This is a genomic window from Streptomyces aureocirculatus (genome assembly GCF_000720475.1).
Classification (GTDB): Bacteria; Actinomycetota; Actinomycetes; order Streptomycetales; family Streptomycetaceae; genus Streptomyces; species Streptomyces aureocirculatus.
The window spans coordinates 57,397-114,880 of record NZ_JOAP01000009.1 but is presented as its reverse complement, the minus strand read 5'-3'; the positions used below and the strand labels follow the sequence as shown (position 1 = coordinate 114,880).

49 protein-coding genes, 1 tRNA gene and 2 pseudogenes (2 of these 52 running past the window's edge) are annotated in these 57,484 nt (G+C 71.5%); 26 read left to right on the top strand and 26 right to left on the bottom strand.

Translation table 11 applies throughout. The features are described 5' to 3' along the window. On the bottom strand, nt 1-366 hold the 5' portion of the coding sequence (locus IG78_RS51205; protein WP_031128755.1) for a hypothetical protein. 351 nt of this gene lie to the left of the window's left edge; 366 of the gene's 717 nt are visible here — the first part of the coding sequence; the start codon lies at nt 364-366; its stop codon lies beyond the left edge, outside the window. A 177-nt stretch (nt 367-543) separates the two neighbouring features. Between IG78_RS51205 and IG78_RS53055 the strand changes: the two are divergent. After that, nucleotides 544-1,143, top strand: a pseudogene (locus IG78_RS53055) (helix-turn-helix domain-containing protein); the annotation flags it as partial. Nucleotides 1,144-1,262: 119 nt separating this feature from the next. Beyond that, on the top strand, nt 1,263-1,856 hold the full coding sequence (locus IG78_RS51195) for an NsdA family TPR-like regulatory protein (protein ID WP_225882053.1): 594 nt from the start codon (nt 1,263-1,265) through the stop codon (nt 1,854-1,856). On the opposite strand, the gene cutA is transcribed toward IG78_RS51195, so the two are convergent. Beyond that, nucleotides 1,853-2,176: a divalent-cation tolerance protein CutA gene (gene cutA, locus IG78_RS0111435; protein ID WP_030561853.1), complete on the bottom strand. Its 324-nt coding sequence runs from the start codon at nt 2,174-2,176 to the stop codon at nt 1,853-1,855. The two genes, IG78_RS51195 and cutA, sit on opposite strands and share 4 nt — an antisense overlap. Before the next feature lie 134 nt (nt 2,177-2,310). Between cutA and IG78_RS0111430 the strand changes: the two genes are divergently transcribed. The 3 genes from IG78_RS0111430 to IG78_RS0111420 all read left to right on the top strand — a co-directional run bounded on the left by IG78_RS0111430 (nt 2,311) and on the right by IG78_RS0111420 (nt 4,794). Then, nucleotides 2,311-3,567: a helix-turn-helix domain-containing protein gene (locus IG78_RS0111430; protein WP_030561851.1), complete on the top strand. Its 1,257-nt coding sequence runs from the start codon at nt 2,311-2,313 to the stop codon at nt 3,565-3,567. 122 nt (nt 3,568-3,689) lie between these two features. Then, complete coding sequence (locus tag IG78_RS0111425; RefSeq protein ID WP_051852538.1) at nt 3,690-4,142, top strand: hypothetical protein; 453 nt, start codon at nt 3,690-3,692, stop codon at nt 4,140-4,142. Between the two features lie 187 nt (nt 4,143-4,329). Then, the gene (locus IG78_RS0111420; RefSeq protein WP_030561847.1) at nt 4,330-4,794 is read left to right on the top strand and encodes a hypothetical protein; all 465 of its coding nucleotides are present in this window, start codon (nt 4,330-4,332) and stop codon (nt 4,792-4,794) included. Nucleotides 4,795-4,853: 59 nt separating this feature from the next. Here the strand turns inward: IG78_RS0111420 and IG78_RS0111415 are convergent, their stop codons facing one another. From IG78_RS0111415 to IG78_RS43960, 5 genes are all read right to left on the bottom strand, one after another. Continuing rightward, on the bottom strand, nt 4,854-5,096 hold the full coding sequence (locus IG78_RS0111415; protein ID WP_225882049.1) for a helix-turn-helix transcriptional regulator: 243 nt from the start codon (nt 5,094-5,096) through the stop codon (nt 4,854-4,856). Between the two features lie 474 nt (nt 5,097-5,570). Further along, nucleotides 5,571-5,646: transfer RNA gene (locus tag IG78_RS0111410), tRNA-Arg, on the bottom strand. Between the two features lie 108 nt (nt 5,647-5,754). Beyond that, nucleotides 5,755-6,156, bottom strand: a complete 402-nt coding sequence (locus tag IG78_RS0111405; protein WP_030561843.1) for a hypothetical protein — start codon at nt 6,154-6,156, stop codon at nt 5,755-5,757. A 515-nt stretch (nt 6,157-6,671) separates the two neighbouring features. Next, nucleotides 6,672-7,358: an RES family NAD+ phosphorylase gene (locus tag IG78_RS0111400; RefSeq protein ID WP_225882048.1), complete on the bottom strand. Its 687-nt coding sequence runs from the start codon at nt 7,356-7,358 to the stop codon at nt 6,672-6,674. A gap of 130 nt (nt 7,359-7,488) precedes the next feature. Next, the gene (locus IG78_RS43960; RefSeq protein ID WP_051852537.1) at nt 7,489-12,360 is read right to left on the bottom strand and encodes a WD40 repeat domain-containing protein; all 4,872 of its coding nucleotides are present in this window, start codon (nt 12,358-12,360) and stop codon (nt 7,489-7,491) included. Between the two features lie 20 nt (nt 12,361-12,380). On the opposite strand from IG78_RS43960, the gene IG78_RS0111390 reads away from it, so the two are divergent. The 4 genes from IG78_RS0111390 to amaB all read left to right on the top strand — a co-directional run bounded on the left by IG78_RS0111390 (nt 12,381) and on the right by amaB (nt 18,504). Further along, entirely contained in the window at nt 12,381-13,865 is a 1,485-nt protein-coding gene (locus IG78_RS0111390) for a lipase/acyltransferase domain-containing protein (protein ID WP_225882047.1), read from the top strand. Nucleotides 13,866-14,033: 168 nt separating this feature from the next. Then, nucleotides 14,034-15,239, top strand: coding sequence for an NAD(P)/FAD-dependent oxidoreductase (locus IG78_RS0111385; protein WP_404827690.1), 1,206 nt, complete (start codon nt 14,034-14,036; stop codon nt 15,237-15,239). An 11-nt stretch (nt 15,240-15,250) separates the two neighbouring features. Then, a complete protein-coding gene (locus IG78_RS45585) occupies nt 15,251-16,864 on the top strand; it encodes a VOC family protein (RefSeq protein WP_037685441.1) in 1,614 nt (537 codons plus the stop codon). A gap of 65 nt (nt 16,865-16,929) precedes the next feature. After that, on the top strand, nt 16,930-18,504 hold the full coding sequence (amaB, locus tag IG78_RS0111375; RefSeq protein WP_030561831.1) for an L-piperidine-6-carboxylate dehydrogenase: 1,575 nt from the start codon (nt 16,930-16,932) through the stop codon (nt 18,502-18,504). A gap of 23 nt (nt 18,505-18,527) precedes the next feature. On the opposite strand, the gene IG78_RS0111370 is transcribed toward amaB, so the two are convergent. Next, nucleotides 18,528-19,058 carry a GNAT family N-acetyltransferase gene (locus IG78_RS0111370; RefSeq protein WP_037685438.1) on the bottom strand — a complete coding sequence of 177 codons (531 nt, stop codon included), beginning with the start codon at nt 19,056-19,058 and terminating at the stop codon, nt 18,528-18,530. A 626-nt stretch (nt 19,059-19,684) separates the two neighbouring features. Between IG78_RS0111370 and rho the strand changes: the two genes are divergently transcribed. Beyond that, nucleotides 19,685-20,881 carry a transcription termination factor Rho gene (gene rho / locus IG78_RS0111365; RefSeq protein ID WP_030561827.1) on the top strand — a complete coding sequence of 399 codons (1,197 nt, stop codon included), beginning with the start codon at nt 19,685-19,687 and terminating at the stop codon, nt 20,879-20,881. A gap of 5 nt (nt 20,882-20,886) precedes the next feature. Here the strand turns inward: rho and IG78_RS0111360 are convergent, their stop codons facing one another. The 5 genes from IG78_RS0111360 to IG78_RS0111340 form a co-directional block, all read right to left on the bottom strand. Then, the gene (locus IG78_RS0111360) at nt 20,887-21,390 is read right to left on the bottom strand and encodes a hypothetical protein (RefSeq protein WP_030561825.1); all 504 of its coding nucleotides are present in this window, start codon (nt 21,388-21,390) and stop codon (nt 20,887-20,889) included. Between the two features lie 9 nt (nt 21,391-21,399). After that, nucleotides 21,400-21,870 (bottom strand): hypothetical protein, encoded by a 471-nt coding sequence (locus IG78_RS0111355; protein ID WP_225882045.1) that lies wholly within the window; start codon nt 21,868-21,870, stop codon nt 21,400-21,402. 79 nt (nt 21,871-21,949) lie between these two features. Then, nucleotides 21,950-23,278, bottom strand: a complete 1,329-nt coding sequence (locus tag IG78_RS0111350) for a hypothetical protein (protein WP_051852536.1) — start codon at nt 23,276-23,278, stop codon at nt 21,950-21,952. A gap of 42 nt (nt 23,279-23,320) precedes the next feature. Then, entirely contained in the window at nt 23,321-23,815 is a 495-nt protein-coding gene (locus IG78_RS0111345) for a hypothetical protein (RefSeq protein ID WP_225882044.1), read from the bottom strand. A 141-nt stretch (nt 23,816-23,956) separates the two neighbouring features. After that, entirely contained in the window at nt 23,957-25,321 is a 1,365-nt protein-coding gene (locus IG78_RS0111340; protein ID WP_030561817.1) for a M6 family metalloprotease domain-containing protein, read from the bottom strand. A 349-nt stretch (nt 25,322-25,670) separates the two neighbouring features. Here IG78_RS0111340 and IG78_RS0111335 point away from each other — a divergent pair, with 349 nt between their 5' ends. Both IG78_RS0111335 and IG78_RS0111330 read left to right on the top strand, forming a co-directional pair. Next, nucleotides 25,671-26,387, top strand: coding sequence for a TetR/AcrR family transcriptional regulator (locus tag IG78_RS0111335; protein WP_030561815.1), 717 nt, complete (start codon nt 25,671-25,673; stop codon nt 26,385-26,387). A gap of 98 nt (nt 26,388-26,485) precedes the next feature. Continuing rightward, entirely contained in the window at nt 26,486-28,015 is a 1,530-nt protein-coding gene (locus IG78_RS0111330) for an MFS transporter (protein ID WP_030561813.1), read from the top strand. 55 nt (nt 28,016-28,070) lie between these two features. Here the strand turns inward: IG78_RS0111330 and IG78_RS0111325 are convergent, their stop codons facing one another. Together IG78_RS0111325 and IG78_RS0111320 are read right to left on the bottom strand one after the other, a co-directional pair. After that, the gene (locus IG78_RS0111325; protein ID WP_030561810.1) at nt 28,071-28,589 is read right to left on the bottom strand and encodes a MarR family winged helix-turn-helix transcriptional regulator; all 519 of its coding nucleotides are present in this window, start codon (nt 28,587-28,589) and stop codon (nt 28,071-28,073) included. A gap of 60 nt (nt 28,590-28,649) precedes the next feature. Next, nucleotides 28,650-29,768 carry a questin oxidase family protein gene (locus IG78_RS0111320; protein ID WP_030561808.1) on the bottom strand — a complete coding sequence of 373 codons (1,119 nt, stop codon included), beginning with the start codon at nt 29,766-29,768 and terminating at the stop codon, nt 28,650-28,652. 571 nt (nt 29,769-30,339) lie between these two features. Here IG78_RS0111320 and IG78_RS0111315 point away from each other — a divergent pair. Further along, nucleotides 30,340-31,347 (top strand): sigma-70 family RNA polymerase sigma factor, encoded by a 1,008-nt coding sequence (locus IG78_RS0111315; RefSeq protein ID WP_030561806.1) that lies wholly within the window; start codon nt 30,340-30,342, stop codon nt 31,345-31,347. A gap of 199 nt (nt 31,348-31,546) precedes the next feature. Here the strand turns inward: IG78_RS0111315 and IG78_RS0111310 are convergent, their stop codons facing one another. Beyond that, complete coding sequence (locus IG78_RS0111310; RefSeq protein WP_051852532.1) at nt 31,547-32,572, bottom strand: helix-turn-helix transcriptional regulator; 1,026 nt, start codon at nt 32,570-32,572, stop codon at nt 31,547-31,549. Between the two features lie 95 nt (nt 32,573-32,667). Here IG78_RS0111310 and IG78_RS0111305 point away from each other — a divergent pair, with 95 nt between their 5' ends. The 5 genes from IG78_RS0111305 to IG78_RS41950 all read left to right on the top strand — a co-directional run bounded on the left by IG78_RS0111305 (nt 32,668) and on the right by IG78_RS41950 (nt 38,573). Then, nucleotides 32,668-34,200, top strand: a complete 1,533-nt coding sequence (locus tag IG78_RS0111305) for an MFS transporter (RefSeq protein WP_030561804.1) — start codon at nt 32,668-32,670, stop codon at nt 34,198-34,200. A gap of 205 nt (nt 34,201-34,405) precedes the next feature. Next, entirely contained in the window at nt 34,406-35,167 is a 762-nt protein-coding gene (locus IG78_RS0111300; protein ID WP_030561803.1) for a DeoR/GlpR family DNA-binding transcription regulator, read from the top strand. A gap of 53 nt (nt 35,168-35,220) precedes the next feature. Next, nucleotides 35,221-36,165 (top strand): 1-phosphofructokinase, encoded by a 945-nt coding sequence (pfkB, locus tag IG78_RS0111295; protein ID WP_030561802.1) that lies wholly within the window; start codon nt 35,221-35,223, stop codon nt 36,163-36,165. 9 nt (nt 36,166-36,174) lie between these two features. Further along, on the top strand, nt 36,175-38,151 hold the full coding sequence (locus IG78_RS0111290; protein WP_030561801.1) for a PTS fructose transporter subunit IIABC: 1,977 nt from the start codon (nt 36,175-36,177) through the stop codon (nt 38,149-38,151). A 170-nt stretch (nt 38,152-38,321) separates the two neighbouring features. Then, a complete protein-coding gene (locus IG78_RS41950) occupies nt 38,322-38,573 on the top strand; it encodes a hypothetical protein (protein WP_037685436.1) in 252 nt (83 codons plus the stop codon). A gap of 21 nt (nt 38,574-38,594) precedes the next feature. Here IG78_RS41950 and IG78_RS0111280 read toward each other — a convergent pair whose 3' ends face one another. From IG78_RS0111280 to IG78_RS0111265, 3 genes are all read right to left on the bottom strand, one after another. After that, entirely contained in the window at nt 38,595-39,365 is a 771-nt protein-coding gene (locus tag IG78_RS0111280; RefSeq protein ID WP_030561799.1) for a DUF6227 family protein, read from the bottom strand. Nucleotides 39,366-39,567: 202 nt separating this feature from the next. Next, nucleotides 39,568-40,800: a L,D-transpeptidase gene (locus IG78_RS0111270; RefSeq protein ID WP_030561795.1), complete on the bottom strand. Its 1,233-nt coding sequence runs from the start codon at nt 40,798-40,800 to the stop codon at nt 39,568-39,570. A gap of 201 nt (nt 40,801-41,001) precedes the next feature. Then, on the bottom strand, nt 41,002-42,069 hold the full coding sequence (locus IG78_RS0111265) for a P1 family peptidase (RefSeq protein WP_051852530.1): 1,068 nt from the start codon (nt 42,067-42,069) through the stop codon (nt 41,002-41,004). A gap of 112 nt (nt 42,070-42,181) precedes the next feature. Here IG78_RS0111265 and IG78_RS0111260 point away from each other — a divergent pair, with 112 nt between their 5' ends. Further along, entirely contained in the window at nt 42,182-42,421 is a 240-nt protein-coding gene (locus IG78_RS0111260) for a hypothetical protein (RefSeq protein ID WP_030561791.1), read from the top strand. 180 nt (nt 42,422-42,601) lie between these two features. Here the strand turns inward: IG78_RS0111260 and mscL are convergent, their stop codons facing one another. From mscL to IG78_RS0111230, 6 genes are all read right to left on the bottom strand, one after another. Next, entirely contained in the window at nt 42,602-43,183 is a 582-nt protein-coding gene (gene mscL, locus IG78_RS41945) for a large conductance mechanosensitive channel protein MscL (protein WP_037685434.1), read from the bottom strand. 120 nt (nt 43,184-43,303) lie between these two features. Next, on the bottom strand, nt 43,304-43,879 hold the full coding sequence (locus IG78_RS0111250; RefSeq protein WP_030561788.1) for a hypothetical protein: 576 nt from the start codon (nt 43,877-43,879) through the stop codon (nt 43,304-43,306). Nucleotides 43,880-44,253: 374 nt separating this feature from the next. Beyond that, nucleotides 44,254-45,105, bottom strand: coding sequence for an S-methyl-5'-thioadenosine phosphorylase (locus IG78_RS0111245; protein ID WP_030561786.1), 852 nt, complete (start codon nt 45,103-45,105; stop codon nt 44,254-44,256). A gap of 111 nt (nt 45,106-45,216) precedes the next feature. Next, on the bottom strand, nt 45,217-45,570 hold the full coding sequence (locus IG78_RS45580) for an FmdB family zinc ribbon protein (RefSeq protein WP_030561784.1): 354 nt from the start codon (nt 45,568-45,570) through the stop codon (nt 45,217-45,219). 67 nt (nt 45,571-45,637) lie between these two features. Beyond that, complete coding sequence (locus IG78_RS0111235) at nt 45,638-46,906, bottom strand: MFS transporter (RefSeq protein ID WP_030561782.1); 1,269 nt, start codon at nt 46,904-46,906, stop codon at nt 45,638-45,640. A 224-nt stretch (nt 46,907-47,130) separates the two neighbouring features. Continuing rightward, nucleotides 47,131-48,627: a potassium/proton antiporter gene (locus IG78_RS0111230; protein ID WP_051852529.1), complete on the bottom strand. Its 1,497-nt coding sequence runs from the start codon at nt 48,625-48,627 to the stop codon at nt 47,131-47,133. Nucleotides 48,628-48,915: 288 nt separating this feature from the next. Here IG78_RS0111230 and IG78_RS0111225 point away from each other — a divergent pair, with 288 nt between their 5' ends. Next, nucleotides 48,916-51,783, top strand: a complete 2,868-nt coding sequence (locus IG78_RS0111225) for a penicillin acylase family protein (protein WP_030561779.1) — start codon at nt 48,916-48,918, stop codon at nt 51,781-51,783. Nucleotides 51,784-51,925: 142 nt separating this feature from the next. Here the strand turns inward: IG78_RS0111225 and IG78_RS0111220 are convergent, their stop codons facing one another. Further along, complete coding sequence (locus IG78_RS0111220) at nt 51,926-52,537, bottom strand: 5-formyltetrahydrofolate cyclo-ligase (RefSeq protein WP_030561778.1); 612 nt, start codon at nt 52,535-52,537, stop codon at nt 51,926-51,928. Nucleotides 52,538-52,631: 94 nt separating this feature from the next. Between IG78_RS0111220 and galU the strand changes: the two genes are divergently transcribed. The 6 genes and pseudogenes from galU to sepX form a co-directional block, all read left to right on the top strand. Beyond that, nucleotides 52,632-53,558 carry a UTP--glucose-1-phosphate uridylyltransferase GalU gene (gene galU, locus IG78_RS0111215; protein WP_030561776.1) on the top strand — a complete coding sequence of 309 codons (927 nt, stop codon included), beginning with the start codon at nt 52,632-52,634 and terminating at the stop codon, nt 53,556-53,558. A gap of 75 nt (nt 53,559-53,633) precedes the next feature. Beyond that, entirely contained in the window at nt 53,634-54,983 is a 1,350-nt protein-coding gene (gene glp, locus IG78_RS0111210) for a molybdotransferase-like divisome protein Glp (protein WP_030561774.1), read from the top strand. A gap of 180 nt (nt 54,984-55,163) precedes the next feature. Then, nucleotides 55,164-55,637: pseudogene (gene moaC / locus IG78_RS0111205) on the top strand (cyclic pyranopterin monophosphate synthase MoaC); the annotation flags it as partial. A gap of 188 nt (nt 55,638-55,825) precedes the next feature. Next, the gene (locus IG78_RS0111200; protein WP_030561770.1) at nt 55,826-56,323 is read left to right on the top strand and encodes a MogA/MoaB family molybdenum cofactor biosynthesis protein; all 498 of its coding nucleotides are present in this window, start codon (nt 55,826-55,828) and stop codon (nt 56,321-56,323) included. Next, nucleotides 56,320-56,943: a GNAT family N-acetyltransferase gene (locus IG78_RS0111195; protein WP_030561897.1), complete on the top strand. Its 624-nt coding sequence runs from the start codon at nt 56,320-56,322 to the stop codon at nt 56,941-56,943. Before IG78_RS0111200 ends, IG78_RS0111195 begins: the two co-directional genes overlap by 4 nt. A 306-nt stretch (nt 56,944-57,249) precedes the next feature. Further along, nucleotides 57,250-57,484 carry the 5' end (the start) of a divisome protein SepX/GlpR gene (sepX, locus tag IG78_RS0111190; RefSeq protein ID WP_030561768.1) on the top strand. The gene runs 1,340 nt beyond the window's last position, so only the first 235 of its 1,575 coding nucleotides appear in the window; the start codon lies at nt 57,250-57,252; its stop codon lies off the right edge, out of view.

Sequence of the window (57,484 nt, the reverse complement as noted above, 5' to 3'; positions counted from 1 at the left end):
CGGTTCGAGCCGGTCGGCGGGCCCCTGCCAGGGGGCGTCCGGGGCGATGAGGACGTAGTAGCGGCCGCTGGCTGTGCGGGTGTCGCGGATGACGGGGCCGCCGTGCAGCCAGTCGCCCAGTGCCTGCTCCACCACCTGCGGGCCCTCGCTGCCGAGGGCAGCGTGGATGAGCTGGCCGGGGACGCGGATGGCGTCGAAGCGGACACCGAGCGGCAGCAGGGCGAGGCCGCGGTTACTCCACTCCGCCAGGGCCTGCGGCGGCACGGGATGGGCGCGGGCGAACCACTCGGCGGTCGCATCGCGGTCCGGTGGCTGCTCCTGTGCGCTGCTTTCCCTACCGGGCCGGGGGCTCGTAGTGTCGGCCACGTCGACTCCTTCGTAGTCGGCCATGCCCCGGGGCCGGTCGCACGGCCGCCGGGTGCTTTGCTGCCAACTGTCGTGGGAGCACCCGCAGACGTTCGTCCCCCGCGCGGGTATACCCATGATGGGTAGCTTTCCTGGATCCGCCGCCGTTGGCTGCGACCGCACGGAAGAGTGCGGCGCATGACCGGATACACGCCGCCGACAGCCCTCCCGGCCTGGCTCGTGGGCGACAGCGAGCTGCGTGCCGCTGCGGCCCGCCACGACTTCGGGACCGTGTTCCGTCTGGCCCGCCGACGAGCAGGAATCAGCTACTCGCAGATCGCGGCCGAGTGCGACATCAAGCCCGACCGCGTTGGGACTCTGGCGCGAGGCCGGGGCAAGGTGGCAACCTTCGAGAAGATCGCTCAGATTTGCGATGCGTTGCGCATCCCTGGGCGCCTGGCGGGTCTGACCGAACGGCCGTGGGAGACAGGGCCGGACAACGGTACGGCAGGGAGGGAGGAGGACGAAGCGTTGCTGCGCCGCCACTTCCTCGGGGTCGCCGGGCTTGCTGCCACGATGCCGGCCTACCTCGCCCGCCCGCCCGTCAGGATCGGCCCCGCCAAGGTCAATTGCCTGCGCGAGCGCACCGCGCGGCTGCGGCGACTCGACGACGTCCTCGGCGGCTGTGACACATACAGGGTGTACACGGCCGAGTACCAAGCAACGAAGAAGCTGCTGCGCGAGGCGAGCTATGACGAGGCCACCGGTCGCGCGCTGCTGTCCGTCCTTGCCGAACAGGCGCAACAGGCCGGGTGGGCAGCGTTCGACGGCGGACGCGAGGCGGACGCGAGGCGGACGCGACCAGGCTGTACGAAGCAAGCCGGACAGCCGCACTCGACGCGGGAGCTCCGGCGCTGGTGGGCAATGCGCTCGCGTTCCTCGCGTACCAGCGGCTCGGCGGGGACCGGCGAGCAGGAGCGGAAATCGCGAGCCGGTCAACGGAGACGATCGACGGCCGCACGCCCGCCAGCGTGCGCGCGCTGCTGCACGAGCGTCGGGCATGGGCGTGCGCTGTCGCCGACATGCCGGTTGAGGCAGAGCGGTCCCTGGTCGCAGCCCGCGAGGCACTGGCCGGAGCCGATGGGCAGCCGCAGCCGGACTGGGCGACGTGGGTGGATCGCACCGAGCTGGACATCATGACGGGCCGGTGCTGGGCAGAGCTGCGCCGCCCCCTGCGCGCGGTGCCCGTGCTGGAGCAAGGTCTGGCCCAGTACGACGACAGCCACGCACGGGACAAAGCCCTGTACTTCTCGTGGCTCGCGCAGGCCTACCTCACGGCAGGAGAGGCAGAGCAGGCAGCGGCCGTGACCAGCCGTGCCCTGGCCTTGTCGGACGGCGTTGCGTCAGTGCGGCCGCGGCGACGGCTGGAGCCGGTCCTGGCGCGACTGTCGGCGGCCCGGTACCGGGCGCTCCCCGCCGTCGCCGAAGTACTGGAGCAGGCCCGTGTCTAGTCGGTGGCAGTGTACGAGCGGATCCACTCCCGGCAGGCGTCCGGTGCCGCCACGATCGGCACCGCACAGACCTCCGGGTTCTGCCAGGGGTGGTTGTCCACCAGGTGCTTCTCCAACTGCGGGTACCTGTCGGTGGTGGTCTTGAGGAGCAACTGCCATTCCTCGCCGGTGCCGAACTCTCCGTTGTGCCAGAACACGGAGGTGACGGGGCCGATGATCTGGGCACCTGCCGCCAGGCGGTCGCGCACGGCCGTGCGCGCCAACTCGACGGCCTGATCGTGGTTTTCGGTGGCAGTGGACACCTGCACGTAGTCAGCCATGCGGCGAGGGTATCGGCGTTCGGGAGGACGGGGCCGCTTCGTCATGTCCGGGGTCAACAGCACAACGGCCCCCACCAGGTGAGGGCCGTCAGGCGTACCGTTCTGAGTGTCGAGCTCTGAACGGAGGCACCAGTATGCCCGAGACCACCGACACCAGTGCGGTACCGCAGCTCACCTTCGGCCAACGTGTCCAGCGCGCACGGACACGCGGCGGCAAGACCCGCGCCTACGTGGCAGACGTGATGGGCCACTCAGAAGAATGGGTGAAGGCCATCGAGCGAGGCACCATCGGAATGCCGCGGCTTCCGAAACTGCTGCGCCTCGCCCACGTCCTCGGCGTCGAGGACATCACCGAACTGACCGGCGATGACCGGATCGCGGCGGCCACGTATACCAAGGCCGAGCACCGGCATCTGCCCATCATCAAGCAGGCCCTGAACAGGTACGAACTGGTCGCCGCCGACCGCCCGGCGGAGTCGGCCGAAGTCCTCGCCGCGCGGCTGCGGCGGGCGTGGAAACTGTGGCACTCCGCTGACGAGCAGGGCGTTGGCGAGGGCAACCGTTCCCGCATCGGACGGTTGTTGCCCACGCTCCTCTCCGACACCCGGCACGCCGCGCGGACCCTGCAAGGCCCGGAACGCAGGCGTGCGCTGATGGCACAGGCCCAGGCCTACCACCTCGCGCAGTTGTTCCTGTCCTTCCAGCCCGCTCCCGATCTGGTCATGCTGAGCGGCGACCGAGCCATGGCCGCCGCTCAGGAAGCCGACAGCCCGCGCGCCATCGCCACCGCGGCCTGGTACGTCAACCACGTTCACCGTGATGCCGGGGACGCCGCAGAGGCGCGCGTCGAACTGGCCGAACAGGCTGTCGCCCTGCTCCCCGCGGAAGACGATCCGGAGTACATCGCCCGCCGCGGCTTGCTCTACCTCGCCGTCGCCCTCTCCTATGCCAAGACCGGCCAGGACGGAGACGCTTGGCGATACTGGGACAAGGCTGACGCCGTCGCCCGCCAGCTCGGCGACGACTACGCACATCCGTGGCTGATCTTCGGACGCGGCATCGTCGACGGGTATGCCATCACCATGCACAACGATCTCGTACAGCCAGTGAAGGCTCTGGAGGTGGCGGACGCTCTGGACCTACGGCGCATCCCCTCGGCAACACGCCGCTCGTACCACCTCATTGAGACAGCGCGGGCCCACGGCATGCTCGCCGAAAGCGCGGCAGCCGTCTCCTACCTGCAGCGAGCGCACCGAGAGTCTCCCGAGACGATTCAGTACAACCTGTACACGCGCTCTGCGCTGCCGGGACTGGTGACGTCCGGTCCGCGGATAGTCCGTGAGGACGCGAACGAGTTGGCGCAGGAGGTGGGCGTTCCGATCCCTGCATGATCACGTAAGGGGTAGGAACCCTACCCCCGGGCAAGGGGGTAGGACCTCTACCTGTTGCGGAGCACGATCACCCCTACGGTCGCTGGTGTGAGGCAGATCACCACGACTGTGAGGGCGGGCTGATGGGCGACAGGCATCTGATCACTGAGTGGCTGGCGCAGACCGACCCCAACCCACGCGCGGTCTACCGTGCGTGGGACAAGGACGGCGTCGCCCTGCTCCCGCTCGGCCGCCGCTTCGACGCCATCCGTGTCCCGTGTGAGCGCGTGTACGCCGTCGGCAGCGGCGACCCGCAGATAGTCGCCACCGCCCTGCTCTCCTGGCTCGACGGCCCGGTTATCCGGGATCTCCGCAGCAGCATGGGGCCCTACTACGTGCTGATCCCACCGGACTCCCCGTGGGACGGAACGGAAGAGTGCCTCGGCAACGACACCTACCTGGGCGTCCCCCGTCCCGGCGTGCTGTCGCTGCACGCGCACTGGGTGGTGCCCCCTCTCTGCCCTGGGCAACTGTGCGACCCCGCGCACCTCGCCGCGCTGCTCGCGACGGCCGCGCCGCTGGCGGTCGAGTCATGAGTGCCACGTCGGCGGAACTCGACGCTGCGGCGACGCGGGTCTACGCGACGTACATGGGACACCTGAACGCCTGCGCCCCCTGCCGACAGGAGGACTACTGCCCGACAGGCACCCGCCTGCGCCGGGCGTGGACGGCAGCTCAGGGAGCTGCCGTCAGGGCCCACCTGAACCGCACGGGAGGCAACCGATGCGGGACGTGATCGAACCCCTGCACCTGTTCGTCGTGCCCGGCGCCGCCCTGCTCGACGTACAGCAGAACGCGGGCAGCGCCTGCGCGTGGTGCACGCGCACGCTGCGTCCCGGACAGGGCATCGGCCTGGGTGGCTCCGGCAACTGGCTGCCTCACGCCTGCCGTGACTGCTACGACGCGCAGACGCGGGCGCTCGCGACGTACTTGGACTGGCACGACCACGCCGCCGAGTGCCCGCTGTGCGCCGCGGAGCCGCCGTGCATCACCGCCCGCGCCCTCGGCCAGGACCACATCGACGCACTGGCCCGGGCCGGGAAGCCGAAAGCGTTCTGCTCGAGCTGCCATCACACGGTCGAGCCAGACACGTTCCGCCCGCACCTGTGGCTCGGCCTCTCGGGGATGCTGTTCAGCTACCTGCACCTGGAGCGGTGCCACATCCGCCCGCGGGGTGAGGACTGCTGAACCCTCAGACGCCCGCCCGTTCCGGACACCCCCCAGCGACGGAGCGGGCGGGCTCACCGTCAGCGGAGAAGGTCGGCGAGCGGGACGCCGAGGACGCGGGCGATGCGCAGGAGTGTGGACAGCGTGGCGTCCTCGCCCGCTTCGACGCGTTGGAGGGTCCAGCGACTCATGCGGGCGGCTGTCCATACGTCGTCCTGGGTGAGGTTCTGGCGCAGCCGTTCTTCGCGGATGGCTGCGCCGGTGGCCCGGCGGTGGTCGCTGATCCAGGAGTCGTCCGCGGGCAGGTCTCGCACCTGCTCCACTTCAAGCTGATCATGGCCAAATGTCTGCCCAAAGCATTAGGCTTTTTGTGATCAGGCTGAGCGCTCAGCCCTGCGGCTCTGGCATATGCCGCAGGGCTAGATGTATGGTCCAGGAATCGAACGCGTGTTCACCCGTATGGGCGATGACTGTGGTGGCCCGTGGCTGTTACACATGAGGTAGCGCCCGCACCGTAGGGCGTGCCGGGCCGTGTGACAGGGTGCCCCCCTCCACGGCCCGGCACTTGGGGCCGCCCCCGCTTCCGCCGCCGCGGAGGCGGGGGCGGCCTGCTGTGCGCGCAACATCCACGCGCGGGGCGACCTGCGGAAACACGGAGATCGTTTGGACGATATTTGGACGATGATCTCCGGTAGTGAGGGTGTAGCGAGGGTGCGCGAGAGGGTAGCCAGAGTGCGCACAACTAAGGCCCAGGGCCGGAGACTTGCTCCGTGACCTGGGCCTTAGCCGTTCTGAACTGGTGCCCCCGGCAGGATTCGAACCTGCGACACCCGCTTTAGGAGAGCGGTGCTCTATCCCCTGAGCTACGAAGGCGTGACCAAGGACAGCGTAGCGGATGTGTGCCGGTGGGCCTCGTCGGTGTGGGGTGGGGGAGCGGCAGGGGTGGGGACCGTGTGGGCTCAGGTGGTCGGGCGGGGGTGGTCAGCCGCCGTCGACGTAGGCGCGGGCGGCGACCATGACGTCCCTGAAGCGGCCGTCGGCGATCACGGTGAGGGGGGCTTCGTCCTGGAGCTGGGGGTTCATTCCGATCATCCAGGCTCGTGCGGTGTAGAGGCTTTCGGCGTCCTGGATGAGTTGGAACACCTGGAGGGCGGCCCGGAGTCGCTCCTCCGCTTCCTGGCGGGGTGCCGAGGTGCCGGAAGCCCACTTGCCGACCTGCCGCGCATCGTTGATGTTGGTGATCCGGGCGGTCAGGCGTTGGCCGAGGTTCTCCTGCAGGAAGCGGGCGATGTCCGCGATGGACATGCGGACGGTGGCGAGGTGGGCCCGCTCGGCGCTGGCGGCGCTCTTGGTGGGGGCAGGGCTGTCGGCTGTGGTGGTCATGGCTCTTCCTCCCTCGTGCTCCGACCGCGCACCGGGCTCCGGTGGCCCATGGGCCGTGCGTCAGGCGACGGGTGCAGGATTCGGTCGCGGATCACTCGGCCTGCCGCACGTCCGAGCGGGTGCGGATGCGGGCCGGGTGCCGCCGACTGGTGTGACGCTTCTGATGGGGTGGTCCGTGGGGAAGCGTGACCTCTACGGACCCTGGTGGCGCGGGCGTCTGCGGGCAGCGTCAGGCGTGCCCGTCGCAGGGTCTCTCCTCGCGATCGCAGACATGGCGAAGGCGGCTGTCCGTAATGGTGGGCTACACGTGATCATGAGTCCTCCTCAGTAGCCAGTGAGTTAAGGCTACCCGGAAACCCCCCTCAACTCCACCACTTTTGCGCTGTCCAATGGGGGGTGATTATGCGTCAAGATTGTTGGCGTGAACCCCTCTTGGGGAGTTGGCGTGGTCGCTGGGCTGGGCCTTTGTGCCGTCCAGGGGTGGCCGGGGGTGTGCGCGTGCGGGGGGGGGGGTGTCAGCGGATGGTCAGGCCGTATTCGTCGGCGACTCTCTGGAGTTCCGTCGCCTCCGGCCAGATCGGCTGGCGCCCCACCTCCTTGAGGGCGACATCGGTGAAGATGGCCCAGCACTGCCGCATCCCGAAGCGGGAGCTGTAGGCGATGCCGTGGATCTGCCGCTCCCGGTGCCGGTTTCGCCGGGATATCGCCCACGTGGAGATCTGGCGCGTCACCCTGCGGTCCGGGCCCTGGACGTGGTCGAGGGTCAGGTCGGTGATGCCGAACTGCGCCAGCTCCTCCTTGAGCTCCGTCGAAAGCACCCGCAAGGTCTGCTCGTCGTCCACGTCCAGGAACCGCGCCTCCGCGGCCGGCTGTAATCGCACCAGCGTGTGCCGCGTACGCCAGTCCTGGGGGAGTTGGCCGGGAGACATGAAATAGGGGTCGTCCCAGTCGGTGCCGATCAAGGCGCGCAGCTCCGGATCCACACGGAACGGGGCCAGCGCCTCCGCGAAGCAGCCGTCCAGGTCGGACGCGCAGTACAGCGTGCCGTGGCTCAGCATGCTCCAGCGGTTGCCTCCCGTGCGGCTGTCGTCCTCCCGGCTGATCTGGTTGTACTTGAGCGGATCCTTGGCCTTGCCCAGGCGCCAGACCCCGCGCTCCGGTGCCGGTACGAGTCTTGCCTCCAACGGCGCGCCCTCGTTCACGGGCCGCTCCTCACTCGGGTAGGGCTTGTGTCGGACAGGGCTTGCAGGTGTCGGCGAACGATCATTTTCTTGTTTCCGGGGGCGCGGAGGCAGCGGTCCTGCCGTTTCCCTTGGGGGCGCACAAAGGACTTCAGGGGGCGCACGCATCCTGCTGAGCTGATGGCAGATCCTGCAAGTCGAGCCTGAGGACGGCGACTCCGGCCTGCCCGGCCAGGGCGACGGTGACCTCGCCGCCGGGCGCGCCCCGCGGGTCCACGGAGAGCGTGTGCACGGGACTTCCCGTGGCAAGGCGCAGCACACAGCGCGATGTCGCCGCGTCCCAGAAGCGGATCGTGCCGTCCCGGGACGCGCTGGCGACGTAGGGCCGAGGAGCTTCGGCGCGGGAAGTCCAGGCGGCGAGTGCCTCGATCGCGTCCGTGTGCCCTACGAAGGGTTCGGCCAGGGCCGTGTGGGTGGTCAGGTCCCACAGGCGCACCGTGCCGTCATCTCCCCCGCTCGCGAGGAACGGTGGCAGCAGTGTGCGGTGGGGGTTGATGGCGACGGCGTTGATGACTCCCTGTCGGCAGCGGAAGACGTGCCTGGGTGCGGTGGCTTGTCCGGGAGCGCCGGTCTGTCCGGCTGCGGTGGTCTGTCCGGGTGCGCTGGTCTGTCCGGCTGCGGTGGCTTCCAGCTCCCAGCGGCGTCCCTGTACGTCGTCCGACTCCCACAGCCGCACCCTTCCGTCCGTCCCGCCGGAGGCGAACCAGTCCGTGCCGGAACCGTCGGACGCCGCGGCCACCGTACGGACCGAGTAGGGATGCGGCCATCGCTGGAGCTGCCGCCCGTCGTCCAACTCCCACAGCCGGACGGTGAAGTCGTCGGCGCTGACGGCCAGTCGTCGTCCGCCGGCGGCCACGGTCGCGGCAAGGGCACGCACGGGTTGTACGTGCCCCTCCAGGCGGATGTCGGCGGCGCAGCCGCGCAGACGGTCCCAGGACCGGATGGTGTGATCGGGCGCCGTGTGGAGCAGTATGTGCCGGTCCTGCTCCTCCGGTACCCAGGCGAGGGCGGCCGGGGGGTGCGGCGGATCGCCGGTGACGGGGAGGGCGGTGGTGACGGTGCCGGTGACCTCCCCGCTGGTCAGGTCCCGGAGCTGGGTGCGCGCGGTGGTGTGGCTGACGGCCAGGTGAGGCGAGCCGGAGAGGTCCGAGGTGAGTGCCGCGGCCACTGCGGCGGGGGCCGTGGCGGTGTCCTGAAGGGCGCGGCGGACGGCGTCCGCGTCCCACAGCCGGACGGTGTTGTCACGGGACGTGGAGGCGAGGCGGCGTTCAGTTCCCTGGGATGGGGTTCCCCGGGAGGAGGTTCCCTGGGGGGAGGTTCCCCGGGAGGAGGTCCCCCGGGAGGTGGTTCCGTACGAAGAGGCCCCTTGGGAAGAGGCCCCGGAGGAGGGGAGGGGGCAGAGGGCCGTCACGGAATCCGTGTGTCCCGTGAGCCGGGCCACAGGCGCTCCGGAGCCGACGGAGCCGCCAACGCCGCCAACGCCGACGGAGCCGCCAACGCCGACGGAGCCGTCAACGCCGACGGAGCCAGTGGAGCCGCCAAAGCCGCCGGAACCGACGTCCCACAGCTCGATCGCCACCCCCGGCCCCGCCGCCGCCAGCAGATCCACCCCGTCGACCCGCACCCCCGCCAGCCCGGTGACGGGCTCCCCCGCCCCCCGTAACACCGTCCGGGACCCCGTGGCCGTGTCCCACAGCGTGAGGGAGCCGTCGCCGTGCCCGGTGGCGACCCGCCCCGGCACGGTGGTACCGGTCAGGGACCTGACGGGGGCGTCGACGTCGACGGCGTACTCGTACAGCAGTCGGCGATCCGCGATGTCCCAGATCCGCACCGTGCCACCGGCACCCACGAGCAACGGGCGGCCGTCGGCGGCGGCGACGACGGTCAGCGCGAACGCCGCACGCTCCGCCGGGTGTGGGCTCAGGTCGGCCACATGCTCCGCCACGCCCTCGCGCCACAGGAGCACCGCGCCGGTCCCGTCGACCGCGGCCACCACCAATGTCCCCGCCCCGTCCCGGCACCCGGCGACATCGGCGACCCAGGTCCGCCCTTCGAAGGCCATCCCGCCGAGCAGCGCCCCCCGGCTCGTATCCCGGATGCGTACCGTGCCGTCCGCGCTGCCGGAGACGAGCGCACCGCCACCGGCGGCGTCCGGCACGAAGTCAAGGCACCGCACGTCGCCGTCGTGCGCGGAGACCCGGTCCCCGACGGGCGCGCCCGACACCGCGTCGACGAACTCGACGGAGCCCGACGCGCCGCCCACCGCAAGGAGCGCCGCACCACCGGGGCCCGCCGCCGGAGCCAGCGCCAGACCCGGCCGCCCGAGGGTGGCGAGGACGTTGGCCGGTGGCTCCCACTGCGACCACAGCACCGAAAGGCGGGAGCCCGCGAAGGCCGCCTCCGGAGGAAGCAGATGGTGCGGACGGCCGGGGAACCGCATGGCGGTACGAGCCAGATGCAGGCTGGAGCACCGGGAGGCGAGGTCCGCACCCTGTACGTAGGGTTCGACGGCCGCCCACGCGGTGAGCCACGACCGGCCCGCGCCGGGGACGAGCGGGAGGCCGAGGAGGCCCCGCACACCGTCGCCGGTGGTCCAGGGCAGCAGGGGCGGCGGTACGTGACGGTCGTCAAGGGCCCCGCCGATCGCCGCGTGGCGGGCCAGGTACCGGCGCAGATAGGGGTGCGGCACGGTCACCGTGTCGGCCTTGACCAGACCCGCCAGGGCGGCGGCGATGCGCTCGCCCGCCACGGGCGAAGCGCTCGGCTCGGGCGCCCACCGCCGCAGCATGCCCCCGAGCTGCTCGTGCGCGGGCCGGTACACGACGTGGTCGTCCTCGATGTCGTGCGCGAGATATCCGGCGAGGCGGCCCTCGAGGAGGTGCCGGATCTTGTCGTCGGCGTGTTCGAGGCGGGCGCCGAGTAGTTCCGATGCCACCGTCGGCCACACCTGTGCCCAGGGAATCCCCCGGCCGAGGCCGAAGGCGGTGGCGCGCAGCAGCGCGAGTGCCTCCGCCCTGTTCAGGCCGTCGTCGGCGACCTGGTCGAGGTCCTGTTCGAACAGGCCGACCGTGCCCCTGTCGAGCCCCGCGAGCCAGCGCGAGTCGCTGAGCAGCTCGATGCCGTCGCCGCGCCGCAGTTGTTCCGCCGCCAGGCGCGCGTCGAGGAAGGAACGGCCGACGCGCCGCGCGACACACTCCGCCGCCGAGGGGATCGCGGACGGGTCGTCGCCGCCCCAGGACACCCCGGACAGGAGCGCGGCCACATACGCGGCGATGTCCGCCCGCACGCCCTCGCTGTCCGTACGCAGCACCCGCGCGGCGGGGAAGGCGAGCAGCAGCTCCTGCAACAGGCCGTGCAGGCCGTGCAAGCCGTGCAGGCCAAGCAAGCCGTGCAAGCCATGCAGGCCAGGCGGCCCACCCGAGACCGCCGCCTCCGGAGTGCCCGGGCTCGTACTGCGGACGCCGAGCAGAAGACGCAGCCCGCGGCGGGACCCGCCGGCACCGGCGTGGTCCGCGAGCGGCACCAGCACATCGCGGACGCACGCCACCGGATCGGGTGACTCGTCGAGGCCGTCGACGACCACGGTGACCACATCGGCCACGGTGACCCCGTCGGCCCCGTCGGCCCCGTCGGCCCCGTCGGCCCCGTCGGTCACGTCCGCCACGTCCGCAGGGCACGTCGTGAAGAAGGCCCGCAGCGACTCCTGCCACTGCCGCAGAGCATCCGTCGCCGGTCGGGTAAGGTCCCGCGCACAGCCGAGCCGGGTGCCGACGGCGGCGATGAGGCTCAGCGGTCCACGGTTGCGGGTGGACACCGCGACATGGATGGAACCCTCGCCAGGAACGCTGTCCGGCGGTGCCTTGCGCACCGCGTCGGCGTAGCGCGGCGATGCCCTGAACGAGGGGTCGCTGAGGGTCACCGCACGGGCCAGCACGGCGGACTTCCCGCTGGCCGCGGTGCCGGTCACCACGAGGACTCCCGGCGGGCCCGCGACGAAGTCCGCCAGCTCGCGGTTGAGCTTCTTGCGTCCGGAGAAGTACCAGCCGGGATCGTCGCTGCTGGCGCGTCCACTGGCGCGGTCCAGCCAGTACTCGAGCTCCTCCGGCGTGGCCGCGACCTCCGCACGGGCGCCCGTGACCACCTTCGGCCGCGGCCGGTAGCCGGGGTTGGGCAGCGTGGGGGCCGGATCCCCGAGCCTGGCGAGGAGGACAGGCCGCGGTCCTGCGAGCCCGAGGTCACGTTCCTCGTTCAGCCGCTCGGTCGCCTGTTCCAGGGCCTGGATGAACTCGGAGATCGAGAGCTGCGGGCGGGCGATGCCCGCGGCGTCCCGCAGCCAGTCGAAGGCCAGGCGCAGCACCGCGGCGAACTCCCGGCCCAGTACCGGAGAACGGGTCGCCGTCGTCGCCACCACGTTCACCGAACGCCTGGCACCCGGTGGGTCGACGAGTTCGCGTACGAGGGCCTTCAGCTCCGCGTCGATGCCTTCCGCCTCACAGGCGTTCACGATCACGAGTACGTGGCGGGCCCGCGAGTCGATCGCGGCCACGACGACGTCGTTGGTCGGCATGCCCGTCGCGAGGAGCCGGTCGGTGTCCGTGTCCGGCAGGATCAGGAAGTGCCTGAGGGATCTGCCGACGGTGCCGTGCGAGGTGATGTACACGACCAGGGCCTCGTTCTCCGCGGCCTCCCGGATACCGGAGGTGTGCAGGAAGCGCTCCACGTCGTTGCGCTCCTCCGGTGCGCGCAGCACGGTCTGCACGAAACCCTGGCCCGGCGCGGGACCGGTCGGCCACCACGCGGTCACGGCCGAGAGCTGCTCGTCGACGGCCTTGGCGAACTCGGGGTCCCCGTCCTCCACCGCCACGACGACCAGCGAACCGGCGGTCCCCGTCGTCGGCTCCGAGTACGCGACTTCCGCCCGTGGACGCTCGACTTCCGTCCCGGGGACGCGCTCCGCCTGCATGTTCCCTATTGTTCACAGCCATGAATCCCCACGAGCGAGAAAGCGACAAACTTGCCACCGGCACACCGGCACCGGTGGTGACCGCCGACATCACGCAGAACGCCGTCGTCATCGTGCCGGGCATCATGGGCAGCGAGCTCTACGACACCGTCACCCAAAAGACCGTCTGGGGCCTGTCGGGTGTGTCATGGCTCCTCAAGGCGTGGACCAGGCCCCGGGGCCTGGAGCCGCTGCGTCTGACGCCGGAGGAACTGGAGGGTAGGACCGGCCGCCTCAAGGCCACGCAACTGATGCGGCACTCGTACTGGACGCCCTACTTACAGGGGTTCGAGCCCTACACCGCCCTGATCGACGTCGTCCGGAGCTGCGTCGCCCACGAGGCCGCCGTCCTGGAGTTCGCCTACGACTGGCGCCTGCCCGTCACCGTCAACGGCCGCCTCCTGGCCGAAGCCGCCCGCCGCCACCTCGTCGCCTGGCAGGCGCACCCCGCACACGACGAGGCCCGCCGCCACCGTGTCGACGAGCGCCCGGCGCAACTGGTCTTCGTCGCCCACTCCATGGGAGGGCTCGTCACCCGGGCGGCCCTGGACGCCTCGTACGACAGCGACCTCTTCGACGACACCCGTGCCGTCCTCACCCTCGGAACGCCCTTCTACGGCGCGGTGAAGGCGGCGGCGATCCTCAACAGCGGCCGCGGCACCCCCGTCCCGCTCCCGCACCGGCAGCTCCGGTCCGTCTCCGCCACCATGCCGGGCCTGCACGACCTGCTGCCGCAGTACGCCTGCCTCATCGAGGGCGACGACGTCCGCCGTCTCACCCCCGGCGACGTGGCCGGTATCGGCGGCAACGCGGAACTCGCCCAGGCGGCGGCTGACTTCCAGGGCAAGCAGATCCACATGACGCTGCCGGGACACTGGGCGGTGGCCGGTACCAACCAGGCCACGATGCAGAGCCTCACCGTCAAGGACGGCGTCGTCCACGCGCATCACCACGGGGCCCGCCAGCACACCAGCGGCGCCTTCATCCGTGACCCGCGCGGCGCGCTGCGGTTCTACGACGTCAAGGGCGACGGCACCGTCCACAAGGACTCCGCCGCCGTGGGCCCCGCCGTCACACCGCTTCCGCTCCAGCACGGCGCCGTGGCCTGCGACCGCGTCGCGCTCAAGGCCGTGGCCGAGGTACTGCGCGGCGACGATCACCTCGGCCCGCCCCAGGGCGCCCCCGGCTGCGGCCTCGAAGTGCCCGACCTGGTGGAGGCCGGAACGCCGTGGACCGTCAAGCTCACCGGCGTGGACTCCCTGTCCGGCCTCAAGTGCGAGATCGCCGACGACGAAGGCCACAACCCGCGCCCCCTCAGGCCGATGTGGGGCGAAGGGAACATCATGGCCCGGGCCACCGTGAGCGCGCCGGGCCTGTACCGCGTCACCGTGCGCACCATCGACGGCCACGCCGTCACCCAGCTCGTGCTGGCGGGTGAACCCGGGACGGAGCAGGAAGCCGACTGACGACCGAGGCGCCCCGAGGCATCCGAGACGCAGCGAGACATCCCGAGACGCAGCGAGGTATCCCGAGACGCAGCGAGGCGCAATGGACGATGACGGCCGCCGTGCTGGACGATGACCGGTGGATCGCCCGCCCGTCAGCAGTTCCTGTTGAGTTGGAGGGTTCTCGCTGTGTCCGCAATCTCCCGTACGACCGGTCCTCGTCCGGCGGCCCCCGCCCCCGTCGTCATCGTCGGCGGCGGCGTCATCGGCCTCTCCATCGCCTTCCACCTCGCCGAATCCGGCGTACGCGACCTCGTCGTCGTCGAGCGCGGCACGCTCGGGAGCGGGAGTTCGGGGAAGCCCATCGGCGGGGTGCGGGCGCAGTTCTCCGACCCGCTGAACATCGCGCTCGGGCTGCGGAGCCTGCGGGCGTACGAGGACTTCGCGGGGCGGCCGGGCGGCGACATCCGGTTCGACCGGGTGGGGTACCTGTTCCTGCTGAGCGAACCCGCGGACCTCGCCGCGTTCGAGGCGAGCGTCGAGGTGCAGAACCGCATGGGCGTGCCCAGCAGGATCGTCAGCCCGGAGCGTGCCCGCGAGCTGTGCCCGTACGTACGCGCCGAAGGCCTCGTAGGTGCCGTCCACTCGCCGGACGACGGGCACGCGAGACCCGGTCTCGTCGTCCGGGGATACGCCCGCGCGGCCGCCCGCGCCGGGGTGCGGTTCCGTACGGGGACCACGGTCACCGGCGTCGATGTCGACACCGACGCCGGACGCGTCACCGCCGTGCGCACCGACCGGGGCGTCATCCCCTGCGCCGCCCTGGTGTGCGCGGCCGGCGCCTGGTCGGCCGGTATCGGCGAGGCGGCCGGGGTGCCGCTTCCCGTACGGCCGCTGCGCCGCCAGATCGCCCTGACCCGGCCCCCGCGCCCACCGCGCCCGCCCGCACCCCGCATCCCCTTCACCATCGACTTCTCCTCCACCGCCTACTTCCACAACGGCGACGGCGGCGGACTGCTCATCGGGCTCGCCGACCCCGGCCAGGAGGAGGGGTTCGACACGACGTGGTCCGACGACTGGGTCGAGCTGTTCCGGGACGCGGCCCGGGTGCGCGCGCCCGACGTCGCCGAACTGGAGGTCGTCGACGGGTGGGCCGGTCTGTACGAGGTGACACCCGACTGCAACGCCCTCATCGGGCGGGCGCCGGACGTGGCCAACTTCCTCTACGCCACCGGCTTCTCCGGGCACGGGTTCCTCCAGGCCCCGGCCGTCGGGGAAGTCGTACGCGACCTGTACCTGGGACGCGAGCCCTTCGTCGACGTCTCGCCCCTGAGCGCCGACCGTTTCGCCGACGGCGCCGTCTCCGGCGGCCGTCCCGAGGCCCACGTGGTGTAGGAGGCACACCCATGACCGGACGTCCGGCCGGGCGGCACCCGGCGACCCTTCTCGCGCCCTGGCAGCTCCGCGCCGCCTTCGCCGTCCGGCTCTCCGCCATGTACGGGCGTGAGGTCCCCGCGTACGACACCCTCGTCGACGTGACGCGCGAAGTGAACGAGGACGTGCTGCGCGAACGTGGTGGCGACGCGGAGCGGCTCGGGGCGATCGCGCGGGTCACCGCCGAGCGGCACGGCGCCGTCCGGGTCGGCACACCGGCGGAGCTGGAGCAGGTCGGACGCGTCTTCGGGGCCCTCGGAATGCGGCCCGTCGGCTTCTACGACCTGCGGGAGGCCGCCGCGAGCGCCGTACCCGTGGTGTCCACCGCCTTCCGCCCCGTCGACGGCGACGAGCTCGCCCGCAACCCCTTCCGCGTGTTCACCTCCCTGCTCACCCCGGCCGACCCCCGCTTCTTCGGCCCCGAGCTGCGGCGACGCCTCGAACGGTTCCTCGCGGGGCGGGAGCTGTTCCCGCCGGAGCTGCTCGCACTCGCCGACCGCGCCGAGGCCGAGCAGGGCCTGCCGGAGGACGACGCCGAACGGTTCCTGAGCCTCGCCGTGGCCGCGTTCGAGCTGTCGGCCGAACCCGTCGACAAGGCCTGGTACGAGACGCTGGAACGGGTGTCGGCCGTGGCCGCCGACATCGGCGGCGTGCGCAGCACCCACATCAACCATCTGACGCCCCGCGTCCTCGACATCGACGAGCTGTACCGGCGGATGACCGACCGTGGCATCGAGATGATCGACACCATCCAGGGCCCGCCGCGGGGGGTCGGCCCGGACGTGCTGCTCCGGCAGACCTCGTTCCGGGCACTCGACGAGCCGCGCGCCCTGCGGCTCCCCGACGGGACCGTGACCGGGGGGACGCTGCGGGTGCGGTTCGGGGAGGTGGAGGCGCGCGGCATCGCCCTCACGCGGCGGGGGCGGGCCTGCTACGACGAGCTGCTGGACCTGGCGGACCGGGAGGCGGCCGCGGCGCACGGGGCGGCCGGGGCCCGTGACGGTGCCGGGGCCCGTGACGGTGCCGGGACCCGTGACGGTGCCGGGACCCGTGACGGTGCCGATGCCCAGGCCCCCGCCGTGCGCCATGACTCCGCCGTGCGCCACGACCCCGCCGTCCGCCGCGCCCCCGCCGAGGCCCACGGCACCACCGCCCCCACCCGCGCCGACCTCCTCCGTTCCCTCTGGCCCACCCGCTTCCCCGGCACCGAGCGCGCCCTCGCCGAACGCGGCCTCGCCCACTTCACGTACCACGCCGTCGCCGACCGGGCCCGCGACGGCGGCACCCCGCCCCCGGACCTGCCAGGGCTCCTCCGCGAGGGCTGGGTGCGTGCGGAACCGATCGTGTACGAGGACTTCCTGCCGCGGTCAGCCGCCGGGATCTTCCAGTCGAACCTGGAGGAATCCGGCGCCCGTAAGGAAGGCGAGACGGGCGTCGCGTACGACAGTGACTGGCTGTCCGGCGCCGTCGGCCGCGACGTGCTCGACCCCTTCGCGCTGTACGAGCAGCAGCAGTCCCGTTCCCTGGCGCGGGCCGCACACGAGCTGCGCCTGGAACGCCCGATTCCGCCACCCCCGTCCGCGTGAGCGCTCCGGCGCCCGCCCACGGAAGCGTGGCACCACGGAACCCCCGCCGACACCGAGGAGCCCTCATGCCACTCACGCCCTCCGCCCTCCCCACCACCGACGAGCTGCGCGCCCGCGCCCGCGCCGCCCTGGACCGCGTCGGCGTGGACCGCGTCGGCGTGGACGTCGGCGGCACGCTCCCGGGGGGCGGTGGCGCGGGGCAGGTGTGTCACGCCCGGACCCCGATCACCGGCGAGCACCTCTTCCCCGTGGCCGCCACCACCCCGGCCGCCGCCGACCGTGCCGTCGCCGACGCGCACCGGGCCTTCCGTGCCTGGCGCTCCACCCCGGCTCCGGTGCGCGGCGAACTCGTACGGCGACTCGGCGAGTTGCTGCGCGAGCACCAGAGCGACCTCGCCGACCTCGTCACCGTCGAAGCGGGCAAGATCCGCTCGGAGGCGCTCGGTGAGGTCAGGGAAATGATCGACATCTGCGACTTCGCGGTCGGTCTCTCCCGGCAGTTGTACGGGCGGACCATCGCGTCCGAGCGGCCCGGGCACCGGCTCACCGAGACCTGGCACCCACTGGGCGTCGTCGGCGTCATCTCCGCCTTCAACTTCCCCTGCGCCGTGTGGTCATGGAACACCGCGGTGGCCCTGGCCTGCGGCGACACCGTGGTCTGGAAGCCGTCCGAGCTGACCCCGCTGATCTCCCTCGCCTGCGCGCACCTCCTCGACCGGGCGGCCGCGGACGTCGGGGCCCCCGACGGCGTGCACCAACTGCTCATCGGGGATAAGGCCGTCGGGGAACTGCTCGTCGACGACCCCCGGGTCGCGCTCGTCAGCGCCACCGGGTCCACCCGTATGGGGCGCGAGGTCGGGCCGCGCGTCGCCGCCAGGTTCGGGCGGTCCCTGCTCGAACTCGGCGGCAACAACGCCGCGGTCGTCGCACCCTCCGCCGACCTGGACCTCGCCGTGCGGGGGATCGTGTTCGCGGCGGCGGGCACGGCCGGGCAGCGCTGCACGACGCTGCGCCGCCTCATCGCGCACCGCGACATCGCGGACACCCTCGTCGCCCGGCTCAGTGCCGCGTACGCGAAGCTGCCCGTGGGCGACCCCTTCGACGAGGCGACGCTCGTCGGGCCGCTGATCTCCGTCACCGCGCTCGACCGCATGCGGCAGGCCGTCGCCCGCGTCCGGGCCGAGGGCGGGAAGGTCCTCGCGGGCGGTGACCGCCGCTTCGCGGACCTGGCGCCCGGCGCCGCGTACGTCGAGCCGGTCCTCGTCCGCGTCGGCGCGCAGACCGAAGTCGTACGCGAGGAGACCTTCGCGCCGATCCTGTACGTCCTCACCTACGACTCGTTCGAGGAGGCCATCGCCCTGCACAACGACGTGCCGCAGGGTCTGTCCTCCAGCGTCTTCACCCGTGACCAGGGCGAGGCCGAGCTGTTCCTGTCCGCCGAGGGCTCCGACTGCGGCATCGCCAACGTCAACATCGGCACGTCGGGCGCGGAGATCGGCGGGGCCTTCGGGGGCGAGAAGGAGACCGGGGGCGGCCGCGAGTCGGGCTCCGACGCGTGGCGTGCGTACATGCGGTCCGCGACGAACACCGTCAACTACTCGGGGCGGTTGTCACTGGCGCAGAACGTCAGCTTCCTCTGACCGTCCTTCTCCGGCCAGTGCCGCTACCCCGTGTACCGTCGCCCGGACACCGTGTCCGTGCGGCGGGGGCGGCCCGTCAGGTCCCGGGTGTACGTGATCCCGGGGCGGCCGTCGAGTTCGGTCTCGCCGGTGGCGACGAAACCGGCGCGGGCCAGGACCGCCTGGGAGCCCGGGTTGTCCAGCGTCGTCCCGGCGCGCAGCGACGTCAGCCCGTACTCGGTGGCCGCGAGCAGGCACACCTTCTCCACGGCGGACGTGGCGAGCCCCTGCCGGGCCGCCTTCTCCGCGATGCGGTACCCGAGCTCGGCCGAACCCCCGGCCACATCCACGAGGTTGACCCGGCCGAGGATCTCGCCGTCCCCGCCCGCGAGCACATGGAAGTGGCACGCGCCGCTCTCCTGCTCGGCCAGGAGCGCCGCGAGCCGGGCGTCGAACTCGGCGAAGTAGGCGTCACCGCGGTCCGGCACCGACGCGGCGAAGTAGGCGCGGTTGTCGCGTTCGAAGGCGAGCAGAGCCGAAGCGTGGTCGGGGCGCAGGCGCTGGAGTTCGGGCATGGGAGAACGGTACGGCGGAGCGGGGGCGGGAGGGCAGGGTAATCAGCTCGATGGCTGCGGGACCCGGCCTCACGGGCCCCGCAGCCAGGGGTGCGCGCGCAGTGGCCGTCGGCGCGCGCACCCCTTTCGCCGTCCGCACCCACACCCTGGTCGGCTGCCCATGGGGGCCGCAGCCGGGCAGGGGGTCAGCGGGGGCCGGACGGACACCCATGGCAACTCACGGTACGCGATCACGTACTATGAGTCACCCGGCGTGCGGAGGCTCAAGATCCCGCGTGCGCAGTGCCGTTCACGCCGTCCCAGTGTGCTACAGTGCGTGCAGCACGTGTGTACGCCCCTTCTGGGCGCCGTGCTTCTCCTCAGAGAACTTCTGAGTTCTTCTGAGCGTGCATTGATTTCTTCTCCGTGCGTTTCTCCTCCCGGCGCGGGCTCGGGCTCTCGTTCTCGTCTGTCCCGTTGCTGTCCCGTTGCTGTCCCATTCCGGGAATCCGCTCGGCGGCTTGTCCGCGGCCCGATCGTGCCGTGCGACCTGGAGCCGCCGCCCGTCGGACGAGGCGTGATCACTCCGCCTCGCCGGTCCCCGCACTCGCCTGTCCGCGAAAGGACCCTCACCCATGACAATCCAGATGACCAGCCAGACCCTCCACAGCGGCGTCCTCGACCTCAAGGACACCCCCGCCCAAGACACCCCCCGAGCCGACAACACCCACACCACCCGCACCGCCCGCACCGCCCCGAATGGGCACCTCCGCGCCGAAGGCTGCCTCCCCGGGCCCGACGACCTGCTCGTCCCCGCCGCCCTGATCCGCCGGTACGGCCTGCGCGCCGGCGACCTCGTCGAAGGCGTCCCCGGCGACAAGCCGCGCGTGCTCGCCGACGTAGCCCGCGTCAACGGCCACGCGCCCCAAGAGGCGGGCACCAGGCCCCGGTTCGGCGACCTCACTCCGCTGCACCCGCGGGAGCGGCTGCGCCTGGAGACCACCGGCGACCGGGTCGCGACCCGCGTCGTCGACCTCGTCGCACCCGTCGGCAAGGGGCAGCGCGGCCTGATCGTCGCACCGCCGCGCACCGGCAAGACCGTCCTGCTGCAACAGCTCGCCGCCGCCGTCGCCGACAACCACCCCGAGTGCCACCTCATGGTCGTCCTCCTCGACGAACGCCCCGAGGAAGTCACCGAGATGCGGCGCTCCGTACGCGGCGAGGTGCTCGCCTCCACCTTCGACCGGCCCCCCAAGGCGCACATCGCGCTCGCCGAACTCGCCGTGGAGCGCGCCAAGCGACTCGTCGAGGAAGGCCGTGACGTCGTGCTGCTCCTGGACTCCCTGACCCGGCTGTGCCGCGCGTACAACAACTCCGCCTCGTCCGGCGGCCGTACGCTCAGCGGCGGCGTGGACGCGGGCTCCGTGCAGGGGCCCAAGCGGCTCTTCGGCGCCGCGCGCCTCGCCGAGGAGGGCGGCTCCCTGACCATGCTCGCGACCGTCCTCGTGGACACCGGATCGCGCGCCGACGACTACTACTTCGAAGAGCTCAAGTCCACCGGCAACATGGAGTTGCGCCTGGACCGCAGGCTCGCCGACCGCCGCGTCTTCCCGGCCGTCGACATCACACCCTCCGGCACGCGCCGCGAGGAACTCCTCGTACCGCCCGCCGAACTGACCGCCGTACGCGGCCTGCGCCGCGCCCTGGACCTGCGCAACACCCACGACGTACGCGAAGGGGGCAGCGGCGTCGAAGCCCTCCTGGAACACATCCGCCGAACGCCGAGCAACGCCGCCTTCCTACGGCAGGTGCGGGAAACGGTGCCCAGGGCCGCGGCGGCGTGAGCCGGTCACAGCTTCGAGAACCTGGCCCTCCAGGACCAGCCCATGTCGAGCACGGTGTCCCGCAGGGGGTTCTTGAGGTCCGCGGTGTCGTACTCGACCGTCTTCTTGATGCGGCGTTTTCCGTCCGGTCCGCGTTCTCTCGACCAGGAGACGGACGCCCACCGGAGCTGCCCTCGGCCCGAGGTGTACATGCTGCGCGACATCGAGGTGAGCGGCAACTGCCATTGGTGGTCGAGGGAGCGGACCTGGTGCTCGTCCGGCATCAGGCGCATCCGCGTCTGTAGGACCGAGTCCTCTGTGGCCGAGTGGAAATATTTACGCCAGGCGGGATCCGTGCAGTGCCAGTCCGCCACCAGGTCGGCGCCCTCGTCCGGGTCTGCGTCGCGTACGGTCCAGGGGGCGTGGGGCCCGTTGAGGTCGAGCAGTGCCTCGATGACCTCCTCCGGTGTGCAGGGTGGGATGTCGTCGGGGGGACGCGTGACACGTTCGAAGCGGCTGAAGAGACCCATGGAAGCAACCTAGTTGAGCCGCACAGTGGCCACGATGTCCCGGAAGTCCTCCAGGACGTCGTCGTGCTGGGCCGCGGTGGCGGTCAGGACCAGCCGGACCACCACGCGGCGGTCCGGGTCGTGGACGTCCAGCAGGGACAGATACACCTGGGACTGCGTGAGCTCGCGGCGCACGCCGCTGACCGCAGTGGTGAGAGTCAGTGTCTGGGTAAGGCCGGGGGCAGCGGCGGAGCCGATCTCGTGACGGCTGATGACGTCAAGAGCCTCGGCGACCTCGCTCAGGTTCCCCACCGACTCGTCCCCGATCTCGGCCAGGGTCGCCGCGTCCGGCCGATACGTGCTGTCGACGGTCACGTTGGCGGTGAAGCCGTCGTCCGGATGCGCGTGGACCGCGACGAAGGCGGCGTCCGGGACACCCGTCCGCTCCGGGGTCGCCGCGTGCCAGCCCTCTGGGAGCCGGAGCTCAAGGGGTACGGGCATCGGGCTGGGCATAATGTTCTCGCTTCCGTAGGCGTAGGAGTCTGCCGTGCGCGTGTGGGCCTGCCGTAGAGGGCCAGGCTCAGGGCCGCAGGCTGCGCAACCCGTCCGTGACCCCGCCCGCGATGTCCCTGACCTTCCCGGCGCCGTCCCCGAGCGCACCGGCCGCGTCCTTGGCGGTGTCCACCACCTTGCCCGGCTCCACCGTGAACTCCAGGCCCAGGCCGAGACCGGCGGGCCCGAGACCGAGGCCACCCTTGGCGCCAAAGTGGTACTTTCCGTCCTCACCCTTGGCGATCAGCTTTGCCTCCGCGCCGAGCGCCTTCCAGTCCTCATACGTGACGCCCACGCCGATGCCGCCGATGTCGGCTCCCGCGGCGGCACCGTATTTCGCCCCGGCGAACAGCTTTCCCCCAACCTCGAACCCTTGCGTGAGGTCCATCTTCGCGTCACCGGAAGCTTCGCCGCCCGCGAACCCGGTCCCCCGGCCGTAGACACCGAAGTTCCCCGCCTCCGCCCGTCCTTCGGCCATGCCCCGTACCCCCGCCGACGCCTCACCGTTGAGGCTGACACCGGTATCGGTGATGTCCAGCCCTCCCGTGATCCTGGCCCCGCCATAGACATCGGCGATGCCGGAGAACGTCCGGTGGCCATCGGTGATCTTCCCGTCGGCGGTCAGGTGGAATCCGTCGGCCGCCAGCTTGGCCATGGCCTGCCTGCCGTACCCCGGCCCGGTGAGGGAGGAGTCGACGCCGGGCCCGGTGAGGTCAAGATTGCCGTCGGCCTGCCACGACGTGTCTTGCGACGAGGCGCCGCCCGAAGGGACGCGGCAGGGCTTGTCCAAGTCTCCGTCGGCATAAGGGTTGAAGCCGATGGCGCCGCCCCGGCTCGCGGGGACGCTGCCCGCCGCGCGCGACAGCGCCTGGCGCACGCTCTGGTCGGCGTCGTCCACGGCCCGTACCGAGTCGGCGATCCGCTCGGTCCACTCCCGCTCCGCGATGCGAGCCTCGGCCATCACGCGCGCGTAGTCGGGGTCGTTGTCGAGGCTCCCGCTCCCGGAGTGCTTGTCGAGGCCGGCGTAGGTGGCCCTGCCCGAGCTGTCGACCCTGAAGTCCTTCGCCTCGGCGTCGGCCACCAGGTCCCGCAGGGACTTCTGCATCGCGGTCAGCTTGGTGTGCGCCTGCTTCAGGAGGCTCGCGAGGGCCAGCGCCTCGTGTCTGGCCGCCGCGTACTCGAACCCCGTTGCCGTGGCCGCCTTCTGGTGCGCGCGAAAGGCCTCGCCCTCCCACTTGCCGTTGGCCAGCGCCCGCGGGACCTGCTTCTCGTAGTCGTCCTTGAGTTCGCCGAATCGCTCGCCCATCTTCCGCCAGGCGTCGGACACGTCCGACAGCGGCGACAGATCGGTGGTCATCACGTCCCGATACGTCAATGCCACGGTTCCCCCCCCGGGATGTCACATGCGGTCGAACGCGCTGGACGGGTTCCGCAGTACGCCGATGCCCTCGACCTGGGACCCGACGCCGACGTCCGGCGCGTGCAAGGCGTTCTTCGCGCCGCGCAAGCCGTTCATTTCCTGGTGCAGGCGGCCGAGCAGTGCCGAAGTCTGGCCCTGCCAGACCGTCATGGCCTCCGAGAGTCCCTTGTACGTGGCCCAGCTCGTCAAGTCGCCGCTCAGTCCCGTGTCGGGCTTCCCCAGACCGCCCTGTGGGGATCCCGGCCCGGCCAGCGGCGCGTGCGTCCGGCCGCCATCCTCGGCCATGCGCCCGGCGGCCTTGGTGTCCGGAAGCAGTCGGTTCTCCATGAACCGGACGGCACGCTTCTTGTCCGTCGCCGAACTCGCGAGCGACACCTCCCCGGCGCCGCCCCACGCTGGGTCCGTCTGAGCCAGTTGCATACGCCGGTCCGTGGAGTTCTCAGCCCTCGTGTCCGTGGAGTTCTCCGACTTCATGACCACCCCCGTGGGTTGTTCTCACCCTGTTCGCGCCTTCGCCTGCGCATCGCTGAGCCGGTGGGCACCGTCTCGACGTCAGACTAACGTTCGGACGTCAATTCCCTTGAGTGAACGGGTGAATTGGCCAGATGCAGGGGGTCAGGTCTCCGTGCGGGTGATGTGCACCCGGTAGTTCCCGTCCAGGTCCGCCCCCGCGACCGTCACCCGTACTCCCGAGGAGCGGTCGGTGAATGTCTCGCCCGGGGTGAACGGCGCGTCCGACAGTTCGGCGTGCACGTTCGCGCTGCGGGTGCAGCCGCCGCTGTCGCGGGTGGAGTCGAAGACCGTGACCGGGCCGTGGCCGGTGTCGACGTCCGCGTCGACGCGGTAGACGAGGACGCCGGGACGGCACACCACCTCGTCGTTGCCCGCGCGGGTGCGCACCTCCACCGCGTAGCCGGTCTTCTTGCTCAGCGGGATGAAGGCGAGCTTGGTGCCGCCGGTGCGGGCCAGCGGCGAGAGCAGGTGCTCCGTGGTGCCCGCGGCCGACGCGCAGTCGACCTGCTTGTCGTCGATCCACCCCAGCTTCCACTTGTGCCAGGCGAGGAGGTCGTTGTTGGCGCCCCAGTCCTCGCTCATGATGTCCCAGTGCCCGACCGCGCCCCCGCCGTCCTGCGTGTACAGGTCGGGGAGGCCGAAGACATGGCCGTTCTCGTGCGGGAGCACGCGGTAGCCGGTCTGGTCGTAGTTGCCCGAGCCGTCGTCCTGACGGCTGTAGACGAACGACGCGTTGGAGATCGGCACGCCGTCGGCGACCGGTGCCTCGTGGTTGCCGGCGAACGTCACCGACAGGACGGTGTCCAGGGCGGAGGGGCCCGCGTTCGGGGTGATGAGGACGTTCACCAGGTCGTACGCCGCGAAGTCCACGTCCGGGTCGGCGGCGGCCACGATGTCGTCGACCAGCTCCCGGTAGCCGGGGTCGAAGGGGGCGCCGCGCTCTATCCCGTACGCCTTGAAGGGCTTGGGCATGCGCAGCCAGTCCTGGAGCGGGGCCTCGGGCCGGTAGTCGACGCGGCCGTAGGAACTGGTGCGGAACCAGTCCGTGGTCTGCGGGAAGAACTCCCCGAGCCGGTCGAGGGCGCGGCCCTCGCCGCGGGCGTCGGAGAAGTCGACCATCAGGTTGAGGGCGCGGACCGTGCCGGTGGAGCGGGCGTAGCCGGGCCCTGTGGGGATGCCCTCCGACATCTGCACCCCGAGGTCCCCGCCGATCAGGCAGCGGCCGAGCGTCGTCGCCCGGGCCTGCGCGCTGGGTCCCGCCGCCGACGGCGGCTCGGCGAGGAGTCGTCCGGTGCTCGCCGACGCGGTGAGGGCGAGGGCGAGGACGGTGAGCCCGGCGAGCGCGGTGGTCGTGGGCGGGAGCCGCCTGGGCGTCCGGGTGCCGCGGCTGTCCCGCCTGCCGGGGCGCCTTCGCACCCGGACGGCTCGGCGGGAGCGGGCTATCGGCTTCCAGGTCGGCTGCTGCATCCATGGGCCTTCCGCTCCGCGGCAGCCCACGGTCCTGAGCTGCACCCTGTCCGATCACCCTGTGTCGGGGGGTGCGCGGGCGCTCGCTGAGCGCGACCGATCGTGGGTCGTTCGGGTGAGCGGGGCGGATCTTTCGGGAGGAATGGAAGGGTCCGTTGGTTTGTGACGCAGGTCACAGCAGAACGGGGAAATAAGCGGGGAGCGGCTCCCCGTTTAACCGGTGTCCGAGCGAAACGGGGATCCACTCCCCGGATCGCCCACCTCAGGCCCCCACCGGGAAATTCGTTGGACCCGTCACCGCGGACCCTGCGAGTCTGAGGGCCTTTGACCGCTTCGAGGAGTGTCCGCCGTGGAAACCGCCACCGCAGTGCAGCGCCGCGTCACCCGCCCGCGGGCCGACGCCCTGCGCAACCGGGAGCGGATCGTCACCGCCGCCCGCGAGATGTTCGTCCAGCAGGGCTCCGAGGCGCCGCTCGACGAGATCGCGCGCCGCGCCGGAGTCGGCAACGCCACGGTGTACCGCCACTTCGCCGACCGCGGAGAGCTTGTGCACCACGTCGTCCTGTACGTCACCGACCGGGTCACGGAGCTGGCCGTCCGCGCCATCGAGGCCGCCGACGCCGAGTCCGGCTCCGCGTTCGAGGCGCTGCGGGACTTCGTCCACGCCGCGGTGGAAGAGCGCATCGGCGCCCTCTGCCCGATCCTCTCCGAGGCCGTCGACCCCGACCACCCCGATCTGCACGCCGCCCGTATCCGCCTCGAAGACGCCGTCGAGGGGCTGATGGCACGCGCACGCACCGCCGGTCAACTGCGGACCGACATCGCCGTCGGTGATCTGATGGTCGCCCTCTCCCAACTGACCAGGCCGCTGCCCGGCGCCAACTGCCTGGTGGACTTCGACCAGTTCGTCCACCGTCACCTCCAGTTGTTCCTGGACGGATTGATGGCACCGGCACGCTCCGAACTCCCCGGGCACGCCGCGACCTTGGAGGAACTGCGCCACGACGTCGACGAACGGGGGCAGCGGCGTGCGCGCCGCAGCGAGGAGGGCCTGGGTCAAAAGTAGGACCCGCCCCCACGACCAGGGGCCCTTCCGCACGCACGCCTGAACGGTGTCTCGTTCACCCCGTACTTACCTCTTTGTCTTCCTAGGTGGATACACCCATGTCACAGTCACCCGTCACCTCACTCGCACCCGATCCGAAGCGCTGGAGAGCACTCGTCTTCATCGCGCTCGCCCAGCTCATGGTCGTCCTGGACGCGACCATCGTGAACATCGCGCTGCCGTCCGCCCAGGAAGACCTCGGGATATCCGAGGGCAACAAGCAGTGGGTCATCACCGCCTACGCCCTCGCCTTCGGCGGTCTGCTCCTGTTCGGCGGCCGCATCGCCGACCTGTGGGGCCGCAAGCGCACCTTCGTGACCGGCCTCATCGGCTTCGCCGCGGCCTCCGCGCTCGGCGGCGCCGCGGGCAACGAGGCCATGATGCTCGGCGCCCGCGCCCTCCAGGGCGTGTTCGGCGCGCTGCTCGCGCCCGCCGCGCTCTCCCTGCTCGCGGTGATGTTCACCGAGGCCAAGGAGCGCGCCAAGGCGTTCGGCATCTACGGTGCGATCGCCGGTGGCGGTGGCGCCGTCGGCCTGATCCTCGGCGGCTTCCTCACCGAGTACCTGAACTGGCGCTGGACGTTCTTCGTGAACATCCCGTTCGCGATCATCGCCGCCGCCGGCGCGTACTTCGTGATCCGTGAGCCCTCCGAGGGCCGCAACCGCTCGCCGCTCGACATCCCCGGCGTGGTCCTTTCCACCCTCGGTCTTGTCGCGCTCGTCTACGGCTTCACGCGCGCCGAGTCCAACGGCTGGTCCGACGCCGTGACCGTGACGATGTTCGTCGCCTCCGTCGTGCTGCTCGCCGCGTTCGTCGTCACCGAGGCCAAGGTCAAGTCGCCGCTGCTTCCGCTGCGCGTCCTGACCGAGCGCAACCGCGGCGGCGTCTACCTCTCGCTCGGCCTCGCCATCATCGCGATGTTCGGCCTGTTCCTGTTCCTCACGTACTACCTGCAGATCGTCAAGGGCTACTCGCCGGTCAAGACCGGCTTCGCGTTCCTGCCGATGATCTTCGGCATGATCGTGGGTTCGACGCAGATCGGCACCCGCCTGATGACCCGCGTCGCGCCGCGCCTGCTCATGGCCCCGGGCTTCCTGCTCGCAGCCGTCGGCATGCTGCTCCTGACGCAGCTCGAGATCGACACCTCGTACACCGGTCTGATCCTGCCCGCGCAGCTCATGCTGGGCCTCGGCATGGGTACGGCGTTCATGCCCGCCATGTCGCTCGCCACCTACGGTGTCGAGCCGCGTGACGCCGGTGTCGCCTCCGCGATGGTCAACACCTCCCAGCAGGTCGGCGGCGCCATCGGCACGGCCCTCCTGAACACCATCGCGGCCTCCGCGACCAGCGCGTACATCACCGACCACGCGGCCTCCGCCACCACCCCGGCGGCGCAGAAGCTGCTCGCCGCCCAGTCCATGGTGGAGGGCTACACCGCCGCCATCTGGTGGGCGGTCGGCATCCTGGTGGTGGCGTCGGCGATCGCCGCCGTCCTGATCAACACCGGTGCCGACAGCGGCACTCCGGTGGCGTCCGGCGACGGTGAGGGCGCCGAGGACGCGCTGAAGATCCCCGTCGTGGCGCACTGACGCCACCCGGACACCGCGTCACACGACGCGGCGGGGGCGGACCCGCCCGGTGCTCCTAACGGAGCCAGGGCAGGTCCGCCCCCGCCTCGCTCGGCTGAAGTCCCTCGGCGACGATCCTCATGATCTCGCCGAGGGACTTCTGCTGTTCCGGGCTGAGCCGGTCGAAGAGGGCCTGCCGCACCGCCCGCACATGCCCGGGCGCGGTGGCGCGCAGGACCTCGAAACCCTCGTCCGTGAGGATCGCGAACTGCCCCCGCTTGTCGGTCGGGCAGTCCTCACGCCGCACCCAGCCGCTCTTCTCCAGGCGGGCGACCGCGTGCGAGAGCCGGGACCGAGTGATCTTCGAGCTCTTCGCGAGCTCGGTCATGCGCAGCCGCCGCCGCGGCGCCGCGGACAACTGCACGAGCAGCCCGTAGTAGACGTGCGGCATGCCCGCGTCGCGCTGGAGCTGACGGTCGAGGAAGTCCTCGAGGAGCGTGGCGGCGTGGATGTACGACAGCCAGGTGCGCTGTTCCTCCGTGTCGAGCCAGCGCGGTCCTGCGGCGTCCGCCGACGCAGTGGATGGCGTGTCCATGTATCCCACTGTACGAGCCTTTCCTGTGTCTTTCGGCGCGCACCCGGGGAGTGCGTCAGGTCAGCCGAGGGCGGGCGGGTTCAGCTCCACACCGCGCAGCGCCGCCGCCCGCGCCGCACGGTCGCCCACGTCGAGTGCGGTGTCCGCGAACTTGATCGTATGGTCGTCGCCGTGCGCCGCCGCCCGCGCGAAGACATCGTCGAAGGTGCTCGTCCCGGCCTCGGCGTACGCGGTCCCGTACGCCACCGGGGTCGCGGGCGCGTAGGCCGCGGTGACCGCCGCGCTCGCCGCCCAGGCCGCGTCCAGGGAGGGGGCCCAGAGCTCGCGGGGGAGCGCGGGCAGCGTACGCAGGACCGCGTTCGGAGCGGTCGCGGCGTGCACCAGCATGATCGGCTCGCCGTGGCCGAGGGCGGCGTAGCGGTGGACGGCGGCGGTGACGAGGTCGGAGAGGCGGTCACGGGCGGCGTCGGGGGCGAGCGCGGCCGGGGTGGCGTCGGGCCCGTCTCCGGCCGGGGCGGCGTCCGGCTCGTTCCCGGCCGGAGTGGCGTCCCGTCCGTTCCCCGCCGCGGGCCACGTCGGGACCGAGGTGAGCTGGGCGAAGCGCTCCGGAAGGGAACCGTCCTGGTCCGGGATGCGTGCCACCGCGTCGAGCGCGGCCGCCGCGTCGGCCGACGACGGCAGGGCGACGGGGGTGCGGCCGGGCAGCGGGGTGTGGCGGGCGGCCCAGTAGCCGAGGCCGTGGGCGAGTTCGGCGACGCGGGGCGCGGTCTCGCCGCCGGGCCCGAGCAGGGTGCGCACGGCGTGGCCCACCCGGATCACCGGGTGCGTGGAGCCGCCCGCGATGCCGGGGAGCAGCACCGGCCACCAGGCGGCGAGCACCTCCCGCCAGGGGCGCTCGGCCAGGGCGCGCTCGAAGTGGGCGATCCAGTCGGCGGCGCGCCGCGGGTCGCCGAGCGCCGTGCGCCAGTCCTCGTCCGTGACGGGGGAGAGGCGGGCGGGCATGTCCTCGAGCTTGGCCCGGTAGTAGTCGAGCCAGCGGTGTACGGAGTGGGCCTGACCGCCGTGGACGAGGGCCTCGACGGCCATGGGTCCGTGGTTGGTGAGGCGCCCCAGACGCTCGGGTCCTGAGGCGTGCAGCCGCTGGAGGGCTTCGTCGAGGATGCCGCTGATGTCGTTCATGGGCGGCACGCTAAGCGGCGCTCGTGACCCGCCGTAACGGTCTGGAGGACTAGACCCCTGGTGGGGGGACTAGGCCCCTGGCCCGAGTACGCCTCAGGTCCTCGGAGACCAGAGGGCACCTCCGGCCTCCTGGGCATGCCGGATTTGTACTGCTGCGCAACCATCGGGCGTTCGGGGCCGTCTTCTGGATCGGGAGAGCGGTCGACGGCGGCACTTCTCCCGGTTGATGCCTGGGGGACCATCGGGAACGAGGCACCGGCTGTGACGGCGGTCTCAGATATGAGGGGGTTGCCACTGCATGTCAGGGGCACCCGACCACTCACGACTCCCGCCCTGACCTGCGTCTCTGTACTTACCGACGGCAGCGGCCCCCCACGTGGAGCCGCACAGGGTACTGCATGATCACGAAAATGAGAGAGCGGCTTGGGAATTCTGTCCGGATTCCAGTCGTTGTTTCCATCGGATGCAGGGCACCTGGGAAGGTGTGCCGTCCGCCACAGGTCCAGCCCCGGACCGCCCGAGGACCGGTCCACGCCGGACCGACCAGTGACAACCACGCAAGGGAGCACGCATGGCAACCCGTGCCGTCGCCCGTCGTAAGTCCGCCGACACCGGCGGGACCGACGCGGCACGCAGTGTTCGCGCCGTAGGCGGCGAGATCGCCGACCGCGACCTGGTCGGCATGTACCTCGACGAGATCGCACGCACACCCCTGCTCGACGCCGCCAAGGAAGTGGAGCTGTCCCAGATCATCGAGGCGGGCGTCTACGCCCGGCAGATCCTGGACGGCCAGGTGGAGCGCGCCGACGCGACCGCCTCCGCCTCGCACGAGGAGCTCGAAGCCCTCGTCGCCGACGGCGAGCGCGCGAAGGACGTCTTCATCCGCTCGAACCTCCGTCTGGTCGTGGCGGTCGCCCGGCGCTATCCGCGCAGCGGCCTGCCGCTCCTCGACCTCATCCAGGAGGGCAACGCGGGCCTGGTCCGCGCCGTCGAGAAGTTCGACTACGCCAAGGGCTTCAAGTTCTCCACGTACGCGACGTGGTGGATCCGCCAGGCCATCACCCGCTCCATAGCCGACCAGTCCCGCACCATCCGGCTGCCCGTGCACCTGGTGGAGGAGCTGGGCCGGATCCGCCGTGTGCAGCGCGAGTTCAACCGCGAGCACGGCCGTGAGCCCGAGCCCACGGAGATCGCCACCGAGCTGGCCTCCACGCCGGAGCGCGTCGTGGACGTCCTCGACTGGGCCCGCGACCCGGTCTCGCTGAACATGCCGGTGGACGACCAGGGCGAGACCCAGTTCGGTGACCTCCTGGAGGACACCTCCGCCGTCTCCCCCGAGCAGTCCGTCCTCACGCTGCTGCGCAGCGAGGAGCTCGACGACCTCCTCGGCCGCCTCGACCAGCGCACGGCCTCCATCATCAAGATGCGGTACGGCATCGTGGACGGCAGGGAGCGCACGCTGACGGAGGTCGGCAAGGAGCATGGCCTCACGCGCGAGCGCATTCGGCAGATCGAGAAGCATGCGCTGCTTGAGCTGAAGAAGCTGGCTCGTGACACGGGGTTCGATGCGGTGGCCTGAGGGCGTTCTCTCCGTTCCGGTCACCGATATCGGCGCTTCGCGCCTCGTCCTCAAACGCCGGACGGGCTTCAACTGTCGCCGGCTGAAGCGGTAGCCCGGGGGCGGGTTCAGCCCTCGCGGCGGTCGGGCGACGTCGAGGTTTCGGCCGCCGGTAAACGGGTGGGTGGGTGGGAAAAATACCCGCGCGGAGCGCGGGGGGTCAGGCGTTGCCCGCAGCCGCGACCAGGCGGCGGCCCAGGTCCCGTACCCGGAGGATGAGTTCCTGCGGCCCGTGGACGGTGAAGTCGCTCTCCACCCAGAGGAGCCGCGCCGCCACCCACTCCACGGGCTCGGTCACCGTTCCCCGCAGACGGCAGCGCCCGTCACCGGTAGCGGCCACTTCGCCGAGTGAGGCAGGAAGACGGCCACCCACCCGGTCGAGGGGGGCCTGGAACTCCACGTCGACCTCGTACGCGGCGGACTCCTGCCGCCGCGCGAGCACACTCCGCCGCACATACGCCTCCGCGCTGCCCCCGGGCAGCATCCGCGGAGCGAACCGCACCCCCGTGGCGAACGGCTCCGAGACCCGGTCCACCCGGAACGTGCGCCAGTCCTCCCGCTCCAGGTCGTACGCGACCAGATACCAGCGCCGCCCCGTGGACACCAGCCGGTGCGGCTCGGCGAGGCGCCGGGACGGAGTCCCGTCCTTCGCCTCGTAGGCGAACCGCAGTTGCTCGTGCCCGGCCGTCGCTGACGCCATCACCGTCAGCGTCTCGGGCGCGACCCGGACACCGTCCCCGACGGCGAGCGACATCGTCGCGGCGCCGAGCGCCGACACCCGGTGCCGCAGCCGCGACGGCAGCACCTGCTCCAGCTTGGCGAGCGCCCGCACGGACGCCTCCTCGACGCCGTCGACCGCGTGCCCGGCCCCGGCCCGCAGCCCCACGGCGATGGCCACGGCCTCCTCGTCGTCGAGGACAAGGGGCGGCATCGCCTTCCCGGCGACGAGCCGGTACCCGCCGCTCGCGCCCTGCGTCGCCTGCACCGGATAGCCGAGCTCCCGCAGCCGGTCGACGTCCCGCCGCACGGTGCGCCGGGACACGCTCAGCCGCTCGGCCAGCTCACCGCCCGGCCACTCGCGGGGCGTCTGCAACAAGGACAGCAACTGCAACAGCCGCGCCGGTGTGTCCGTACTCGTACTCGTACTTGTTCTCGTACTTGTTCTTGTGCTTGGACGCGTACTCATGAGGGTCTCCCGCCGTCGTCCTGTCGCTCTCCCTTCGACCAGGATGCCGTACAACTAGGACACGATCTGACCTATATGGCTTCTAGCCTTGCGGCATGACTTCTCCCAGCAGCACCCCTGCGTCACAGGGATCGGACCGGCGGCGCTGGTTCGCCCTCGCGATCGTGATGACGGCCGCGTTCATGGACCTGGTGGACGTGACGATCGTGAACGTCGCGATCCCGTCCATCCAGGAGGACGCGGGGGCCACGTTCAGCCAGATCCAGTGGATCACCGCGGGGTACGCACTCGCGCTCGGTGCCGGTCTGATCACCGGTGGGCGGCTCGGTGACATCTACGGCCGCAAGAAGATATTCCTGGTCGGCATCGCGGGCTTCACCCTCGCCTCCGCGCTCTGCGGCTTCGCCGCGAACCCGGAGATGCTGGTGGCCTCCCGCATCCTCCAGGGCGCGATGGCCGCGCTGATGGTGCCGCAGGTCCTGTCGATCGTGCACGCCACCTTCCCCGCACACGAACGCGGCAAGGTCTTCGGCCTGTTCGGCATGATCGTCGGCCTGGGCGCGGTCTCCGGGCCGCTGCTCGGCGCGCTCCTGACGGAGTGGAACATCCTCGGCCTGGAATGGCGCCCCATCTTCCTCATCAACCTCCCGGTCGGCATCGCCGGACTGCTGCTCGGCCGCAAGTACATCGAGGAGTCCAAGGCCCCGCGCGCCCGCAAGCTGGACCTGGTCGGCGTCGTCCTGGTCACGGCGGGCCTGCTCATGCTGCTCTACCCGCTGACGCGCGGCCGCGAGCTGGACTGGCCGGTGTGGGGGTACGTGATGATGGCGGGCGGAGTCGTCGTCTTCGGCGCCCTGGTCGCGTACGAGAAGCGCAAGGCGCGGCTGGACGGCTCCCCGCTCATCGAGCTGTCCCTGTTCAAGGTGAGGAGCTTCGCCGGCGGCATCGCCGTGGAGACCGTGTTCGGCATCTCGCTCGGCATCTTCTTCCTGGTGTGGACGCTCTACATGCAGGTCGGCCTCGGCTGGACCGCGCTCAGGGCCGGGACGACCGGCATCCCGTTCTCCATCGCGGTGTCCGCCGCGGCCGGGCTCTCCGTGCAGAAGCTGGTGCCGCGCTTCGGCCGCAAGGTGCTGCAGGCCGGGGCCCTGGCCATGGCCGCGGGTGTGCTGATCTACATCTGGGAGGCCGACCGGTACGGCGCCTCGATCGCCTCCTGGCAGATGGCGCTCCCGCTGGTCGTCATGGGCGTCGGCATGGGCCTGATCGTCGCGCCCCTCACGGACGCGGTGCTCTCCGAAGTCCCGCGTGAGCACGCGGGTTCGGCCTCAGGCCTGATCAACACCGTCACGCAGATGGGCAACGCGCTCGGGCTCGGCCTGGTCTCCGTGGTGTTCTTCGGCGTCATCGACGAGGACGCGGCCCCGCAGCGGGTCCCCGCCGAGTTCGCGAACGCCTTCGAGAGCGCGCTGTGGTGGGTCGTCGGCATCCTCGTCGCCATCTTCCTGCTGATGTTCACGCTGCCGAAGCGGCCCGCCCAGCACGTCGAAGGGGCGGAGGCCTCAGGCCCGGACGCCGCGGAGACCTCCCCGGAGGCCGCGGAGCCCCGCGAGGCGGCCCTGACGTAACCCCCGCTCCGCGCGACGGAACGCCCCACCCACCTACCGTTCACCCCGCAGTCAGGGGTCGGCCGGGGGACGGGTGGGGTTTCGTCGTATTGGCGATGCCCGTTCATGCTTATCTGATGCCCGTATGTGTTTACTTCGGGGATCGAGGCGTCGTATCCTCGGGCCCGACCCACACACCCGGGCGAAAAGCAGGAGGCCCCCAGCCATGTACGGCCCAGAGCGCCAGCAGGAAATCCTGCGGCTCGCCCGCGAGGGAGGCCGCGTAGACGTCCCCTCCCTCGCCGCCGAGTTCCAGGTCACCGCGGAAACCATCCGCCGCGACCTGAAGGCCCTGGACCGCGCGGGCCTCCTCCGCCGGGTGCACGGCGGCGCCATCCCGGCAGGCCGCCTGGACTTCGAACCCGACCTCGCCGAACGCGAAAGCACTGCCGCGGGCGAGAAGGACCGCATCGCGAGCGCCGCCCTCGCCGAACTCCCGGCCGAAGGCAGCGTCATCCTCGACGCGGGTTCGACGGTGGCCCGCCTGGCCGCCGCCCTCCCGCTGGACGCGGAACTGACGGCGGTCACCCACAGCCTCCCCACGGCCGCCCGCCTCGCCGACCACCCCGGCATCCAGCTCCACCTGGTCGGCGGCCGCGTCAGGCACCGTACGCGCGCCGCCGTCGACGCCTGGTCCCTGCGCGCCTACGGCGAGATCCGCGCCGACGTGCTCTTCCTCGCCGCCAACGGCTTCTCCGCCGCCCACGGCCTGACCACCCCCGACCTGGCCGAGGCCGCCGTGAAGCGCGCCGCCGTCGCCGCCGCCCGCCGGGTCGTCCTGCTCGCCGACTCCGCCAAGCACGGCAAGGAGCACTTCGCCCGCTTCGCCGACCTCGCCGACGTGGACCTGCTCATCACGGACACCGGCCTGACCGACACCGACGCCACCGCCATCGAGAACGCGGGCACGGCGGTCGTACGCGTATGACCCCCGGCCCCCGAGCGGCACACGAACACAGGAACACCCGGGTACGCACGCCGATGATCCTCACCGTCACCCCCAATCCCTCCCTCGACCGCACCTACGAGGTCCCCGCCCTCGGCCGCGGCGAGGTCATCCGCGCCACCGGCGAGCGCATGGACCCCGGCGGCAAGGGCGTCAACGTCTCCCGGGCCGTCGCCGCCGCGGGCGTGCGCACCCTCGCCGTCCTGCCGCTCGGCGGCGCCCCCGGCGCTCTCGTCGCCCGGCTCCTCGACGAGCAGGGCATCGAGGTCGCCCCGGTCCCCGTGGCCGGACAGACCCGTTCCAACATCGCCGTCGCCGAACCGGACGGCACCCTCACGAAGATCAACGCGCCCGGCCCCGAACTGACCCCCGCCGAGAGCGAGTCGCTGCTCGACGCCGTCGGCGCCCACTCCGCGCACGCCCACTGGATCGCCTGCTGCGGCAGCCTCCCGCGCGGCCTCGCCCCCTCCTGGTACGCCGAGCTCGTCGCCCGCTGCCACGCCGCCGGCGCCCGGATCGCCCTCGACACCTCGGGCCCCGCCCTGCTCGCCGCCCTCGCCGAACGCCCCGACGTCGTCAAGCCGAACGCCGAGGAGCTCGCCGGTGCCGTCGGCCGTCCCCTCACCACCGTCGGCGACGCCGTCAAGGCCGCAGAGGAACTGCGCGAACGCGGTGCCCGCGCCGTCCTCGCCAGCCTCGGCGCCGACGGCCAGCTCCTCGTCGACGCCTCCGGCACCCACTTCGCGTCCGCCCGCGTCGACGCCGTACGCAGCAACGTCGGCGCCGGCGACAGCTCCCTGGCCGGTTTCCTGATCGCGGGCGGCGCCGGACCGCGCGCCCTCGCCTCGGCCGTGGCGCACGGCGCCGCCGCCGTCCAGCTACCCGGCAGTGCCATGCCCACCCCGTCCGACCTGTCCCCGGACACCGTCACCGGCACGACCGAGATCCCCCTCGACCGCCCCCTGACAGAACCCGCGTAGGAGCCCGCGATGAGCAGTGCCATGATCACCGCGGACCTGGTCGACCTCGAACTCGACCGGTCCGCCGACTCCAAGGAAGCCGCGGCCCGCGCCCTGGCCACCCGCATGGTGGACCTCGGCCGCGTCACCGACCTCGACGGTTTCCTCGCCGATGTCGCCGCCCGCGAGGCCCAGATGCCGACGGGGCTCGACGGCGGCATCGGCATCCCGCACTGCCGCAGCGCCCACGTCACGGAGCCGACCCTGGCCTTCGGCCGCTCGGCGAACGGCATCGACTTCGGCGCCCCCGACGGCCCCGCCGACCTCGTCTTCCTCATAGCCGCCCCCGCGGGCGCCGACGACGACCACCTGACGATCCTGTCCGCCCTGGCCCGCAAGCTGATGAACGAAGAGTTCACCTCGGCACTGCGCACGGCAGCGGACGCGGAGTCGGCGGCGGCTCTGATCCGCGGTGAGCGCCCCGAGAGCGCGGCGGAAAGCCCCCCGGCGGCAACCGCCGTGCCGTTCCGCGTGGTGGCCGTCACCTCCTGCCCCACGGGCATCGCCCACACCTACATGGCAGCCGAGTCCCTGGAGCGGGCGGCCCACGAGGCGGGCGTGGAGTTGACGGCCGAGACCCAGGGCTCGGCAGGCTTCACCCGCCTCACGCCCGAGACCATCGCCGCCGCCGACGCGGTGATCCTCGCCCACGACGTCCCCGTACGGGAGAAGCCCCGCTTCGCGGGCAAGCCCACCGTCGACGTGGGCGTGAAGGCAGCCATCAGCCGCCCCGCCGAACTCCTCACGGAGGCAAGGGAGAAGGCGGCCCGCGGCGAAGTCACGGCCCCCGCGGGCCCGACCCCGGTGGAGTGCGCGGGGGACAGCGGCGACAGTTACGGCACCAAGCTGCGCAAGTGGCTGATGTCGGGCGTGAGTTACATGGTCCCCTTCGTGGCGGCGGGCGGTCTCCTCATCGCCCTCGGCTTCGCCATCGGCGGCTGGAAGATCGACAAGGCCCCGTCCGTGGCCGAGCACTTCGTGTGGACCGACCACACCAGTTGGGCGGCGCTCCTCTTCCAGACCGGCGGACTCGCCTTCGCCTTCCTCGTCCCGGTCCTCGCGGGCTACATCGCGTACGGCATGGCCGACCGCCCCGGCCTCGTACCCGGATTCGTCGGCGGTTCCGTCGCCGTCACCATCGACGCGGGCTTCCTCGGGGGCCTCGCCGCCGGTCTGCTCGCGGGCGCGGTGGTCCTCGGGATCCAGCGGGTCCGGATCCCGGCCGTGCTGCGCGGTCTCATGCCGGTGGTGGTGATCCCGCTGATCTCGGCGGCGGTCGTCGGCTTCCTGATGTTCCTCGTCGTCGGCAAGCCCATCGCCTCGTTGCAGAGCGCGCTGACCGACTGGCTCGAAGGGCTCACGGGCGCCAACGCGGTCATCCTCGGCGTCGTCCTCGGCCTGATGATGTGCTTCGACCTCGGCGGCCCGCTCAACAAGGTCGCGTACGCCTTCGCCGTCGGCGGGCTCGCCCACCCGACGGACGGCTCCCTGAAGGTGATGGCCGCCGCGATGGCGGCGGGCATGGTGCCGCCCCTCGCGATGGCCCTCGCCACCACCGTACGAGGACGTCTGTTCACCAGGACCGAGCGCGAGAACGGCAAGGCGGCCTGGTTCCTGGGTGCCTCCTTCATCACGGAGGGCGCGATTCCGTTCGCCGCCGCCGACCCGCTGCGGGTCATCCCCGCCTCGATGGCGGGCGGCGCCGTCACCGGCGCCCTGTCGATGGCGTTCGGCTGCACCCTGCGTGCCCCGCACGGCGGTGTCTTCGTGGTCCCGCTGATCGGGCAGCCGCTCCTTTACCTGGTCGCGATCGCCGCTGGTGTCGGTGTGTCGACGGCGGCGGTCGTCCTGCTCAAGGGCGCGCGGAAGACCACGGGACCTGCGGGCGACGGCGGTGCGGGAGACGCGGCGGCCCAGGGCGATGGCCCGGTGCCGGTGGCCGCTTGAGGGCCGGGTGCCGGTGGCCGCTTGATGGCCGGGTGCCGGTTGCCGCTTGAGGGCTCACGACGGACCGGTGAGAGTGACACAAGGGTGACAAGTGCGAGATGCGTCACTTCAGACGCAAAGGGCCATTGGCACCTCTGTTGTAGGTCTGGCCGCTGTTGTCTACTGAGCGCATGTTCCAGGGTGCATCGATCGTTCAGCAGACAGGCGTGGCCCTGCTCGCCGCGGTGACCGCGATCTGGGCCGTCACATTCCTGCACGTACAGCGCCGCCGCGCGGCCGAACTCCCGGCTCCGGGTGGCCCGTCGCTGCGCTCACTGCCCGTGCAGTCGGGCCCGCCGCGCGCGGAGTCCGTGGAGCTGACCGCGGACGAGCGCGCCGCGTTCGCCCGTCTCGTACGGCAATTCGGCGGCGGCCGGGCCTGACGGCCGCGCCGAACTGTCGCCCTAGCGGGCGCGGGTCGCGGGGAACGCGCGGGCTCTGCGGGCCATCGCCGCACGTGCCGCGTGCTCGCTCGTGTACACCTCGCACATGTGCCGGCCGTCGGCGGTCGCCGTGTGCTCGACCTCCCAGAGGCTGACCTCCGAGCCGTCGAACAGCAGGAACGCGTGCTCGTACAGCGAGAAGCCGAGGCGGGTCTCGCCGCTGATGCCTGACCGGCCGAAGGCCTGCGTGATCTGGTGCGCGAACGCGGAGCGCAGCAGCCGGGCGAAGTCGTCGCCCGGCCGGTCGTCGCCCGCCGGGTTCTCCGCGCGCCGCAGCAGACGGCGGGCGTGGTCGGCGGAGTCGTCCGGCACATAGGTGTGCCGCGGCTCGGGCGCGGGGGCCTGGAGGACGACGGAGAGCTCGCCCGCGGGGGTGTCCGGGGGCAGCGGAAGGCGGGCGGTGGCGACGCCTGCCTCCTCCTCGTCCAGATACAGCTCGTACTGAGCCGCACTGCCGGGGCCGGTGTTGTGCACGAGCTCCCAGAGGGTCATCGCCTGGCCGTCGGCGAGCAGCCAGGTGTGGCGGTACGTCTCGCGGTGCATGCCCGCGCTGTGGTGCGCGGAGTGCAGCGAACTGTCGTACGCCAGGGACCGTTCCAGGTGTCTGATGGCCTCGTCCGGCAGGTCGAAGGAGTTCAGGGCGCGGCTGAGCAGTCGCTCGAGATGCTCCTCGGGGGAGGCGGGCTCGGGCGACTCGGGTGGTTCGTACGCTGTCTCGTACGGGACGCTCACGGATACTCCCGGATGCTTCCGGCGTTGCTGCATGTCACCTTGTGCGTGCATACCGTAGCCCCTGGGTCCGACATCATGTCCGGGAACGGGAAAACGATCGAGCCGCACGGCAAGTTCCCGTGCGGCTCGCTGCGTTGGCGCCCGGACAAGTGCTGGGTGCGCTCTTGCGCGGGGGCGAACGTGCCCCGCGACCGGCCGCCGGTCAGGCGGCGCTGCCCGCCGTCCACTCGCTCCAGGACATGTTCCAGCCGTTCAGGCCGTTGTCGGCGGCGACGGTCTTGTCCGGGGAACCCTTGACCGTCACGACGTCACCGATGAGGGAGTTGTCGAAGAACCACTTGCCCATGGTGTCGCCCTGCGCACCCTGGGCGTCCTGGAGCCCCACACAGCCGTGGCTGGTGTTGGAGCTGCCGAAGATGGAGGGTGAACTCCAGTAGTTGCCGTGGATGAACGTGCCGGACGTCGAAAGACGCATGGCGTGCGGTACATCCTTGATGTCGTACTCCCCACCGAAGCCGACGGTCGAGCCGTTCATCCGCGTCTGCGTGAACTTCTCCGAGATCACCATCTGCCCGTTGTACGTCGGGTTCTGGGCGCTGCCCGCGGAGATCGGGACGGACTTGAGGACCTTGCCGTCGCGCTCGACCGTCATCGTCTTGGCGTTCACGTCGACGGTGGAGACCTGCGCGCGGCCGACGGTGAACGTGACCGTCTTGTCCTGTACGCCGGTCGCGTTCGCGGCGCCCTTCACACCGTCCAGCTCGATCTTCATGGTGACCTTGGAGCCGGCCTTCCAGTACTCCTGCGGCCTGAAGTCCAGGCGCTGGTTGCCGAACCAGTGGCCGACGACCTTCTGGCCACTGCTCGAGCTGACCGTGATGTGCGACTGCACGGCCTTCTTGTCGGTGATCGCCTTGTCGAAGTTGAAGGAGACCGGCATGCCGACGCCCACCGTGGTGCCACCGTCGGGGGTGTAGCTGCCGATGAAGCTGTTCGCGTTCGACACCGTCGTGAACGTCGCGTTCTCCGTGGCGGGACGGCCCTCGGAGTCCTTGGCGTTCGCGGTGACCTTGTACTTGGTGCCGCGCTCCAATTGCTCCTTCGGCTTCCAGGTGGAGCCGTCGGCGGACAGGGCGCCCTCGACGGCCTTGCCGGAGGCCACGTCCGTCATCTCGACGGTCGAGAGCTTGCCGTCCTTGACCTTCACGCCGGTGGCGTTGATGGAGGCGTCGGTCGCGCCGTCCTTGGAGGAGATGGATATCTGCGCCCCCGACGCGTCCTTGCCGCCACCGGACTTCTTGTCGTCCTTGGCGCCGGCGTCCCCGCCGCAGGCCGAGAGCGTCAGTGCGCCGACGGCCGCGAGCGCGGCGGTCGCCAGCAGCACCCGCCGACGGCGACGGTGCTGAGGCTGCGCTGCAATGTCCGGCGTTGTCACGAGCTGCTCCAAGTACGTCGTCTGATCCAGTACGAGTAAAGAGCGGCCCGACGGCGAAATGGTTCCGCCGCCCGATGTGAAGACCGGCACACCCGGCCGCCCCCTCCCACGCTAACAACCGTGGACCAAAAGGGACTTAGCGCCCCAGGCGGGTGCCGAGTGCGCAGATGCCTCCCTTGCCGGATATGCGGCTACTCTTCGCTATTCCTGATAAAGATCCCGGTATGCGAGAAATATTCCTCCCGGTGTCTCCACCGACTCCGCCGCGAGCAGCGCCCTGACGATCGCCCGCGTCACCATGTCCGCCCCCGCCGACAGGACCTCGTTCAGGGCGAGCGGGTCCGCCGCGTCCAGGTCCCGGTCGCCGGTCGACAGGGCGAACACCGTGTCACCGTCGTTCAGCAGATGCACCGGCCGCACCGCCCGGGCCATGCCGTCGTGCGAGGTGCCCGCGAGCTTCTGCGCCTGCGCCTTGGTCAGCGCGGCGTCGGTGGCGACCACGGCCAGCGTCGTGTTCAGCGGCGGCGACACATTACGCGCCGCCGCCGCGGCGAGCCGCTCCCGGGCCGCCGCGTGCACCCCGGCCGCCGGCCGCCGCACGTCCTCGTCACCGAAATACCGTCCGTACAGCACCCCCGTCCGCGGATCCATCCCCGACCCCGCCGCGTTCGCCACCACGAGCGCGGCAACCGTGACGCCCGAGCCGAGCACCGTGCTCGCCGTCCCGACCCCGCCCTTGACCTGCCCCACCACCGCCCCGGTCCCGGCGCCCACCCCGCCCTCGGGCACCGCGTGACCGCTCTCCCGGGCCGCCGCGTCAAGGACCGCCGCCCGCCCCGTCCCTGCGTCCGGCCGCGCCCCGTAATCGCCCCCGCGCCCCAGGTCGAACACGCACGCCGCGGGTACCACCGGCACCACGTGCCGCGGATCGGGCCCGACCCGCACCCCGCGGCCCCGCTCCTCCAGCCACGCCATCACCCCGCCCGCCGCGTCGAGCCCGTACGCGCTGCCGCCGGTCAGGACGACCGCCTCCACCCGCTGCACCAGGTTCCGCGGGTCGAGCGCGTCCGTCTCCCGGGTGCCTGGGCCCCCGCCGCGCACGTCCACGGCGGCGACCGCCCCGCCCTCCGGCGCGAGTACGACGGTGGTGCCGGTGAGCCAGCCGTCCCCTGCCCTCCCGGCGTGCCCGACGCGCAGCCCGGCCACATCGGTCAGCGCCCCGGCCCGCCCGGCTTCCGCAGCCACGTCAGGTACGTCACGTGTCGTCATGCGCCATGCGTACCACGGCCGTTGCCACCTGCCGCCGGAGCCTGCCGCGCCGCCCCCGCCCCCCGAGCCCCGTGCCCCGCCGCGGGGGCGCCCACCGGCGTACGCTGGAAGCATGAGCACCGCCCCCGCCCCCGAACCGCGCAATCCGAAGGATGCCGAGCCGAAGGACGCCGAGCCGAAGCCCCGGCAGGACGTCAAGAAGCCGGCGAGCGCGCTGGTCTTCGACGACCCGCTGGCCCAGCAGTCCTCGGACGATACGGATCGCGGGTGGGGCGAGCGGCCGACGTCGTCCGGCGACAGCGCCGCCGATCTCGCCCGCTTCCTGGACGAGAAGCCGCCCCACCACATCTGAGCCCGACCCCGCCCGGCACCTGGGCTTGGCTTGCGCCAGGCCCGCGCCCCGGACCCGCCACCCGCGCAGGGCGGCTCGTGCCAGGCCCGAACTCTGGGCCCGCCTCCCGCGCAGGGCGGCTCGTGCCAGGCCCGCGCCCCGGGCCCGCGCCCAGAGCAGGGCCCGAGTCTCCCGCCGGAACTACTGCGGCGAGCCGCCAGGCCCGGTCCCGCCACCGGCGCCTCCAGGGCCACCGGTGCTTCCAGGGCCCCCGGCGCCTCCAGGGCCCCCGGCGGTTCCGGAGCCGCCTGCGGCCCCGGAATCCGTGCTTCGCTGGGCGACCAGTACGTCGCGGATCTCCTTGAGCACCTCCAGCTCCGAGATCTCGATGACCTCCTGCGTGCCTTCCTTCGCCTGCCTGCGGGCGGTCTGCTTGGCCAGGTACTTCGCCATCGGCATGACCATCAGGAAGTAGACGACCGCCGCGGTGATCACAAAGCTGAGGGTCGCGCTGAGCACCGAGCCCCACATGATCGGGATGCCGCTCTCCGCCTCGCCGTTCTTCACCGCGCACGGCGACTTCAGGCAGGAGCTGTAGTGGTCGAGATCCTTGGTGCCGAAGGCGCCGACCAGGGGGTTGATGACACCCTTGACCACCGAGTTCACGACGTTCGTGAACGCGGCGCCGATGACCACCGCCACCGCCAGATCGACGACGTTGCCGCGCATCAGGAAGGCCTTGAAGCCCTGCCAGATGCCCGGTTCCTGCTTCTCGCTCACCACTGGGCCTTTCGTTGCATGTGCGGATCGTGCGGCGAATCGCTCCGCAACCTACGGCAGCGCGTGGCAGCCCTGTCCAGTTCGGTAACACGAACGAGCGACTCGACAGAGTTCCGTACCCGCTCATCGCAGCGTCACCGCAAGGCGCGCCGTCGCACTCGCCCCGACCAGTTGGGCCGCCGTCGAACGCGGCACGGAGAGGAGGACAAGGGCCCCGTCCCCGGCCACCGTGCCGGACGTCTCCGGCACCTGAGCCACCCTGGCCCCCGCAGCGACCACCCGCGGCGCGCTCCCGCCCGCCGCCGGACCCGCCCCCGCCCCCTCGGCCGCCACGACGTCCACGCGGACACCGGGCCGCAGCAACCGCACCGTCGCCGCGTCCGCGATCCGCACCGGCGCCGTCACCAGATGGGACGCCCGCCGCGACCGTAGCCGCGCACCGTCGTCACCGCCCCGGCCGGACGTCTCGCGGGACTCGGCGGACTCGCCGGACTCGCCGGACTCAGTGGACTCGGCTGACTCGGCGGCGGACTCCGCGACGCCCCGCGCTCCGGCTTCGCCGCGCACCGGCGGCCCCGCGGCCGCGAGCGCGGCGGCGGTCATCGCGAGTCCCGCGGCCAGCGCCCGCCTGCGATGCCGCATCAGCCGCCGCAGGCGCCGGCGTCCGCCGCGCACATGGAGCGGCGAGAAGTGCGGAATCCGGCAGGGCGGCGGTGCGCCGCTGCCACCGGGCGGCCCCGAGCAACCGCCCCCGCCGCCCCGCCGCGAGGCGCCCTCCCGCTCAGAGGCACCGCCCGGCTGCGAGACACCGTCCCGCGGTGAGGCACCGCCCGGCTGCGAGGTACCGTCCCGCGGTGAGGCACCGCCCGGCCGCGAGGCACCGTCCCGCTGAGAGACATGGAAAGAAGCACGCGCCATGACGACCACCGCCTGTCGTGAGAAGTGCGGATCCGGGTCCGGATTCCGTTCTCACGATGCGGGTTCGTGCCCCCGCCCCGCCGAGCCCCGTGGACTACTCACCGGTTGTGGACAACTCCCTCACCCGAACGGGGAGAGGCGGGACCAGGCGCGCCCTACGGCAGCCGTATCCCCGTCTCCATCCCGCCCAGCGCCCCCACGCACGCACAGTCCCGCCGGTGGTTCGCCGGCAGTCCCGCCACCGCGTCGAACAGCACCGTGCGCAGCCGGTCCACGTTCGCGGAGAAGACCCGCAGCACCTCCTCGTGGGAGACGCCCTCGCCGGTCCCCGCGCCCGCGTCCAGGTCGGTGACCAGGTTCAGCGAGGTGTAGCAGAGCTCGAGTTCACGGGCGAGGGGCGCCTCGGGGTGGCCGGTCATGCCCACCACGGACCAGCCCTGCGCGGCGTACCAGCGCGACTCGGCGCGGGTCGAGAACTGCGGCCCCTCGATCACCACGAGGGCGCCGCCGTCCACCGGCTCCCAGTCCCGGCCCCGCGCGGCCTTGAGCGCGGCCGCGCGGCCCGCTGGGCAATAGGGGTCGGCCAGCGACACGTGCACGACGTGCGGGGTGGTGCCGTCGGGCAGCGGTATGCCGTCGAAGTAGGTCGCGGGGCGGCTCTTGGTGCGGTCCACGAGCTGGTCGGGCACCAGGAGCGTCCCGGGCCCGTACTCGGGCCGCAGTCCGCCCACGGCGCACGGGGCGAGCACCTGGCGTACGCCCATGGAGCGCAGCGCCCACAGGTTGGCGCGGTAGTTGATGCGGTGCGGCGGGAGGCGGTGGTCGCGGCCGTGGCGCGGCAGGAACGCCACGCGCCGCCCGGCGAGCTCACCGAGGAACAGGGAGTCGCTGGGGGAGCCGTACGGGGTGTCGACGTGCACTTCGGTGACGTCTTCGAGGAAGGAGTAGAAACCGGAGCCGCCGATGACGCCGATCTCGGCCTGAGTCGCGTTCGCCGTGTTCACCATGGGCGGCACAGTAGCGGGACCCGGAAACGCCGAGGACCCCGCCGTCGTACGACAGCGGGGCCTCAAGAAGCTGAGCGCCCGTAAAGAGAAACGGGCCTGTGAAGTGCCGGGTCAGGCCGCCGAGGAGCTCGTCGACGACGTGCTGGACGACGAGGAGGCAGAGCCCGACGACGAAGACGACGAGGACGCCGAAGAAGACGTCGACGCGGACGTCGAGGACGGCTTGGGGTCCGAGGACTTCGAGCCGGACGACGACGAGGCGGACGCGGGCGCGCTGCTCGACGACGAACCACGGCTGTCGTTGCGGTAGAAGCCGGAGCCCTTGAAGACGATGCCGACGGCCGAGAACACCTTCTTGAGGCGTCCGTCGCAGTTCGGGCATACGGTCAGGGCGTCATCGGTGAACTTCTGCACCGCCTCGAGGCCCTCGCCGCACTCGGTGCACTGGTACTGGTACGTCGGCACTTGCTTCCTCCTGGCACTCTCACTCGATGAGTGCTAACGACGGTCCATAGTGACGTATTCCGCGGGATCAGTCCACCGTGACCGGCACGCGGTGACCGACGCCACGTGCCACGGTCCGCCCCGAGGACTTGGGGGTGAGCCGGGAGCGCAGGGCCAGGAGCACGGTCAGTGCGAGGACGGTGCCGCCGAGCGGCACGAGGAATCCCGCACCGTCCCAGAAGCGGTCCTCGAGCTGGCCCGCGACCGTGACGGCCGCCGCCTGCCCGAGCGCGACGGCGCCGGTGAGCCAGGTGAAGGCCTCCGTGCGCGCGGTCGGCGCGACCAGGCTGTCGACCAGTGTGTACCCGGTGATCAGGGCGGGTGCGATGCAGACGCCGACGAGCAGGCCGAGTCCGGCGAGCAGCGGCACGGAGTGCGCCGCCCACAGTCCGGCCGCCATCAGGGTCAGACCCACGTACCCGAAGAGGAGCCGCCGCTGCGGGGTGATCTTCCAGGCGATGGCGCCGCAGGCCACTCCGGAGAGCATGTTCCCGGCGGCGAACGTGCCGTACAGGACGCCGTTCAGGCCGGGCCTGCCGATGGACTCCGTGAAGGCGGCGAGCGAGACCTGCATGCCTCCGAAGACGGTGCCGATGCCGAGGAACGTGACGATCAGGACGCGCACTCCAGGTACCCGGAGCGCCGAATCGTGCCGTACGCGCGCGTGGCCGCCGGCCCCGGAGGGCTGCGGCTGGGTGCTCTTCTGCGCGGCGAAAAGGAGACCGCCGACGAGGGTCAGGCCCGCTTCGGTGAGCAGTCCCGCCGCCGGGTCGAAGCCCGTGCACAGGGCGGTGGCGAGCAGCGGTCCGAGGACGAAGGTCAGCTCGTCGGTGACGGACTCGAAGGCCGCCGCGGTCTGCGCGAGCGGGGTGCCCTGGAGCTGTGCGCCCCAGCGGGCCCGCACCATCGGCCCGATCTGCGGGGTCGAGGCGCCGGTGGGCACCGCGGCCACGAACAGCGTCCACAGGGGGGCGCCGGACAGGGCGAGCACGGTCAGGGCGACGCCGGACGCGCTGTGCACGAGGACGCCGGGAAGCAGCACGGCGCGCTGCCCGAAGCGGTCGGCGAGCTTGCCCACGAAGGGGGCGAAGAGGGCCATGGAGACGCCGGTGACGGCCGAGACGGCACCGGCGGCTCCGTACGAGCCCGTGGTGTGCTGCACGAGCAGCACGATGGAGATGGTCAGCATCGCGAACGGCTGCCGCGCGGCGAAGCCCGGAAGCAGGAAGGTCCAGGCGCGAGGGGTGCGCAGCAACTGTCCGTAGCCCGGTCGGGTTTCGGTGACCGTGGATGCCACGGCCCATGCCTTTCTGCTGCCTGGTAGCGCCCGTGCGGGGGCGCCGAGAGCTGTCCTCTTGCGCAGAACTGCGGTAGATACCGGGCCGCCCACTGCGGGGCGCCGCGGCCGCCATACGGTCGCGCCAGCTCTGCGTCAGACAGAGTTGGTTCGATCAGTGTCGTGCATACGGAAGTGTGCCTTCATACTACAGGTGCTGCGCAAGAGGAACCTGTGATTACGAGTCACTTCGAGTCCGGCACCCCCAGCCAGCCCACGAGCTTGCCGCCCTGGGCGACCGCCCGCAGCCGTTGCTCGGCGGCGTCGCGCACCGGGTCCGTCGCCACCACCAGGAGTTCGTCGTTCTGCCGCAGCACGGTCGTGGGGCTCGGTACGAAGGACTTCTCGTCGCGCACGACGAGCGTGACGGCGGAGCCCGCGGGCAGCCGCAGCTCGCCGATCTCGACGCCGTGCAGCTTGGAGCCCTCCGGGACGGGCACCGAGAGGAGATGTCCCCGCAGCCGCTCCAGGGGCGCCGACTCGATGCCGAGGTCGTCGGCGGCCGTGCCCTTGCCGAGTCCGAGGACGCGGGCGAGTCCGGGCAGCGTCGGGCCCTGCACCAGGGTGTAGACGACGACGAGTACGAAGACGATGTTGAAGATCTCCTCGTTGTTCTCGACGCCGTTCACCATCGGGATGGTGGCCAGGATGATGGGCACCGCGCCGCGCAGGCCGGCCCAGGACAGCAGCGCCTTCTCCTGCCAGGGCATCCGGAAGGGCAGCAGGCCGAGCACGACGGACAGGGGCCGGGCGACCACGGTCAGGAAGAGCCCGATGATCACGGCGGGCCAGATGTCGTCGAGCAGCAGGTGCGGGGTGACGAGCAGCCCGAGCAGCACGAACATGCCGATCTGGGCGATCCAGCCGACCCCTTCGGCGAAGCCGCGGGTCGCCGCCCAGTGCGGCAGCCTGGCGTTGCCGAGGATCATCGCGGCCAGGTACACGGCGAGGAATCCGCTGCCGTGGGCCATGGCTCCGGCGGCGTAGGCGGTGACGGCGATGGCCATCACCGCGATCGGATAGAGACCGGAAGCGGGCAGTGCCACGTGCCGCAGCCCGTACGCGCCGAGCCAGCCCACCGCGAGACCTATGGCCGCGCCGATGGCCAGCTCCAGGGCTATCTCACCGACGAGGACGTACCAGTGGTGCACGGGACCCGCGGTGGAGAAGGCCACGACCAGGATGACCACCGGGGCGTCGTTGAACCCGGACTCCGCCTCCAGGACCCCCGTGACCCGCGAGGGCAGGGGCACCCTGCGCAGCACGGAGAAGACCGCGGCCGCGTCCGTCGATGACACCACCGCGCCGATGATGAGGGCCTGCCGCCAGTCGAGCCCGACCAGATAGTGCGCGCCCGCGGCCGTCACGCCGACACTGGCCGCGACGCCGACGGTGGCGAGGCACGCGGCCATGGGCAGCGCCGGTTTGACCTCGTTCCACTTGGTGCCGAGGCCGCCCTCCGCCAGGATCACGACCAGGGCCGCGTACCCGATGACCTGGGTGAGCTGGGCGTTGTTGAAGGTGACATTGCCGATGCCGTCCTGGCCCATGGCGATGCCGATGCCGAGGTAGAGCAACAGACTGGGCAGCCCGCTCCGCGACGACAGGCGCACCGCGACGACCGCGACGAGCAGGACGAGCGAGCTGATGAGCAAGAGCTGGTTGAGGTCGTGGACAGACAGGGGCGTTCCTTCCGTCGTGCGAGCCGTGACGCTTCATGCGAGAGCCGGGGCACCTCGTACGAGAGCTGAGACACTTCGTGCGAGCCGTAATGCTTCGTTACTTTACCTAACTTTTAACGCACTCTTGACGGGCACCCCTGTGTCGCATCCCTTCTTTCGAACTTTTGTTCGACATCGGTTTCCGACTCCGCGTCCGAGGCCGTATCGCCCTGCGCCTATGGTTGCTCCAGCACTCCAGGACCCGCACACGCCCCGCCCTGCCGCGCGCGAAGGACAGCAAGGACAGCGATGCCCTCCAACACCAACGCCTCTTCCGGTCGCAAGTCCGGTAGGAAGAAGGGGCGCCGAGCCCGACTGATCGTGATCGTCCTGGTCCTGGCCGTCGTAGGAGGCATCGGCTTCGGCGCGTACTGGAGCATCAGCACGGTTCGCGCCTCCTTCCCGCAGACCAAGGGCACCATCGACCTCAAGGGCCTCTCCGGCCCGGTGGACGTCAAGCGGGACGGGAACGGGATCCCGCAGATCTACGCCGAGACCGACGAGGACCTGTTCATGGCACAGGGCTTCGTGCAGGCGCAGGACCGCTTCTGGGAGATGGACGTACGCCGCCATATGACCTCCGGCCGGCTCTCCGAGATGTTCGGCAAGAGCCAGGTCAAGACCGATGAGTTCCTGCGCACCCTCGGTTGGCACCACGTCGCCAAGAAGGAGTACGACTCCAAGCTCTCGCCGGAGACGAAGAAGTACCTCCAGGCGTACGCCAAGGGGGTCAACGCCTATCTCGACGGCAAGGACGGCAAGGACATCTCCGTCGAGTACGCGGCACTCTCCTTCAAGAACGACTACAAGCCGCAGAAGTGGACGCCCGTCGACTCCGTCGCCTGGCTCAAGGCCATGGCCTGGGACCTGCGCGGCAACATGCAGGACGAGATCGACCGCGCCCTGATGACGAGCCGTCTCGGCCCGTCGCAGATCAAGGACCTCTACCCGGAGTACCCGTACGACCTGCACAAGCCCATCGTCCAGGAGGGCCGCTACAACAAGCTCACCGAGGAGTTCGACAGCGACGACGACGCGACGGGCGGCGGCACGGGCGGCACGGGGACCGGCGGCACGGGCACCGGCACGGGCGGCACGGGGACCGGCGGCACCGCGGGCACCGGGACCGGCGGTACGGGTACGGGTGGCACCGGCGGCACGGGTGGCACCGGCACCGGCGGCACGGGCACGGGCGGCACCGCGGGCACCGGCCTGCAGTCCCAGCTCTCCGGCCTCTCCGACGTCCTGGACAAGATCCCGGACGCGGGCCTCGGCTCCAACGGCAACGGCATCGGGTCCAACTCCTGGGTGGTCTCCGGGGCGCACACCATCACCGGCAAGCCCCTCCTGGCCAACGACCCGCACCTGGCCCCGCAGTTGCCGTCCGTCTGGTACCAGATGGGCCTGCACTGCCGCTCCGTGTCGTCGAAGTGCCAGTACGACGTCAGCGGCTACACCTTCTCCGGCATGCCCGGCGTGGTCATCGGCCACAACAAGGACATCGCCTGGGGCATGACGAACCTCGGTGCCGACGTCACCGACCTCTACCTGGAGAAGTTCACCGCCGACGGCTACCAGTACGACGGCAAGATCAAGCCCTTCCGGCCCCGCGAGGAGAAGATCAAGGTCGCGGGCGGCAAGACCAAGACCATCACGGTCCGCGAGACCAACAACGGCCCGCTGATCTCCGACCGTGACGACGAGCTGGTCAAGGTCGGCAAGAAGGCCCAGGTCGACGCGGCGGCCCCGGACCGCGGCGACGGCTACGGCATCGCGCTGCGCTGGACCGCCCTTGAGCCCGGCAAGTCCATGGACGCCGTCTTCGAGCTGAACCGGGCCAAGAACTTCAAGGACTTCCGCAAGGCCGCCGCGTCCTTCGAGGTGCCCTCGCAGAACCTGATCTACGCCGACACCGAGGGCAACATCGGCTACCAGGCCCCCGGCAGGATCCCCACCCGCGGCAAGGGTGACGGTTCGCTGCCCTCGCCGGGCTGGGACCCGGACTACCGCTGGGGCGACCCCATCCCGCAGGACGCCCTGCCGTACGAGTACAACCCCAAGCGCGGCTACATCGTCACCGCCAACCAGGCAGTGATCGACGGCGGCGAGGGCAAGAAGTACCCGTACAAGCTCACGGCGGACTGGGGCTACGGCGCGCGCAGCCAGCGCATCGACGACCTCATCAAGGCGAAGACGAAGAACGGCGGCAAGATCTCCACGGAGGACATGCGGCTGATGCAGACGGACAACAGCAGCGAGATCGCCCGGCTGCTCGTGCCCAAGCTGCTCAAGATCGACATCGCCGACAAGCACGTCCGTGAGGCGCAGAAGCTCCTGGAGGGCTGGGACTACACCCAGGACGCCGACTCGGCCGCCGCCGCGTACTTCAACGCGGTGTGGCGCAGCATCCTCCAGCTCTCCATCGGCAACAAGCTGCCCAAGGAGCTGCGGGTCAAGGGCCAGTGCCTGTCCGTCGAGCCGGCCGGGAACACCCGTCCCGCCGACGAGGAGAACCGGGTGCGCGAGTGCGGTGAGCGGGACGCGGACTCCGCGCAGCCCGACGGCGGCGACCGTTACTTCGAGGTCATCCGCAAGAACCTCGACAACAAGGACAGTGACTGGTGGAAGTCGCCGGGCACGCGCACGGACGCGGAGACCAAGAACCGCGACCAGTTGTTCGCGCGGGCCATGGAGGACGCCCGCTGGGACCTCACGGCCAAGCTCGGCAAGGACATCGACACCTGGAGCTGGGGCCGGCTGCACCGCCTCACGCTGAAGAACCAGACGCTCGGCACCGACGGCCCCGGCTGGCTCCAGTGGGTCCTCAACCGCGGCCCCCACAAGCTGGGCGGCGGCGAGGCCACGGTCAACGCCACCGGCTGGAACGCGGCGGGCGGCTACGGAGTGATCTGGGTGCCGTCCATGCGGATGGTCGTGAACCTGAAGGACCTCGACAAGTCCCGGTGGATCAACCTGACCGGCGCGTCCGGGCACGCCTACAGCGAGCACTACACCGACCAGACCAGCAAGTGGATCAAGGGCGAGCTGCTGCCGTGGGCCTACTCCGAGAAGGCCGTCGACGACAGCACGGACGACACCCTGGTGCTCAAGCCCTAGCCCTGACGGGTAGGACCACCAGGGACAGGTGAGACGCGGGAGGGGCCGCCACGCGCGCGTGGCGGCCCCTCCCGCGTCTTCGTACGAGGCGGCTCTTTGCGCGTCTTCGTATCTTTACGCGTCTTCGTACGTCGCGGCCGGGTCAGACGAAGCGGCGGGTGCCCGTCGGTGTGACCACGGCGTGGACCGGCCGGTCGTGCGCCTCGCCGGGGACGTGCGCGACCACTTCGGAGTCGTACAGGAGCACGACGAGGGCGGACGGGACGGCCGCGCGCTCCAGGCGGGTGAGCACACGGTCGTAGGAGCCGCCGCCGCGCCCGAGCCGCGTCCCCAGCTCGTCCACCGCGAGCCCGGGGAGCAGCACGGCGTCCGCCTCCAGGACCGCGTCGGGGCCGAGCCGTTCGCCGGCCGGTTCCAAGAGGGTCATCCGGCCGGGGTGTTGCACCTGGACGAGGGAATCCGGCCCGTCGTACGCCGCCCAGTCCAGGTCGTTGTCCGGGAGCAGGACGGGCAGCAGGACCCGGGTCCCGCGCGCGTGCAGGGCGTCCAGGAGGGCATGTGTGCCCGGTTCGGTGCCCACGGAGACATAGGCGGCGACCGTGCGGGCGGTGGAGAGTTCGGGAAGTTCCAGGGCGCGCTCGGCGAGCGCGGCGGCGGCCTTCTGCGTGTCACCGGCCGTCAACCCGCGTCTCACCGTGAGGATCTCTCCTCGCAACGTGCGCTTGGTTCCCTTGCCGGGGCCGGGTTGCTCCATGGTGAACTCACAAATCCTTCCTATTGTGCGCACATGTGGGCCAATATTCCGGAGCCACAGATTCCTCACATAGGCACCGGTTAAGGTAACGCTCATGACTCAGTCTCCCCCCAAGATCACGAAGGCTGTCATTCCAGCAGCGGGTCTTGGTACGCGCTTCTTGCCCGCCACGAAGGCCACGCCCAAGGAGATGCTGCCGGTCGTCGACAAGCCGGCGATCCAGTACGTGGTCGAAGAGGCTGTCGCAGCGGGTCTGGACGACGTCCTCATGGTCACGGGCCGCAACAAGCGCCCCCTGGAGGACCACTTCGACCGTAACTACGAGCTGGAGTCGGCCCTGGCCAAGAAGGGCGACGAGTCCCGGCTCGCCAAGGTCCAGGAGTCCAGCGACCTGGCCACCATGCACTACGTCCGCCAGGGTGACCCCAGAGGTCTCGGCCACGCGGTCCTGTGCGCCGCTCCCCACGTCGGCCGCGAGCCGTTCGCCGTCCTCCTCGGCGACGACCTGATCGACCCGCGCGACCCGCTGCTCCAGCGCATGGTCGAGGTCCAGGAGGAGCACGGCGGCAGCGTCATCGCGCTCATGGAGGTCGCGCCGGAGCAGGTCCACCTCTACGGCTGCGCGGCGGTGAAGCCCACCGGGGACAGCGACGTCGTGGAGGTCACCGGCCTGGTGGAGAAGCCGGAGCCCGCCGACGCGCCCAGCAACTACGCGATCATCGGCCGGTATGTCCTGGACCCGCACATCTTCGACATACTGCGTAAGACCGAGCCGGGCCGCGGTGGCGAGATCCAGCTCACCGACGCGCTCCAGCAGCTCGCCGCGACGCATCAGTCGGCGGCCGCAGCCACGGAGAAGATCGGCGGCCCGGTGCACGGCGTGGTCTTCGAGGGCCGCCGCTATGACACCGGCGACCGCGGCGACTATCTGCGTGCCATTGTCAGACTCGCGTGCGAACGTGAAGACCTGGGCCCGGACTTCAAGGCCTGGCTTCGCAGTTACGTCACCGAGGAGATGTAGCACTTGAGCAGCAGCGGCACGACGACGCACCACGGCACGGAAGGGACGGACGGCGCGCACGGAGGTGCCGCCCCCGTGCCGCCGGGCCACGGCCACGACGCGTCCCGGGGCACCGGCCGGTTGTGGTCGGTGGACGAGCATCTGGACGACATCCTCACCACCGTCCGACCGCTCGAACCGATCGTGCTGCAACTGCTCGACGCCCAGGGCTGCGTCCTCGTCGAGGACATCACGGTGCCCGTCTCACTGCCGCCCTTCGACAACAGCTCCATGGACGGGTACGCGGTCCGGGTGGCCGACGTCGCGGGCGCGAGCGAGGAGTTCCCCGCCGTGCTCACCGTCATCGGGGACGTCGCCGCGGGCCAGGGCGAGCAGCCCACGGTCGGCGCGGGCGAGGCGGCCCGCATCATGACCGGCGCCCCGCTGCCGCCCGGCGCCGAGGCCGTGGTGCCCGTGGAGTGGACCGACGGCGGGCTCGGCGAGGGCACCGCCGCAGGGATGCGGGCCCACAGCACCGCCCCCGAGGGCGCCTCCGGCGAAGTCCGCGTGTACCGCCCCGCGGAGGCACGCGCACACGTGCGTGCGCAGGGCAGCGACGTCCGCGCGGGCGACCGCGCCCTGGCGGCGGGCACGATCCTCGGCCCGCCGCAGATCGCCCTGCTCGCCGCGATCGGCCGGGGCACGGTCAAGGTGCGCCCGCGCCCGCGCGTGGTCGTCCTGTCCACCGGCAGCGAACTGATCCAGCCCGGCGAGGAGTTGGCCCCCGGCCAGATCTACGACTCCAACAGCTTCGCCCTCACCGCCGCCGCCCGCGACGCCGGAGCCATCGCCTACCGCGTCGGCGCGGTCACCGACGACGTCGAGATCCTGCGCTCCACCATCGAGGACCAGCTCATCCGCGCCGACCTGGTGGTCACCACGGGCGGCGTCAGCGTGGGCGCGTACGACGTCGTCAAGGAGGCGCTCGACTCGATCGGCGACCCGGACGACGAGGAGGGCCTCGGCGCGGGCGGGGGCGTGGAGTTCCGCAAGCTCGCCATGCAGCCCGGCAAGCCGCAGGGCTTCGGCGCCATCGGCCCCGACCACACCCCGCTGCTCGCGCTGCCGGGCAACCCCGTGTCCTCGTACGTCTCCTTCGAGATCTTCGTACGCCCCGTCGTGCGCGCGCTGATGGGCCTGACCGACCTGCACAGGACCACCGTCCGCGCCCGGCTCACCGCCGACGAGCCGCTGACCTCGCCGTCGGGGCGGCGCCAGTTCCTGCGCGGGCGGTACGACGCCGACGCGGGCACGGTCACGCCGGTCGGCGGCGCGGGCTCGCACCTCGTCGCCGCGCTCGCGCAGGCGGACGCGCTGATCGTCGTCCCTGAGGCCACGACGTCCGTGGAGCCCGGCACGGAGGTCGGCGTGGTCCTGCTCGGCTGACGTGCGCCCGGCGCCGACCGGCCCGCGAGCGCACCCGGCCCGCCCCCGCGGGCCGGGCCCGGGGCACCGCGGGGCAGGGGCGACGTGCTCGGGCGGCGCGGCGGCGGGACGGTACTGTGTCGCGCACAGCAGGCCCGCGCACCGCACCGCGCGGAGCCCGGACCGGGAGCGCCACAGCACATGAGCACGCAGCAGCGACTGACGCACATCGACGAGGCGGGCGCTGCCCGCATGGTCGACGTATCCGAGAAGGACGTGACCGCCCGCACGGCGCGCGCGAGCGGCCGGGTGCTCGTCTCGCCCCGCGTGATCGAACTGCTGCGGGGTGCGGGCGTGCCCAAGGGCGACGCCCTGGCGACGGCCCGCATCGCGGGCATCATGGGCGCCAAACGCACCCCCGACCTGATCCCGCTCTGCCACCCGCTGGCCGTCTCCGGCGTCGAGGTGGACCTGACGGTCGCCGACGACGCCGTGGAGATCCTCGCCACCGTGAAGACGACCGACCGCACCGGCGTCGAGATGGAGGCCCTCACCGCGGTCACCGTCGCCGCCCTCACCGTCATCGACATGGTCAAGGCCGTCGACAAGGGCGCCGTCATCACGGACGTACAGGTCGAGGAGAAGACCGGCGGCAAGTCGGGCGCCTGGCACCGGCGGAGTGCCCCGGGGGGCGGGGGTGAGGGCGCCCCGGGCGCCGGGGGCAGGTCCGGAGCCGAGGGCGTGCCGGGAGCCGGGGGCCGGTCCGGAGCCGAGGGCGCGCCGGGAGCCGGGGGCGGGGCGGGTGCCGCCGCTTCGGGCGGCGACGGGGAGCAGGGGGCCGGGGGCGTGCGGGGAGCCGGAGCATGAGGTACCGCGCGCTCGTCGTCACCGCCTCCAACCGCGCCGCCGCCGGTGTCTACGCCGACAAGGGCGGCCCGATCCTCGTCGAGGGGCTCAGTGCCCTCGGCTTCACCGTCGACGGGCCCCGGGTCGTACCCGACGGCGCCCCCGTCGAGCGGGCCCTGCGCGAGGGCGTCGCCGCGGCCTACGACGTCATCCTCACCACCGGCGGCACCGGCATCTCGCCCACCGACTCCACGCCCGAGGCCACCCGCCGCGTCATCGACCACGAAGTGCCGGGGATCGCGGAGTCGATCCGTGCCCACGGCCGCGAGAAGGTGCCGACGGCCGCCCTGTCCCGCGGCCTCGCGGGCGTCGCGGGACGCACCCTCATCGTGAACCTGCCGGGTTCGAGCGGCGGCGTACGCGACGGAATCGCCGTCCTCTCGCCCCTGTTGGTGCACGCCGTCGACCAGCTCCGCGGCGGCGACCATCCCAGAAGCGACGGGGGTGCGAGCTGAACAGCGTCGGCTGGCCCGTCGAGCTGACGGACGGCGACGTCGTCCTGCGGCCGATAAAACTCCGCGACCAGCGCGCCTGGCGGGAGGTCAACCGGCGCAACCGGGACTGGCTGCGACCCTGGGAGGCCACCATCCCGCCGCCGACGCCGAGCGGCCCCGTCACCCACCGCCCCACCTACCGGCAGATGGTCCGGCACCTGCGCGCGGAGGCGAGCGCGGGCCGCATGCTGCCGTTCGTCATCGAGTACCAGGGCCGCCTCGTCGGACAGTTGACGGTCGCCGGCATCACCTGGGGCTCGATGTGCTCCGCGCACGTGGGCTACTGGGTCGACGAGTCGGTCGCGGGGCGCGGGGTGATGCCGACGGCCGTGGCGCTCGCCGTCGACCACTGCTTCCGGACCGTGGGGCTGCACCGCGTCGAGGTCTGCATCCGGCCCGAGAACGCGCCGAGCCGCCGGGTGGTGGAGAAACTAGGTTTCCGCGAGGAGGGGCTGCGGCCCCGCTATCTGCACATCGACGGGGCGTGGCGCGACCACCTCGTGTTCGCGCTCACCGAGGAGGAGGTGCCTGAGGGCCTCGTGCAGCGCTGGCACCGGGCGCGTTCGCGGAAGACGGCGTGATGACGTGAAGGCGTGAAGGCGTGAAGGCGTGCAGGCGTGCAGGCTTGAGTGCGTGAAGGCCTGACGGGCCATCGGGCCGTCGGGCGGTCGGTCGCGCGTTCCCGCGCCGCTCGGACCGACACAATGCCGACTCTCATAAATGAAATACCTGTTCGAAATTGGTCGCTGAGAGACCGTTAAATTCGCGGTCCTGCCGGTGTGTTGATCGCATCAGTCACAAAAAAAGTTCGAGATATCAGCCAGATCGTGCGACACACCGGCGCGATTGGCGGATGGCCTCGACAAAACCCCTCTACCGTGTGAGGCGTGAGCAGCAGCGGCCTCATCTACGCAGTCATCGTCGGGGCCTGGGCCGCCTACTTGGTGCCGATGTGGCTCCGTAGGCAGGACGAGCTCAACGAAGCCCGTCCGACGGAACGCTTCAGCACCGCCATCCGGCTGCTTTCCGGACGGGCGGGAATGGAGCGCCGGTACGCCAGGGACCTGCAAGCGCGCTCGCCCGAAGAGGAGGAGTCGCGCGGCGACCCGGACGTCATCACCG

Bases quoted from the DNA above. Each gene is read 5' to 3' on its own strand.
- cutA (WP_030561853.1), bottom strand. From the start codon at position 2,176: ATGGCTGACTACGTGCAGGTGTCCACTGCCACCGAAAACCACGATCAG.
- IG78_RS0111430 (WP_030561851.1), top strand. From the start codon at position 2,311: ATGCCCGAGACCACCGACACCAGTGCGGTACCGCAGCTCACCTTCGGC.
- IG78_RS0111425 (WP_051852538.1), top strand. From the start codon at position 3,690: ATGGGCGACAGGCATCTGATCACTGAGTGGCTGGCGCAGACCGACCCC.
- IG78_RS0111420 (WP_030561847.1), top strand. From the start codon at position 4,330: ATGCGGGACGTGATCGAACCCCTGCACCTGTTCGTCGTGCCCGGCGCC.
- IG78_RS0111405 (WP_030561843.1), bottom strand. From the start codon at position 6,156: ATGACCACCACAGCCGACAGCCCTGCCCCCACCAAGAGCGCCGCCAGC.
- IG78_RS43960 (WP_051852537.1), bottom strand. From the start codon at position 12,360: ATGCAGGCGGAGCGCGTCCCCGGGACGGAAGTCGAGCGTCCACGGGCG.
- IG78_RS0111390 (WP_225882047.1), top strand. From the start codon at position 12,381: ATGAATCCCCACGAGCGAGAAAGCGACAAACTTGCCACCGGCACACCG.
- IG78_RS45585 (WP_037685441.1), top strand. From the start codon at position 15,251: ATGACCGGACGTCCGGCCGGGCGGCACCCGGCGACCCTTCTCGCGCCC.
- amaB (WP_030561831.1), top strand. From the start codon at position 16,930: ATGCCACTCACGCCCTCCGCCCTCCCCACCACCGACGAGCTGCGCGCC.
- IG78_RS0111370 (WP_037685438.1), bottom strand. From the start codon at position 19,058: ATGCCCGAACTCCAGCGCCTGCGCCCCGACCACGCTTCGGCTCTGCTC.
- rho (WP_030561827.1), top strand. From the start codon at position 19,685: ATGACCAGCCAGACCCTCCACAGCGGCGTCCTCGACCTCAAGGACACC.
- IG78_RS0111360 (WP_030561825.1), bottom strand. From the start codon at position 21,390: ATGGGTCTCTTCAGCCGCTTCGAACGTGTCACGCGTCCCCCCGACGAC.
- IG78_RS0111355 (WP_225882045.1), bottom strand. From the start codon at position 21,870: ATGCCCGTACCCCTTGAGCTCCGGCTCCCAGAGGGCTGGCACGCGGCG.
- IG78_RS0111350 (WP_051852536.1), bottom strand. From the start codon at position 23,278: ATGACCACCGATCTGTCGCCGCTGTCGGACGTGTCCGACGCCTGGCGG.
- IG78_RS0111345 (WP_225882044.1), bottom strand. From the start codon at position 23,815: ATGAAGTCGGAGAACTCCACGGACACGAGGGCTGAGAACTCCACGGAC.
- IG78_RS0111340 (WP_030561817.1), bottom strand. From the start codon at position 25,321: ATGCAGCAGCCGACCTGGAAGCCGATAGCCCGCTCCCGCCGAGCCGTC.
- IG78_RS0111330 (WP_030561813.1), top strand. From the start codon at position 26,486: ATGTCACAGTCACCCGTCACCTCACTCGCACCCGATCCGAAGCGCTGG.
- IG78_RS0111325 (WP_030561810.1), bottom strand. From the start codon at position 28,589: ATGGACACGCCATCCACTGCGTCGGCGGACGCCGCAGGACCGCGCTGG.
- IG78_RS0111320 (WP_030561808.1), bottom strand. From the start codon at position 29,768: ATGAACGACATCAGCGGCATCCTCGACGAAGCCCTCCAGCGGCTGCAC.
- IG78_RS0111315 (WP_030561806.1), top strand. From the start codon at position 30,340: ATGGCAACCCGTGCCGTCGCCCGTCGTAAGTCCGCCGACACCGGCGGG.
- IG78_RS0111310 (WP_051852532.1), bottom strand. From the start codon at position 32,572: ATGAGTACGCGTCCAAGCACAAGAACAAGTACGAGAACAAGTACGAGT.
- IG78_RS0111305 (WP_030561804.1), top strand. From the start codon at position 32,668: ATGACTTCTCCCAGCAGCACCCCTGCGTCACAGGGATCGGACCGGCGG.
- IG78_RS0111300 (WP_030561803.1), top strand. From the start codon at position 34,406: ATGTACGGCCCAGAGCGCCAGCAGGAAATCCTGCGGCTCGCCCGCGAG.
- pfkB (WP_030561802.1), top strand. From the start codon at position 35,221: ATGATCCTCACCGTCACCCCCAATCCCTCCCTCGACCGCACCTACGAG.
- IG78_RS0111290 (WP_030561801.1), top strand. From the start codon at position 36,175: ATGAGCAGTGCCATGATCACCGCGGACCTGGTCGACCTCGAACTCGAC.
- IG78_RS41950 (WP_037685436.1), top strand. From the start codon at position 38,322: ATGTTCCAGGGTGCATCGATCGTTCAGCAGACAGGCGTGGCCCTGCTC.
- IG78_RS0111265 (WP_051852530.1), bottom strand. From the start codon at position 42,069: ATGACGACACGTGACGTACCTGACGTGGCTGCGGAAGCCGGGCGGGCC.
- IG78_RS0111260 (WP_030561791.1), top strand. From the start codon at position 42,182: ATGAGCACCGCCCCCGCCCCCGAACCGCGCAATCCGAAGGATGCCGAG.
- IG78_RS0111245 (WP_030561786.1), bottom strand. From the start codon at position 45,105: ATGGTGAACACGGCGAACGCGACTCAGGCCGAGATCGGCGTCATCGGC.
- IG78_RS0111225 (WP_030561779.1), top strand. From the start codon at position 48,916: ATGCCCTCCAACACCAACGCCTCTTCCGGTCGCAAGTCCGGTAGGAAG.
- IG78_RS0111220 (WP_030561778.1), bottom strand. From the start codon at position 52,537: ATGGAGCAACCCGGCCCCGGCAAGGGAACCAAGCGCACGTTGCGAGGA.
- galU (WP_030561776.1), top strand. From the start codon at position 52,632: ATGACTCAGTCTCCCCCCAAGATCACGAAGGCTGTCATTCCAGCAGCG.
- IG78_RS0111200 (WP_030561770.1), top strand. From the start codon at position 55,826: ATGAGGTACCGCGCGCTCGTCGTCACCGCCTCCAACCGCGCCGCCGCC.